Here is a 56,201-nt window from a genome sequence, read left to right as displayed (position 1 = left end):
CGGGCTGCTTTGCCCGAGCCCACGCAGTACCCAGGAGAGTGCGCCGTAGACCGGATCGAAGATGAAGAGCCAGACCAGACCAACCCCGACGCCGGAGAGGACATAGGGGGCGAAGATGGCCGAGCGGGCAAAAGTTCGCCCGGGGAGCTTCTGGTTGAGTGCAAGTGCGATCAGCAGCCCCAACACCATGGCGCCGCCGACCGTTAGCACCGTAAAGATCGCTGTGGTTCCTAGCACCTCCGGGGCGTCGGAGGAGGTGAAGAAGGTGACGTAGTTGTTCAGTCCGACGGCGGTGGCGAAATCTGAGCCAAGGGTCCAGTCCAAAAATGAATACTGGATATTGGCGATGAGCGGCCGGTAGGTGAACATTACGATCAGGGCAATATTGGGCAGTGCAAAGGCCAGAAATATCCAGGCATCGCGTCGGCTGCGCGCGGTCCAGAATCGCTGCTTGATTTTGGTGCCTCCACCCGAGGCGGTAGGTGATGTAGTCATATGGGCAGTCTCGCTTCGCTTTCATTGTCCGCACGACGCCCCAAAGCGGTGCGGAATGATTCCTCGACTACTCCAGCACAGGTGACGACGTTGTCTTGCCAAAATGGTGCTGCCCGCGTCAATGTTCCCGCAGGCTTCACCGAGTGTTTACCCAAATTACGTGCCTTACCTGAAAATTAACCGAGTTGAGGCTCAAAAACCTTTTCCACTTGACGACAGCGAAACGAAAATGGTCAACAATGGAGGGATGATGGACGGCGTAGCGACCTCAAGTGGGCAGTTAACCGACGTTCCGGGCGTGCTGGTGGGCCAGGTGGAACGCAACGGAGCGGGCTGGCTGAGCGGAGTGAGCGTGGTGATTCCTCCGCTCGGAACCGTGGGTGCTGTTGATGTACGAGGTGGTGGTCCCGGCACACATGAGACGGATGCCCTGGACCCAACCACGCTGGTCTCAACCGTTGACGCCGTGGTGCTGACCGGCGGTAGTGCTTACGGCTTGGTAAGCGCGCATGGTGTGATGCGCTGGTGCGAGGAACAGGGCCGCGGTTACGAAGTCGAGGGCGGCAGGGTGCCGATTGTGCCGGCCGCGGCGATTTTCGATCTGGGCCGAGGTGGGGACTTCACGCTGCGGCCGGATCAGGAGATGGGATACCAAGCCGCGCAGGAGGCGCATGCTGGCGAAGTACGCCGCGGCAATGTCGGCGCGGGCGCCGGAGCAGCTCTGGGGCGAGGCTTGTTCAAAGGGGGAGTGGGTACCGCTTCCATCCGATTGCGGGGGTTGAACTCCGAAGTGGTGGTCGGCGCGCTCGTGGTGGTCAACGCCGTCGGACATCCCGTGGGCGCGGACGAGACCCTCCGCCAACTGGAGGGGCAACCGCCCGGACTCAACACCACGCTCGCCGTGGTGGCCACGAACGCGGTACTCAGCCCGGCTCAGGCGAAGCGGACGGCAACGGCTGCCCATGCCGGAATGGCCAGGGCGCTGGCTCCCGTCCATACCCTGCTCGACGGCGACACGATCTTTACACTGGCCACCGGAGAGCTGGAGCTGGTGGGGCAGGGTAAGGCAGATGTGGTGCCGTTGGTCGAGCTGCAGTCGATGGCGGCGGTGGTGGTGCAGGCGGCCATTGAGGACGCCATTCGTTGTGCGAGTTCCGTGACCACCTCGGCAGGAACCTTCAGCCGCTGGCCGGTCTCCGGGGGCACCAAAAGGTAGTTGCGCTACGACTAAACGGCGCTCGGAGGTTCCGGGGTAGAGCGGGCTTGTGCTTAAGCCACGACGGATTTAACATATCCGCCCCGATGGCGTAAAGTTGTTTGTTGGTTGTCTGCGCTTTGGCGCGCCCATTCAAACCTTTTCCTAGTGTTTTGGTGTGGATGATGCGTGGCCGTGGTGCGATGACCGAAATAGTGTCAAAAATTAGCCTTTCGTTTCGGCGAGAGGCGCACAACAGTTAGCGGAGGATATGGCCAAAAAAGACGGGGTCATTGAGATCGAGGGCGTAGTGACTGAGGCGCTGCCCAACGCGATGTTTCGTGTTGAGCTGACCAATAAGCACATCGTACTCGCTCACATTTCTGGAAAGATGCGCCAGCACTACATTCGAATCCTCCCAGAGGACCGGGTTGTGGTGGAGCTGAGTCCTTACGACCTTACTCGCGGCCGCATCGTTTACCGCTACAAATAAGACTCAACTCTCTACTCAACTGCTCACACGCAAAGGAATGCCATGAAGGTCAAGCCGAGCGTCAAGCAGATCTGCGATAAATGCAAGGTGATCCGCCGTAATGGCCGGGTCATGGTGATCTGCGAGAACCCACGCCACAAGCAGCGCCAGGGCTAATTCTCCCCACGGGAGAGCAACCCTGCTCTGTTCACGTAATAAATAGATAAAGGCAGCACAGGCCGAATCGGAAGATTCGGCCCACCCCCGGTCGGAGGCCGGGGCCGCATAGCGGGTGTACTGCCTACGACCTCCGGATAAACCAAGGAGTACCGCCACTATGGCTCGTCTCGCTGGCGTTGATCTTCCCCGCGAAAAGCGGCTGGAAGTTGCGCTTACTTACATCTATGGCGTGGGCAAGACCCGTGCACACCAGACCTTGACCGAAACCGGCATTTCCCCGGATGTTCGAGTCAAGGACCTCTCCGATGCTGAACTCGTTCAACTCCGTGACTTCATTGAAGGCAACTTCAAGGTCGAGGGTGACCTCCGTCGCGAGGTAGCAGCAGATATCCGTCGCAAGGTGGAAATCGGCAGCTACCAGGGTATTCGTCACCGTCGCGGCTTGCCGGTTCACGGCCAGCGCACCAAGACCAATGCGCGCACCCGTAAGGGCCCGAAGCGCACCGTTGCCGGCAAGAAGAAGGCCGGACGTTAATAGCGTCCAGCTGATCAGAATTTAGGAGAAACAATGCCCCCGAAGACTCGTGGCGCGGTTCGCAAGCCGCGTAAGAAGGACAAGAAAAATATCGCGCTTGGCCAGGCGCACATCAAGAGCACCTTTAACAACACCATCGTGACCATCACGGATCCGGCTGGTGCCGTTATCGCTTGGGCTTCCTCAGGTGAGGTTGGCTTCAAGGGTTCGCGGAAGTCCACCCCGTTCGCCGCCCAGCTCGCCGCCGAGCAGGCTGCAAAGCGTGCGCAGGAGCACGGCGTTCGCAAGGTTGACGTTTTCGTCAAGGGCCCGGGATCCGGTCGCGAGACCGCTATCCGTTCGCTGCAGGCCACTGGCCTGGAGGTCGGTTCCATCCAGGACGTGACCCCGAGTGCGCACAACGGCTGCCGTCCGCCGAAGCGTCGCCGCGTCTAACGGCGCCGGTCTGCCTGCACGGTTAGATCACATCGGCAAGCTTGTCGCGGACCTCACGGTTCGCGGCAAGCCCACGCCGGTTAAAGACTTTAGATCCTTCTTTCCACTACCTGTGTTGCGTCATATAGCGGATGCTCGCTGAAAGGAAAACCAAGTGCTCATTGCACAGCGCCCGACCCTCTCCGAAGAAGTTGTCTCCGATAACCGTTCGCGGTTCATCATTGAGCCGCTAGAACCCGGCTTCGGCTACACCCTGGGGAACTCACTCCGCCGCACTCTGCTCTCCTCGATCCCGGGTGCTGCTGTTACCAGCATTCGCGTTGACGGCGTGCTGCACGAGTTCACCACCGTGCCCGGTGTTAAGGAAGATGTCACCGAGATCATCCTGAACATCAAGAACCTCTCGGTCTCCTCCGAGCACGACGAGCCCGTGGTGGCCTACCTGCGCAAGCAGGGCCCCGGCGTCGTTACCGCTGCTGATATCGCCCCGCCGGCCGGTGTGGAATTCCACAACCCGGATCTGCACATCGCGACCCTGAACTCGAAGGGTAAGTTCGAACTCGAACTGACCATCGAGCGTGGCCGTGGCTACGTTTCGGCATCGCAGAACAAGTCCGGTGACGCCGAGATTGGCCGGATTCCGGTTGACTCGATCTACTCACCGGTGCTCAAGGTGACCTTCCGCGTGGAAGCGACCCGTGTTGAGCAGCGCACTGACTTCGATCGCTTGATCGTGGACGTGGAGACCAAGCAGGCCATCGCCCCGCGCGATGCCGTGGCTTCGGCTGGCACCACCTTGGTGGAGCTGTTCGGCCTGGCCCGCGAGCTGAATACCGCTGCCGAAGGCATTGAGATCGGCCCCTCGCCGACCGATGCCGCCTTGGCTGCCGATATGGCGCTGCCGATCGAGGACCTGGACCTTACGGTTCGTTCCTACAACTGCCTCAAGCGCGAGGGCATCCACACCGTGGGTGAACTCGTGGCTCGCTCCGAGGCCGATTTGATGGACATCCGCAACTTCGGTGCGAAGTCCATTGACGAGGTCAAGGCAAAGCTCGTGGAACTGGGGCTGTCCTTGAAGGATTCTCCTCCAGGATTTGATCTCGCCGCCCGCGCTGCCGCTATCGATGAAGACGATACCTTCAGCGACGACGAGCTCTAAAAGTCTGTATTTGAATTAGCTTTCCGGCGGGCTCGGTTGCTTGCAGCTGAGAACCACCGCTATCCAATTGAGGAGAAAACATTATGCCTACCCCCACTAAGGGTCCGCGCCTGGGCGGTGGCCCGGCTCACGAGCGTTTGATGCTCGCGAACCTGGCGGCATCCCTTTTCGAGCACAAGCGCATCACCACCACGGAGACCAAGGCCAAGCGGCTGCGTCCCTATGCTGAGCGTCTGATCACCTTCGCCAAGCGCGGCGACCTGGCTTCCCGCCGTCGGGTGCTCGGTGTGATCAGCAATAAGAGCATTGTGCACGAGTTGTTCACCGACATCGCCGAGGCCGTTGAGAAGCGCGACGGCGGCTACACCCGGATCACCAAGATCGGCAACCGCAAGGGCGATAACGCCCCGATGGCCGTTATTGAACTGGTTCTGGAGCCGGTCAGCCCCAAGCAGGCCGTTGTTGCCGAGGCCCAGAGTGCTGCTGAGCAGTCGGCCAAGCCCGCCAAGGTCGTTGAGACCGAGGAAGCCGCTGTTGAGGCGAGCGAGGACGCGCCGAAGTACGCCGGTTCGCACGCTGTTCTAGAAGATGTCAATGAAGCCCCCGAAGGCTTCGACATCAAGGGCAACGAAGACTCGATGAAGTACCACGTTGCTGGTTCGCGCTGGTATGACCAGACGGTTGCCGAGGTGTGGTTCGCCACCGCCGAGGACGCCAAAGCTGCTGGCTTCGAGCCCGCAGGCGGCGAAGATGCTCAGGCAGAAGGCGAAGAAGAGGAAGCTGCCAAGTAATTCTGGTGGCTAAACTTCAGCTATGTCCATGATGGAACCCACCATCTCCCCTCCCGGAGATGGTGGGTTTCTTCGTGTCCGGCTTGATCTCTCCTATGATGGAGCCCCCTTCAACGGCTGGGCGGTGCAACCTGATCGGGTCACCGTGCAGGGCTCCCTGGAGGATGCTTTGGCAATGTTGCTACGGCGTTCGATCCGGACCACGGTGGCCGGTCGTACCGATGCCGGGGTGCATGCCCGTGGCCAGGTGGTACATATCGATCTGAGCCCTGCGGAGTGGGCAGGATTGGCTCGCCGCAGTAGTCAGAGCCCGGAGGAAGCGTTGCTCCGCAGGCTGCGGGGCACGCTCTCCAGGGTGCTCGGTGAGAACACTGGGGCGATTGTGGTGGCCGCGGCCGCCCTTGCCGCCCCGGGGTTTGACGCTCGATTCTCAGCGTTGTGGCGGCGCTACAGCTATCGGGTGGCCGATCGGCCCGGGGATTGGGACCCGACCCGCCGTCAGTTCACCTGGTGGCATAAGCTGCCGCTCGACGTCGAACGCCTCAATCAGGCGGCAGCGCCATTGCTGGGCCTGCAAGATTTCCGCTCCTTTTGTAAGCCTCGGGCCAATTCTGCTTTGGCCAGCACGGTTCGTGAACTGCAACGTTTTGAATTCGCTCGTGGCTCGGATGGGGTGCTGGTGGTGACGGTGCAGGCCGACGCGTTCTGTCACAATATGGTTCGTGCGCTGATTGGTTCCGCCGTGCAGGTGGGCAGCGGGGAGCAGCCGGTCGGCTGGCTAGCGGAACGGCTGGCCGCCAAGATGCGGGACGCGCGTTCCCTGCTAGCACCGCCCCATCCGCTGGTGTTGGAGCAGGTGGCTTATCCCGACGACGGCGAACTTGGCTTGCGGGCGGAACTCACCCGGGCACGCCGGGAGTGAGCTGGTCCGGGTGAAGATGGTTGCATTTGGACCTAGCCGCCGGGCAAGGTAATATTGATAGTCGTTGTGCGTGTCCTCACTCGGGAATGTGCATCCAGGCGCTGACTCAGTTGCAGAGTCGTCAGGTGCGGGGTGCTCCGGGACGTGGATTACCGGTCAAATAGAGCCCTCACCTCTGACCGGTGGCGCACGAGCTGTAATGCTGTCGGTAGTAAACGCCCGTAGCATTCCCCAAGAACACGAAACGAAGGCAAAAACTGTGCGTACGTACACCCCGAAGCCCGGCGACATCAACCGCCAGTGGCACGTCATTGACGCCACCGACGTTGTCCTGGGTCGTCTTGCCAGCCAGACCGCAACACTGCTGCGCGGAAAGCACAAGCCGACCTTTGCATCCCATATGGATATGGGTGACTTCGTCATTATCATCAACGCTGAGAAGGTTGCCCTGACCGGCGCCAAGCTTGAGCAGAAGCGCGCTTACCGCCACTCCGGTTACCCGGGTGGTCTCTCCAGCGTGAACTACGCCGAGCTCTTGGAGAAGAACCCGGTTCGCGCCGTGGAGAAGGCCATCAAGGGCATGCTGCCCAAGACTTCGCTGGCCGCTCAACAGCTGTCCAAACTCAAGGTCTACCGTGGCGCTGAGCACCCGCATGCCGCTCAGCAGCCCAAGACGTTTGAAATCACCCAGGTCGCTCAGTAGTCCTGCGCTACGTAAAACACACTTAATCAAGGAGAATCGTGGCTCAGAACACTGAAGAGCTGAACACCGAGGTCGCTGAGGCGCCTGAGGAAGAAGTATTGACTAGCTATACCTCGGAGAGCGCTGGCGCTACCGAGTCCGCCCCGAAGAAGGAGCGCCCGGCGCTTACCGTTCCGGGTTCCGCTGTTGGCCGCCGCAAGGAAGCCATCGCTCGGGTTCGGGTTGTTCCCGGTACCGGCAAGTGGGTTGTGAACGGCCGCGAATTGGCCGATTACTTCCCGAACAAGCTGCACCAGCAGGAAGTCAACGAGCCGTTCAAGATCCTCGATCTGGATGGTGCCTATGACGTTATTGCCCGTATTCATGGTGGTGGCCCCTCCGGCCAGGCTGGCGCTTTGCGTCTCGGCGTTGCTCGTTCGCTGAACGAGATCGACGAAGAGAACAACCGCCCGACCTTGAAGAAGGCTGGCTTCTTGACTCGTGACGCTCGCGTCATCGAGCGTAAGAAGGCCGGTTTGAAGAAGGCTCGTAAGGCTCCGCAGTACTCCAAGCGCTAACCCAAACTTTGCCAGCAAAGTTCGGGACCCGGTAGCCCCTGGCTCCACAAGCGCTAAATATTCATACGGAAGGCCCGGTCGCTCTGCGACCGGGCCTTTTCGCGTCCCTGGGGCTTGTGGGGTTTTTCGGGGGTTTGTGTGTGTGCGGGAGCGCCAGCTGGTTCGCGATAGCTCATCGACTTCGCGATAGTCCAATGTCGGGTCAGTAGGCTATCGCGAAGTCAGTGGACTATCGCGAAAACACAGGAACCGGTAAATCGTGGCTGAGACTCTTCTTCCCCTCCACCGATTTCTTCCCAGTTGTCCCATTGAGTGGTGCAGATGTTGCTGATGAGGTTGATTTCCGGTCACATCTGCATCATCCGTCACACCCGATGGGACAGCTGGGTTTGAACCGGGGGTTGAGCTGGGGCAGGGGGTGGGCGGAGTTTGTGGCAGATACTAGTAGAATCAATCCGATGTCTAGATTGTTTGGAACCGATGGGGTTCGTGGCCTGGCCAATGGGTTGCTCACTGCAGAGCTTGCTCTCTCACTCGCGCAGGCGGCCGCTGTCGTCTTGGGCCATGACCAAATGTCGGAGGGGAAGCGTCCGCGCGCGGTCATTGCTCGCGACCCACGAGCCAGTGGTGAGTTTATTGGTGCTGCGGTAGAAGCTGGCCTGGCTAGTGCCGGCGTGGACGTCTACGACGCCGGGGTGCTACCCACTCCAGCCGCGGCGTACCTTATTGCCTCCTTAGAAGCCGACTTTGGCGTGATGATCTCCGCCTCGCACAACCCCGCGGCGGACAACGGCATTAAGTTCTTTGCTCGTGGTGGCCAGAAGCTGCCCGATGAAGTGGAAGACGCCATCGAAACCCAGTTGGAGAAGGAACCACACCGCCCGGTGGGCGTGGGTGTGGGCCGGATCCAGCGCTTCTCAGATGCCGAAGACCGCTATATCCTGCACCTGCTGACCACGTTGCCGCACCGGCTCGATGGGCTGACCGTGGTGCTGGACTGCGCACACGGTGCCGCGAGCGGCTGCTCGCCCCAGGTTTTCAAGGACGCTGGCGCCAAGGTAATCGTGATCGGCGCAGAGCCCGATGGGCTGAACATCAATGACGGAGTGGGCTCAACCCACCTAGAGCCGCTACAACAGGCTGTGTTGGCGCACGGTGCCGATCTGGGCATTGCGCACGACGGCGATGCGGATCGCTGCCTCGCGGTGGACCACGAGGGCAATGTGATCGACGGAGACCAGATTATGGCCATCCTGGCGATCGCGCTGAAGTCCGATGGAAAGCTTAAGGACAATGTCTTGGTTGCTACCGTGATGAGCAATTTGGGCCTCAAGCTCGCCCTGCGTGACGCTGGCATCAGTATCCGGGAGACCGGCGTCGGCGATCGCTATGTGCTGGAAGCCATGCGTGAGGGCGAGTTCAGCTTGGGCGGCGAGCAGTCCGGGCACGTCATCTTCTCCGATTACGCCACCACGGGCGACGGCGTGCTCACCGGATTGCAATTGGCCGCCGAGGTGGCCCGTAGCGGCCGTAGTTTGAAGCAGCTAGCCACCGTGATGACTAAGCTGCCGCAGCTCATGATCAACGTCAAGGGCGTGGATAAATCGCGTGCGCAGAGTGATCAGGGCGTGCGTGAGGCCGTTCGGCTAGCGGAGCAAGAACTGGGCGAAACCGGACGGGTGCTCCTGCGGCCCTCCGGCACCGAGGCACTGGTGCGGGTGATGGTGGAAGCCGCAGACATGGAGACCGCAACCAGGGTCTGCCAAGAACTGGCCTCAATAGTAGAAAAGCGACTGGCGCTCGTCGCCTAGCAACCGCCAGGTTTGAGCACCAGCCGCTTCGGGCAGCTTAGGACCGTTCTAGTTGCGGGCCTTCAGAGCATCCCGGATTTCGGTGAGCAGCACAACCTGCGGATCCGGCGCATCTTCCTCCGGCTTGATGCCGAGCTTCGCGTTACGACGAGCGATCATATGATTCATCGGAACTACCACGATGAAGTAGATGGCCGCGGCAACGATCAGGAAGTTCAGCAGCACCGTAATGAAGGTGCCGAGCATCACCGTGTTCGCCGGATCGGAGCCGATTTGAAACTTCAGCACATCGTTGAAGCTAGGCTTCCCGACGATGCCCGCGATGAGCGGCATGATGATGTTGTTAACGAGTGAAGTCACGACGGTACCGAAGGCACCACCGATAACGACGGCGACCGCAAGGTCGACGACATTGCCTTTCAAAATGAATTCTCTAAATCCCTTGATCATGCCACCCAAGATAGACGCAAAAGTCCTGTGCGTTAGCTAAGACACGCATAGACGTAACTCAGGAGTAATCTGGGGCGGGGTCCAGGCCGAAGTATTGCTCTAGGCTGTGCAGTCCGGATTTTTTGACCGCAGTAGCCAGTTCGACGCCGACATAACGCAGGTGCCAGGGTTCGGCAAAGTAGCCGGTCTGGTCCTGGAAGTTGAGCTGATACCGCACCACGAAGCCAAAAGTATGGCAGTTCTGGGCGACCCAGGCAGCGAGGGGCTGTCCGGCGAAGCACGGTTGCAGATTGCAGCCGCCGCCGTTTCCGATATCCACCGCCAAGCCGGTCTGATGCTCCGAATAGCCCGGACGAGCTGAGGCGTGATCCGCCCCGGAAATCCCGGTGGCTGCGGCGAAGGAACCATAGGTGGAAACCTGGGTCTGATAGGAACGGAAACCGCTCACTAAAGTCAGCGGAGTGCCGTGAACCTGGGCTGCTTTAGCCATTTTTTCCAGGGCAGCCGCGGCAGGTGCACGCAGCATGGCGGTTTCCCCGCCGACATTGCTACTCACCGCTGGACGGACCAGGTCGCTGGGATGGTAGTTCGCGGGCTTGAGTGGCCGACGCTTGTTCACGATCACCCAAATCGATCTCGGGTCATCGAGCGAATTAGCCGGGGCGGTCGGGGCTTTTTGGCCCGGGGCTGGCACAGTGTTGACCACGCCCGCCTGCTGACCAGCCGCCGTCGAACCTGAATCGTTTGAGGAGTCCGGGCCTTCACAGGCAGCCAGGCCGAGCACTCCCATTCCGTAGAGTCCGAGCCGTAGAGCGGCGCGTCGGTCGAGGGGAGCAGACGCAGCGCTCACCTCAGGTCTTCCTCAGCAACATTCGGCGGATCGAATGGTCCGAATCCTTGGTCAACACTAAACGAGCCCGGCCCCGGGTAGGGAGCACATTCTCCATCAAGTTCGGTTCGTTGATCCGCTTCCAGATGCCGGTTGCGGTTTCCACGGCTTCCGCATCGGAGAGCGAGGCATAACGGTGAAAATAGGACTCTGGTTGGGCGAAGGCCGATTTACGCAGTGAAAGGAAGCGGTCGATGTACCACTGCTCGATATAAGGGGTCTTGGCATCGACGAAGACCGAAAAATCGAAGAAGTCGCTCACCGCCAATCCGGAACGCCCGTCCTGACGGGGCCTGGCTGCAGCGAGCACGTTCAGTCCCTCGACAATCAACACATCGGGGCGGTGCACCACCACTTCTTTGCCCGGAACGATGTCATAGGTCAGATGTGAGTACCAGGGAGCCCGGACCTCCTCCGCGCCGCCCTTTACCTCGCTGACGAAACGCAGCAGCGCGCGCCGGTCATAGGACTCCGGGAAGCCCTTGCGCTGCATTAGCCCACGTCGCTCAAGCTCGGCGTTCGGGTACAGAAAACCATCGGTGGTGACTAGCTCGACATTGGGGGTACCCGGCCAGCGGCGCAACATCTCACGCAGGATGCGGGCCGTGGTGGACTTCCCGACCGCCACCGAACCGGCTACGCCGATCACGAAGGGAGTGCGCTGGGTGCGCTCGCCGAGGAACGTCGTGGTGGCCGCATGCAATTGGCCCGCGGCGGCGACATAGAGGTTGAGCAGCCGGGACAGTGGCAGGTAGACCTCGCGCACTTCATCCATATTGAGCGGATCTTCAAGGCCGCGAAGCCGGAGTATGTCCTCCTGATTGAGCGGCTGTTCGATCTCAGCCGATAAACGGGACCAGTGCTGCCGGTCCAATTCCACAAAGGGGGAGGCTCCGTCGCCAGATTCTGTGCGTTGCAAACTCACCCTAGCGATTCTGCCCTCTCCCCGGGGCAATCGCGAATTCCTTGGCTTGGCGAGCAATACGTGTCGGCTCAGGCTAGGGCCGGAGCCAGGTAAGATTGAAGCCATGTGTGGAATTGTTGGCTACGTTAGCCGTGGGGACCAAGAGCGCGATCATGGAGCTCTTGATGTGGTGTTAGAAGGCCTGAGAAGGCTTGAATATCGTGGTTACGACTCCGCAGGTGTTGCGGTGTTGACCGGTGCGGATGGCGGCGGCATTGCCTCTGCCAAGAAGGCTGGCAAACTCAGTAACCTACTCGGTGAGTTGGAGCAGCACCCGCTGCCCAACTCACGCACCGGTATTGGGCACACCCGCTGGGCAACCCATGGCGGGCCGACCGATGTCAACGCGCATCCGCACCTGGCAGATGATGACCGGCTGGCTCTGATCCACAACGGCATTATCGAGAACTTCTCCGAGCTCAAGTCCGTTTTGTTGGAAAAGGGAGTCACCTTCCGTTCCGCAACCGATACCGAGGTGGCCGCAGCGCTGCTGGGCGACGAGTACCAGGCCGCCGTTGATGTCCCCGCCGCGCAGCGGCTGACCGTGGCCATGCAACGCGCCTGCCAGAAGCTCGAAGGTGCTTTCACCCTGTTAGCAATACATGCAGACCTGCCCGATGTAGTGGTTGCCGCTCGGCGTAACTCGCCACTCGTCGTCGGACTGGGGGAAGGCGAGAACTTCCTCGGCTCCGATGTCTCCGGTTTCATTGACTACACCCGTCGTGCCGTTGAACTCGGCCAAGACCAGATCGTCACCATCACTCCGGACGCCGTGGAAATCACCGACTTCTTCGGAGCACCCGCCGAAGGCAAGGAATACCAGGTTGACTGGGACGCCGCCGCAGCGGAGAAGGACGGCTTCCCCTCCTTTATGGAGAAGGAAATCCACGAGCAGCCCCGCGCCGTGGCGGAAACCTTGCTGGGTCGCACCGATGCAGAGGGCCGGCTGGTGCTGGACGAATTGCGCATCGACCCGGAGCAGCTGAAGCAGGTCAATAAGATCATCGTGCTGGCTTGTGGTACGAGTGCTTACGCCGGGCAGGTTGCCAAGTACGCCATCGAGCACTGGTGCCGAATCCCCACCGAGGTGGAACTCTCCCACGAATTCCGTTACCGGGACCCGATTGTCGATTCCAATACCCTGGTGATCTCCATCTCCCAGTCCGGCGAGACAATGGATACCCTGATGGCCGTCCGTTACGCGCGGGAGCAGGGCGCCAAGACGCTGGCGATCTGCAATACCAATGGCTCGACAATTCCGCGTGAATCCGATGCCGTGCTCTACACCCACGCCGGGCCGGAAATCGCGGTGGCCTCCACTAAGGCCTTCCTGGCGCAAATCACCGCGGCTTATTTGCTGGGGCTTTACTTGGCTCAGCTGCGTGGCAATAAGTTCCAGGGCGAGATCAAGGATCTACTGGCAGACCTGCACAAGACCCCGGACAAGATCCAGTCTGTGCTAGACAACGAGCAGCAGATTCGCGATCTCGCGGTGGCCATGAAGGACACCAAGTCGGTGCTCTTCCTGGGTCGTCATGTCGGCTTCCCGGTGGCCATGGAGGGTGCGCTCAAGCTCAAGGAGCTGGCCTACATTCACGCGGAAGGCTTTGCCGCCGGAGAGCTCAAGCACGGACCGATCGCGCTGATCGAAGAGGGCCAGCCGGTCTTCGTCGTGGTGCCCTCGCCCAATGGCCGCGATTCGCTGCACGCCAAGGTGGTCTCCAACATCCAGGAGATCCGCGCTCGCGGCGCGAAGACCATCGTGATTGCCGAAGAGGGCGATGAAGCGGTGCGCGAGTTTGCCGAGCAGGTCTTCTACATTCCGGCCACCCCGACCCTGTTGGCACCGCTGCTCACCACCGTGCCGCTGCAGATCTTTGCCTGTGCGCTGGCCAGCGCGAAGGGCTACGACGTCGATCAGCCGCGTAACCTGGCGAAGTCTGTGACGGTTGAGTGATGACGCAGGCGCTTATAGTCATTGATGTCCAGCAGGACATGGTGAACGGCAGCTATGCGGGAGAACTGGCTAATAAGGACGCGGTGATCGGCAATATTAAGCTGGCCATCGAGAAAGCGTCCGACGCCGGAGCCCAGGTGATCTTCATCCGAGACAAGGATGTGGCCGGTGGAAGCGGTCCCGGCTTCGAGGTCTTCGATGAATTGCCTCAGCCCGCCGGTTCGGTGACCATCGATAAGGCGAATAACAACCTCTTCACCCGTACCTTGCTCGCCCCATTCCTGAAAGAGCGAAGGATTGAGCACCTGGTGATTTGTGGCATGCAGAGCGAGTATTGCATAGATACCGCGGTGCGGGCCGCCGTCGGACGTGATTTCCAGGTCACCCTGCTTGAGGACGCCCACAGCACGGTGGATTCACCCGTGCTCAGTGCCGAGCAGATCATCGCGCATGAGAATGAGACTCTCTACGCGCATGGTGATTTGGAGTTCTTCTGCGTGACTCGTTCGGTCAGCGAAGATATCTTCACCCCGAATCATGCTGAGACCTTGGCAAGCTGGGAAGCTGAAGAGCAGACTCCCGCCTCGTAGCGAGGCAGGATCGTTAGACTGAAACCATGATTATCGGCATTGGCATCGATGTGGTGGACGTGGAGCGGTTCGGACGTCAACTGGCGCGGACCCCGGGGCTGCGGGATCGGCTTTTCGTGCCGGCCGAACGTGGCCTGCACACCCGCTCCTTGGCGGCCAGATTTGCCGCCAAGGAGGCGGTGGCCAAGGTTCTGGGTGCCCCGGCCGGAATGAACTGGCAGGATTGCTGGATTGGCTTGGACGAGAATGGCCCCACCGTACAGGTCAAGGGAACCGTCGCCGCTGTCGCCGAATCCCGTGGAGTGAAGCGCTGGCACCTTTCGATGAGCCATGATGGCGGCATTTCAACAGCCTTTGTGATCGGCGAGAGCTAAACATGATCTCCGCCTACACCGGGACTGCGGTCCAGGCTGCGGAGAAACCTCTCTTGGAGGCGGGCGTCGATCTGATGGCTCGTGCCGCCTATGGCCTGGCAAATGCGGTTCTATGGCGGCTGAGGACTTCCGGCCGAGTGTATGGAAGCTCCGTAGCCTTGCTGATCGGCCCCGGCAATAACGGGGCGGATGCGCTGTACGCCGGGGAGTTACTGAGCCGCAGGGGAGTGCGGACGACGGCGGTGCTCGGCTCGGAGCGAGTGCACGGCCCAGCTTTCGCTGCCTTTCAAGCGGCTGGCGGGACCGTGGTGCGGCTGGCTGAACGTGGTGTCCGGGACAGCGCCTCCTTGGTAGCTCAGGCTGATTTGGTGGTCGATGGATTGCTGGGCACCGGAGCCCGTGGTGGCTTGCGGGATGCGGTAGCCGATTTGGTGGCCGCACTCTGCGAGATAGGCGGGCTCCAGGTGATCGCCTGCGATCTACCTAGCGGGGTTAACGCCGATACCGGAGAGGTCTCCGGAGTGGTGCTGAGCGCTATCGAAACAGTAACCTTCGGCGGTATCAAGGCTGGGCTGTTGTTGCCTCCCGGCGAGGGATTTGCCGGAGACATTAGCTACGTGGACTTGGACCTGAGTTTGCCAGCCGCCGCATTGGAACGCCTGGATCAGGACGATCTACTCAGGCATTGGCCGCGCCCCGGCAGGAGCGACCATAAGTATTCCCGGGGAGTGCTCGGCGTGGTCGCAGGATCCACGGCGTATCCAGGCGCGGCGCAGTTGGCTCTTCACGGTGCGCTCGCGGCCGGAACGGCGATGATCAGGTATCTAGGACCGGCTACCCTGAGGGCCGGAGGCTTGCCTCCCGAGGTGGTGCCCGGTGCCTCCACGGTAGCTGCGAACCGGGTGCAGGCCTGGCTGGTTGGCCCCGGAGTCTCCGACGATGCTGAGCAGGAACGCCGTTGCCTGGATGCGATCAATTCCGGGCTTCCTGTGCTTGCCGACGCCGGTGCGCTTCCGCTGCTGCCGGAGCGGGTTGGCCCGCAGGTGGTGATCACACCCCACGCTGGCGAACTGGCCGCGCTGCTAAGCCGCCGAGGGCACCCAACCGTACGCGCCGACGTCGAACGCTCCGCCCTAGAACATGCCCGACTGGCCGCCCAGCTAACCGGGGCAACCGTGCTGCTCAAGGGCGCAACCATCGTGGTGGTGAGTCCGCAGGGCGAGGTGCACAGCCAGTCCGAGGGTACGCCTTGGTTGGCGACGGCGGGCAGCGGGGATGTCTTGGCGGGCATTCTGGGTGCGCTGCTCGCGGCCGGGGTTGCACCGCCGCTTGCGGCTGCGATGGCTGCCAGCGTGCACGGCCGGGCCGGGGTACTGGCCTCAGGAGGTGGGCCGATGACGGCGAGCGGCATTGCCGAGGCGGTGCCACAGGTGCTGCGGGAGCTTTTCGAGGGCATTGATTGATGGGGCTCGAATTGGTCTTGGTCTTTGACCTGGATGGAGTGATCCGGCATTTCGATTCCCTGGAGCTAGATGCCCAGATCGAAGCGGAGCTAGGCTTGCCAGCCGGGACCCTTTGGGAGCTGGTGATGGAGTCGGGCGACCTTGATCGCGCCGTGGTCGGTGGCTTCAATCGGCGCCAGTGGGAGGACCGGATCGAAGCGGAGCTTCGCGCAGGTACCCGCAACGGGGCCGATGTTGCGGCGAGTTTCCAGCGCTGGCGGGATAACGTGGGTAAAGCCGATCCTGAGATGACTCAGTTGATCGAGGAGTTGCCGGAAGTGCCGGTTTTCCTCTTCACCAATGGCACCGATCGGGTGCCCGAGGAACTGGTGCGGCTCGGTATCGACGGACTTTTCGCCGGGGTGCTCAATAGTTATAACTACGGGCTGCGCAAACCAGATCCGGCGGCCTACCTGGCGGCGCATCGGGAAATCCAGGCTGTTCTAGGGTTGCGGGTGCCGCGTGAGCAGGTCTTTTTCACCGATGACAAGGTTAAGAATGTGCAAGCGGCGCTGGACTTTGGCTGGAGGGCCGAGGTGTTCCAAGACGCCGCTCGCTACCGGCAGCAGCTCGACGCCGTCACGGCTGACTCAGCCCGAAATTAGCACTCCACCACGTTGACGGCCAGGCCGCCCATCGCGGTTTCCTTGTACTTATTGCTCATATCCTTACCGGTTTCCCGCATAGTCACGATCACTTCATCCAGTGAGACGCGGTGTTCGCCGTCGCCCCAGAGGGCCATCTTGGTGGCGTTGATCGCCTTCGCCGCGGCAATCGCGTTGCGCTCGATGCAGGGCACCTGAACCAAGCCACCGATTGGATCGCAGGTCAGCCCAAGATTGTGTTCCATCGCGATCTCGGCGGCGTTCTCCACCTGAGCCGGAGAGCCACCCATCACCTCGGCCAGCCCGGCAGCAGCCATTGACGACGCCGAACCCACCTCGCCCTGACAGCCAACCTCGGCACCGGAAATGGAGGCCTGCTCCTTGTACAGCACCCCGACGGCGCCGGCCGCCAAGAGGAAACGCACCACCACGTCGTCCTTATCCTCCTGGCTGGCATTCTCCATCCCCGGAGCGTAGTTGAGCGCGTAGTAGAGCACCGCGGGAATGATCCCCGCCGCACCGTTGGTGGGCGCGGTCACCACTCGGCCACCGGAGGCGTTCTCCTCGTTGACCGCCAAGGCGATCAGGTTGACCCACTCCTGCCAGTACTTGGGGTCCCGGTCCTTGTCCTCCTTGAGTAGCCGGTCATGCCAATCGGGGGCACGACGGCGTACCTTGAGTCCGCCGGGCAGCAAGCCTTCGCGATGCAGGCTGGATTCGACGCAGCCCTCCATCACCGACCAGATGTGCTTGAGGCCCGCCCGGACCTCTTCTTCGGAACGCTGGACGCCGTCTGCCTTAAGGGTATCGAGTTCGTTGATCAGCATCACCTCGGAGAATCGCAGGCCGCGATCGGAGCAATGCTTCAGCAGTTCTGCAGCGGTGCGGAAGGGCAAGGGCAGCCCTCGATGCGTTTCATCGAGCTCTTGCAGCGCCGCATCTTCCTCCCCCTCGCGGACGATAAAGCCGCCGCCTACCGAGTAGAAGGTAGCCTCGTGGAGCAGTTCACCGGCTTCGTCCGAGACCGCGAATTTCATCCCATTGGTGTGCCGGTCGAGCACGGTGAGCGGGTGCAGGATCATATCGTCCACGGCGTAGCTCAGCGGCTTCGTCCCCGCGAGCTGAATGCTGCCGCTTTCCGCCATTACGGCTAGCCTGCTCTCTACTTCCTCGGGCAGGATCAGATCGGGGTAGTAGCCCTCCAGGCCGAGCAGCACGGCGGTCATGGTGCCGTGCCCCCGCCCGGTGGCCGCGAGTGAACCGTAGAGATCAACTTTGATCGAAGCGACCCGATCGAGGCAGCCTTCGGTACGCAATTCTTCGACGAAAACCGCTGCGGCGCGCATCGGTCCGACCGTATGAGAGCTCGACGGTCCGATGCCGACCTTAAAAAGGTCGAAAACCCCTATAGCCACAGTTTGATCCTAGTCCTGTCTGGTGTTAATGCCTCGCGATAGCCCAACGACTTCGCGATAGCCCACTGGCGATGCAGTGGGCTATCGCCAGGTCAAAGGACTATCGCGAAGTCGTTCGAGGTTTGAGGTCGGTGGAACTTTGGTGGAACCTAGCTGAGCGGAGCAACGTCCGGGTAGAGCGGATGTGCCTCGGCCAGTGCCTGCACGCGCTGTGCCAGGGAACTCAGATCGGCGTCCGCCTCCGCGATCAACGCCTCGGCGATGATGTCCGCGATTTCGGTGAAGGCCGCGGTCTCAAAGCCCCGGCTCGCTAAAGCAGGAGTGCCGATCCGCAGCCCGGAGGTGACCATCGGCGGACGCGGATCGAAGGGCACCGCATTCCGGTTCACCGTGACATCGATCTGCGCCAGTCGATCCTCGGCCTGCTGGCCGTCCAGCTCGGAATCACGAAGATCAACCAGCACCAGGTGCACATCGGTGCCACCGGTCACCACGGAGATGCCCTTGGCCTTGACGTCGTCCTGAACCAGTCGCTCAGCCAGAATGCGCGCGCCTTCAAGCACCCGCTGTTGCCGCTCCTTGAATTCCTCGGAGGCGGCGATCTTGAAGGCAACAGCCTTGCCCGCAATGACGTGCTCCAGCGGGCCGCCCTGCTGGCCGGGGAAGACCGCCGAGTTGAGCTTCTTGGCAATATCGGCATCGTTGCTCAGAATAATGCCGCCGCGCGGACCGGCCAGGGTCTTGTGCGTGGTGGAAGTGGTGACGTGTGCGTGCGGCACCGGGGAAGGATGCAGCCCGGCGGCCACAAGCCCGGCGAAGTGCGCCATATCCACCATCAGGTACGCGCCCACCAGATCGGCGATCCGGCGGAACTCGGCGAAGTCCAACTGCCGGGCATAAGCCGACCAGCCTGCCACGATCAGTGCCGGCTTGTGCTCGAGTGCCAGGCGCTCGACCTCGGCCATATCGATCCGGTGATCGTCCTCGCGGACCTGGTAGGGGATGACGTTGTAGAGCTTGCCGGAGAAATTGATCCGCATGCCGTGGGTCAGGTGACCGCCATGCGCCAGGTTCAGGCCCATAATGGTGTCGCCCGGCTTGATCAGCGCGTGCATCGCCGAGGCATTGGCCTGCGCGCCGGAATGCGGCTGCACGTTCGCGTAAGCGGCACCGAACAGTGCCTTGACCCGGTCGATGGCCAGCTGCTCCACCACGTCAACATGCTCGCAGCCGCCATAGTAGCGGCGGCCCGGGTAACCCTCGGCGTACTTATTAGTCAGCACCGAACCCTGCGCCTGCATCACGGCAACCGAGGTGTGATTCTCGGAAGCGATCATCTCCAGGCCGTGCCGCTGCCGGGACAGCTCATCGTCGAGCTTGGCAGCGATCTCCGGATCGAGCTGAGCCAGCGTGCCGTTCAGGTGTTCAATAGTTTGGCTCACAGCTCTGCCCCGTTCTTTTCGGCGTACTCGGCGGCGCTCAGCAGCGGGCCCTCTTCGCTCACGCTCACCTTGAAGAGCCAGCCAGCGCCGTAAGGATCCTGGTTCACCACGGCGGGATTGCCGACGGCGTCGGTGTTCACCTCGGTGATCTCACCACTGACCGGGGCGTAGAGATCGGAAACCGATTTGGTGGACTCGATCTCGCCACAGCTCTGACCGGAGGTGATGCTGCTGCCCACCTCGGGCAGATCGAGGTAAACAATATCGCCCAGGGCTTCGGCGGCTACCGCGCTCACCCCGACGATAACCGGGCCGGAGCCATCGGCGGCCACCCACTCGTGCTCGGCGGAATAGCGCAGTTCAGGAACAACTTTGGTCATTTTTCAGCCTTAATAGTGCGTTTGTAAAAGGGGAGGGCGACGACGGTAAACGGCTCAGCCTTGCCGCGTAGGTCCACCTGGACTTCGGTTCCGGGCTCGGAGTGCTCCGCGCTGAGATAGGCGAGCGCCACCGGGTAACCGAGCGTCGGGCTGGGCAGCCCGGAGGTCACCTCGCCAATCTGCTCGCCGTTTGCCAGCACCGGGTAATGGCTGCGAGCGGCACGGCGACCCTGGCCCTTGAGGCCGACCAGTACGCGCTTGCCGGTCAGACTTTCGGCCCGTTCGGCCTTGATCTTGGCGAGTGCTTCCTTGCCGACGAAGTCGCCTTCTTTGGCGGTTTTAGCCGGGGGGAGCGAGACGACCGGGCCCAGACCGGCTTCGAAGGGGTTCCCCTCTAAGCCCAGCTCGTTACCGTAGAGCGGCATTGCGGCCTCAAGCCGAAGCGAATCCCGGCTGGCCAAACCACAGGGGGTGACGACGTCGTCCGCGTTAAGCAGGGCATTCCACAGCTGGGCAGCCTCAGAATTGTCGATGTAGAGCTCAAAACCATCTTCGCCGGTGTAACCGGTGCGGGCTAAGAGGATTGGTAGGCCCGCGGCGGTGACCTCGGTGGCCGCGTAATACTTGAGCTCACGGACCGCCTCAGCCTGCTCCGCGGGGACCTGGCCGAGCAGAATGCGCTCCGCCTCGGGACCCTGCAGGGCGATCAGCGAGGTCTGCAGCGAGACATTGTCCAGTTCGACGTCGAAGCCCCCCTCGATGCCTGTCGCAGCCCGCCGAACGAACTCGGCGTACACAGCGTCGGCATTGCCAGCATTGGGTACCACCAGGTAGACGTCCTCCGCCCGCCGGTAGCTGATCAGATCATCGATAATGCCGCCGTCGGGATTGCAGATCAGCGAATACTTGGCCTTGCCGACCGCAATGGCCGAGAGGTTTCCGACCAGGGCGTAGTCCAGGAAGGCTGCCGCCTGTGGGCCGCGAACCCAAATCTCGCCCATATGGGACAGATCGAAGAGACCGGCTCCCTGGCGGACCGCGTGGTGTTCGGCCAGCTCGCTCTGGTACTTCAAGGGCATATCCCAGCCGCCGAAGTCGGTGAAGCTGGCGCCGAGCTTGGCGTGCTCGGCGTGTAGGGCTGTTTCTTTGAGAGTCATGGGTGGCTCCTAGTTTTCAAAGGCTTCGGGCGGCGGGCAGGAGCAGATCAGATTGCGGTCGCCATTGGCGCCGTCGATCCGACCCACCGGCGGGAAATACTTGTCCACCCGCAAGCCTGCGGCACTATTCCGTAGGGGGAAGGCGGCTTGCTCGCGGCTGTACTTGCGATCCCAGGAGTCGTTCACCACGGCATTGGCGGTGTGCGGGGAAAGCCGCAGCGGGGATTCCTCCACGGCCAGTTTGCCCTCGGCGATCTCATCGATTTCGCCCTTGATCGAGATCATCGCGGCGATGAAGCGGTCGATTTCGCCCAGATCTTCCGACTCGGTAGGCTCCACCATCAAGGTGCCCGCCACCGGGAAGGCCAGGGTGGGTGCGTGGAAGCCGTAATCGATCAGCCGCTTAGCCACATCCTCGGCGGTAACGCCGGTTTTTGCAGTCAGCTCGCGCAGATCCAGGATGCACTCGTGTGCCACCAGGCCGCCATTTCCGGTGTAGAGCACCGGGAAGTAGTCATTCAGGCTGGCCGCCACATAGTTCGCGGCGAGCAGGGCGCTGCCGGTGGCTTCGGTGAGACCGTCGCCGCCCATCAGCTTGATGTAAGCCCAGGAGATTGGCAGCACACCGGCGGAACCGTACTTGGAAGCGGAGATGGCCACGCCGTGACCGGCTTCGTGTGCCGACTTATTCGCATCCGAGGGCATGAAAGGAGCCAAGTGCGCCTTGGCTGCGACCGGGCCGACGCCGGGGCCGCCACCGCCGTGCGGGATGCAGAAGGTCTTGTGCAGGTTCAGGTGCGAAACGTCGCCACCGAACTGTCCCGGCTGAGCCAGCCCGACCAGGGCGTTCAGGTTAGCGCCGTCGATGTACACCTGGCCGCCCGCGGCGTGAACGGCGTCGCAGACCTGGCGGACATCGGCGTCGAAGACCCCGTGCGTGGAGGGGTAGGTGATCATAATCGCGGCCAGTTGCTCCGCATTGCTATCGATCTTGGCTTGCAGATCTTCGTGATCGATGGTGCCGTCCGCGGCGGTGGCTACCACCACAACCTTCATGCCCGCGAGTACCGCGGAGGCGGCGTTGGTGCCGTGGGCGGAGGCCGGGATGAGGCAGATATTGCGCTGCTCATCGCCGCGGGATAGGTGGTATCCGCGGATCGCCAGCAGACCAGCCAGCTCACCCTGGGAACCGGCATTGGGCTGGATGGAAACCTGGTCGTAACCGGTGATGGTGGCCAGCTCGGCTTCCAAGTCCTCGATCAGTTCACGCCAGCCCGCGGTCTGCGATTCCGGGGCGAAGGGGTGAATGCCAGCGAACTCGGGCCAGGAGATGGATTCCATTTCCACCGTGGCGTTGAGCTTCATGGTGCAGGAGCCCAGTGGAATCATGGTGCGGTCCAGAGCCAGGTCTCGGTCCGAGAGGCGGCGCAGGTAACGCAGCATCTGAGTCTCGGAGCGGTGTGCGTGGAACACCGGGTGGGTTAGGTACTCGGAGCTACGCAGCAGATGTTCGGCGATTTCGTTGTCGCCGCTGACCACCTCGGCACCGAAGATCCCCGCCACCAGAGCAACCGTCTCGGTGGTGGTGGTTTCGTCGAAGGAGATGCCCAGGGTATCGGCATCGACCGGACGGAAGTTCACGCCCTTGGCCTCGGCCGCGGCGAGCAATTCGGCGGCCCGGCCGGGAACCTGCACGGTGATTGTGTCGAAGAAGTTCTGCTGGGGAACGTCGATGCCCGCGGCCCGGAGCGAGGCCGCGAGAGTTGCGGCGTGCCGGTGAGTGCGCTGAGCGATCCACTTAAGACCCTCGGGGCCGTGGTAAACGGCGTACATGCTGGCCACGATGGCGAGCAGCGCCTGGGCGGTGCAGATATTGGAGGTGGCCTTCTCGCGGCGGATGTGCTGCTCACGAGTCTGCAGTGCCAAGCGGTAGGCGGGGGTGCCGGCGTCGTCCTTGGAAACTCCGACCAAGCGGCCGGGCAGCGAGCGCTCCAGGCCGTTGCGGACCGCCATATAGGCAGCATGCGGGCCACCGAAGAAGAGCGGGACGCCGAAGCGCTGGGCGGAGCCGACGGCGATATCCGCGCCCTGCTCACCCGGCGGGACGATCAGGGTCAGCGCGAGCAGATCGGCCGCGACGGTGACCATTGCGCCGCGTTCCTTGGCCTCGGTGATCAGCGCGGCCTGGTCGTGTACGGTGCCCGAGACGCCGGGTTGCTGCAGCACCACACCGCAAATTTCGCCGTGTTCTGATTCAACCGACGGCAGGCCGTCTTTGGCTAGGTCGATCACCACGACCGCAAAACCAAGCGCTTCGGCGCGGCCCTTCACTACGGCGATGGTCTGCGGCAGTACATCGGCGTCCAGCACGATCACGCCGGCGTTCTTGGCCTTATTGGAGCGGCGCATCAGCAGCACAGCCTCGGCGACGGCAGTTGCTTCATCGAGCAGCGAGGCGTTGGCGATGGGTAGCGCGGTGAGGTCCTCGACCATGGTCTGGAAGTTCAGCAGTGCCTCCAGGCGGCCCTGCGAGATCTCCGGCTGATACGGGGTGTAGGCGGTGTACCAGGCGGGGTCTTCAAGAATGTTGCGGCGGATCACCGGGGGAGTCACGGTGTCGTAGTAGCCCTGGCCGATTAGTTGGACCGCGGTCTTGTTCTTGGCTGCGAGTTCGCGGAGCTGGCGGAGCACCTCCACCTCACTAAGTGCGGGTTGCAAGGTCAGCGCGTTCTGCTGGCGAATGCTCTCTGGCACGGCGGTATCGACCAAGCCGTCCACGGAGTCGTAGCCGATGATTTTGAGCATATGGGCCACATCGGCGTTGCGACGGGCACCGATATGACGGTCTGCGAAAGCCGGTTCGCTGGTAAGTTCGGTCACGGAACTCCAATCTTTGGGCACAGCAGTGCCGGGTTTGGGTTCCTCCCCGCTCTGTATTGGACCTGAGAGATTCCGCGAAGATTTCCTCGCTTGCACCGTCGGTGAGCACCGTCCTGGTTTGGGCGGAACTACTTTCCAGAGTTGCCTTGCCGCGGCGGTGCGGGTGCCTGAGAGATTCCCGGGGAGGGTTTGCTCCTACGGCGCCTGCTGCCTTACGTAGTGGCAGGAGGACTCTCCCGCCGCGGATCGCTGGCGTTTCAATTGTTCGTGACCATTCTCACACGGGGTCGGGAGGGTGGACAAATTGGAGTGCTGTGCCGCCCAGTAGGAACTTAGAGCGGTTTACGGCGTCTAGCACTCGAATCCTTCGAAAATTCCTACTGGGCGGCACGCTCCTCTGCGGGATACGCACTACCAACGGAGAGCACTTGCCCGGGGAAGCCGCTCTGCTGGGGCCGGTACCCTAGGAAGACCGTACCTTCGCGGACAGGAGCGCAGCATGGAAGTTTGGCCCGGATCGGCTTACCCACTGGGAGCCAGCTTCGATGGCAACGGCACTAATTTCGCGATCTTCAGCGAAGCCGCCGAGGCCATTCAGCTCTGCTTGATCGAGGACAGCGCGGAAGGACCCATCGAGACCCGGATTCCACTCACCGAGGTGGATGGCTACGTTTGGCACTGCTATCTGCCCCAGGTTCAACCAGGACAGAAGTACGGCTACCGGGTTGAAGGCGCCTACGATCCGGCAAAGGGCCAGCGCAGTAACCCGAATAAGTTGCTGCTGGATCCCTATGCCAAGGCGGTTGCCGGACAGATTGACTGGGACAACGCCCTGTTCTCCTACGATCATGCCGATCCCACGAAACAAAACAACGAGGATTCGCTGCCGCATATGATGCTCGGCGTGGTGGTCAATCCCTTCTTTGACTGGGATGGTGACCGCTCGCCCCGCACCCCCTACCACCGATCATTTATCTACGAGGCACACGTCAAGGGCCTCACCCGGCTGCATCCAGAGGTTCCGGAAGAGCAGCGAGGTACCTTTGCCGGCGTCGCCCATCCCGCCGTGATCGCGCACCTGAAGAAGCTCGGGGTGACCGCCATCGAGCTCATGCCGGTGCACCAGTTTGTTCAGGACAATGTGTTGCTGGAGAAGGGGTTGAGCAACTACTGGGGCTACAACACGATTGGCTTCTTCGCCCCACAGAACACCTACAGCTCCACCGGTGACCAGGGTCAGCAGGTGCAGGACTTCAAGGCCATGGTGCGGGCGCTGCACCGGGCGGGCATCGAGGTGATTCTCGACGTGGTCTATAACCACACGGCCGAGGGGAACCAGATGGGCCCCACCCTGAGCTTCCGTGGCATTGATAATGCGGCTTATTACCGGCTGGTGGATAACGATCAGCAGTACTACATGGACTACACCGGTACCGGAAATTCGCTCAATGTCCGCAATCCGCACTCCCTGCAACTGCTAATGGACTCGCTGCGCTATTGGGTGACCGAAATGCACGTGGACGGTTTCCGCTTCGACCTGGCATCCACTCTGGCCCGTGAGTTCTACGACGTGGACAAGCTCTCCACCTTCTTCGAGCTCATTCAGCAGGATCCGGTGGTCTCCCAGGTCAAGCTCATTGCCGAGCCCTGGGATGTGGGCCCCGGCGGCTATCAGGTTGGCAATTTCCCGCCGCAGTGGACCGAATGGAACGGTAAGTACCGGGACACGGTGCGAGACTTCTGGCGAGGAGAACCCTCAACTCTAGGGGAGTTCGCGTCTCGACTTACCGGTTCCTCCGATCTCTATGAGCACTCTGGACGGCGGCCGGTTGCCTCAATCAACTTTGTCACCGCCCATGACGGCTTCACCTTGGCTGATTTGGTCGCCTATAACGACAAGCACAATGAAGCCAACGGCGAGGACAGCAAGGATGGGGAATCGCACAACCGCTCCTGGAATTGTGGGGTGGAAGGGCCAACGCAAGACGGCGGCGTGCTGTCCTTACGCGCTCGGCAGCAGCGCAACTTCATTGCCACCATGCTGCTCTCCCAAGGGGTGCCGATGCTGGTGCACGGCGATGAGCTGGGACGCACACAGAACGGCAATAACAACGCCTACTGCCAGGATTCCGAGCTGACCTGGATTCACTGGGATACCGCCGATCAGCCGCTAATCGAATTCACCGCAGCGCTCAGCCGCCTGCGGCATGAGCATCCCACCTTTCGGCGTTCCCGATTCTTCGATGGCCGGCCTGCCAAACGAGGAGAAGGGGAGCGGCTGCCGGACCTGGTCTGGTTAGACACCGACGGCAGCACCATGACCGAGGCGGATTGGGACAACGGTTTTGGCCGCACCGTAGGGGTCTTCCTCAACGGTGACGCGATCTCCGGGGTTGATGAGCGGGGCCGACGGATCTCCGATGCCAACTTCCTGCTGTACTTCAATGCGCACGACGACGAGGTGCAGTTCACGCTGCCCGTCGCCGAATACGCGGAGCACTGGGATCTATTGATCGATACCGCCGGCTCCCAGCCGGTGACCGATGCGGTCGCCGCCGGAGCCGCTTTGACCGTGCAATCCCGATCGCTCGTAGTGTTGCGTGCCCACGATGAGAGCGCGAGCAGCCCCGATCACTCGGTAGCAGCCTCCCTGGGCAATATCTCCGCCCAACTACCTCGCTAAATCTCCTCCCACTTACCCACTTTTCCTCCCAACTCTCCCGTCTCTCTTCCCAGCTGTCCCACTGGGTGTTACGGGAGTTGCCAGTGTGACGATTTTGAGTGAACAACTGCCTCAACTGCACCACAGAGTGGGATAGCTGGTCACGGGGTTGGCCATGGTGGCTTGGGGTGGAGGGCTCTTTGGAGGTGGGGTGATCGTGGCATGATGGAGCCATGACCTACCTTGCTGCCGAATCCCGTTATGCCGAACTGCCATACCGCCGATTGGGCCGTAGCGGCCTGAAACTTCCTGCGGTCTCCTTAGGCCTCTGGCACAACTTTGGCGATGACAAGCCCTTCGAGAACCAACGCGCAGTTTTGCGCCGGGCCTTCGATCTGGGCGTCACCCACTTTGACCTGGCGAACAACTACGGCCCGCCCGCAGGCAGTGCGGAGAGCAACTTCGGCCGTCATCTGCGCGAGGACTTCCGCCCCTACCGGGATGAGATCGTGATCTCCTCCAAAGCCGGGCACCTGATGTGGGATGGCCCCTACGGCGAATGGGGCTCCCGCAAGTACGTTTTGGCCAGCCTGGACCAGTCCTTGCAGCGGATGGGATTGGACTACGTCGATATCTTCTACAGCCACCGTCCGGACCCGGAAACCCCGCTGGAAGAAACCATGTCCGCCCTGGATTACGCGGTGCGCTCCGGCAAGGCGCTCTACGTTGGTGTCTCCAACTACTCGGCTTCCCAGACACTCGAAGCCGCCAAAATCTTGCGTGAATTGGGCACTCCGATGGTGATCAACCAGCCCAATTACAATATTTTCGACCGCTGGATCGAACGCCCGGACGAGAGCGGTTCCTCGCTGCTCGAGGTGCTCGGGGAGCAAGGAATCGGCTCCATCGCCTACTCGCCACTGGCGCAGGGCGTGCTGACCGACCGCTATCTGAAGGGTATTCCGGCCGACTCACGGGCCGCCGTCGGGCACTTCCTCAAGGAGAGCTCGCTGACCGAGCAGAAGATGACGGCGGTGCGCGCGCTCAATGAGATCGCCGCCGCGCGTGGCCAGTCGCTGGCCGAGATGTCGGTGGCTTGGGTGCTGCGCGAGCAGGCCTCCGGCGCGGTGACCTCCGCCCTAGTGGGAGCCTCCAGCGTGGCGCAATTGGAAGCTAATCTGGCAGGCGTTGCGAAGCTGGACTTCGACGACACCGAGATCGCCGCCATCGACGCTGCCAGCGCCGGTATCTAAGCTTCCACTACCCAAGTTCTTAGGAGAACCATGCCCGCCAACCCTATCCGCGTCGCCATTGTCGGCGTCGGAAACTGCGCTTCGTCCCTCGTCCAGGGAGTGCATTATTACCGTGATGCCGATCCCGAGGTCACCGTGCCCGGACTGATGCACGTGCGCTTCGGTGACTACCACGTGAGTGATGTGCAGTTTGTGGCAGCCTTCGACGTCGATGCCAAGAAGGTGGGCACCGATCTGGCCGAGGCGATTACGGCGAGCGAAAACAATACGCTCAAGCTCACCGAGGTACCGGCCTCGGGGGTGCTGGTGCAGCGCGGTCCAACCCTGGACGGGCTGGGCAAGTACTACCGGGAAACCATCGAGGAATCCTTGGAGCCCCCCGTGGATGTTGCCGCGGCGCTGCGCGAAGCCCAGGTGGACGTGCTGGTCTGCTACCTGCCGGTCGGCTCCGAGGCGGCGGCTAAGCACTACGCCCAAGCAGCGCTCGACGCCGGTTGCGCCTTCGTCAATGCGCTTCCGGTTTTCATTGCGGGAACCAAGGAATGGGCGGATAAGTTCACCGCTGCCGGCCTACCGATTGTTGGCGACGATATTAAGAGCCAGCTCGGTGCGACCATCACCCACCGGGTAATGGCCAAGCTCTTTGAGGACCGCGGCGTGATCCTGGACCGGACCTACCAGCTCAATGTGGGCGGCAATATGGACTTCAAGAACATGCTGGAGCGGGACCGGCTGGAATCGAAGAAGATCTCCAAGACTCAGGCTGTCACCTCCAATACCTCCGCTGAGCTGAGCGAGCGGAACGTGCATATTGGGCCTTCGGACTATGTGGCTTGGCTCGATGACCGCAAATGGGCTTTCGTTCGGCTAGAGGGCCGAAACTTCGGGGATGCTCCGGTCTCGCTGGAATACAAGCTGGAGGTCTGGGACTCACCGAATTCGGCTGGTGTGATCATCGATGCCATTCGGGCCGCGAAGATCGGCTTGGACCGAGGCATCGGCGGACCGCTACTGGCGCCGAGTGCCTACTTCATGAAGTCACCGCCGGAGCAGATGGCCGATGATCTGGCTCGTGAAGCAGTGGAGGGTTTCATCCAGGGCTAACGCCCGCGGCAGGGTGAGGACCTAGTCCAGGACTAGGCTCTGGCGGCGTCGGCAAGCGCGCGCTGATAGGTTTCTAAGGTGAGCTGAACGGTGTGCTGCCAGGAATAACCTGCGGCGTGTGATGCCGCGGAGCGACCCATGCTGGCGCGCAAGGTCGGGTTATCGGCCAATCGAACTAGAGCCTCCGCCCAGGCTTCGATGCTCAACCCGTCAACTAGTATCCCGGTTTCGCCGTCCCGGACCGCCTCCGGCAATCCGCCCACCCGGGTGGCAACGACTGGCGTGCCAGAGGCCTCGGCCTCCAGGGCGACCAGTCCGAAGGACTCCGAGGAAGATGGCATCGCCACGATGTCCGCGGAGCGGAACCACAGCGCCAACTCCGTCGGCGGTACCGGAGGTAGCAACTGCACCAGGTCTTGCACCCCGCGCCGATGCACCAACTCCACCAGATCATAGTCTTCGGCACCGCTCCGCGAGCCGATAATGCTCACCCTCAACCTCAGCTCGGGGCGCTCTCGGCGCAGCAACGCGACCGCCTCGATCAGCAGGTGTGGACCCTTGAGCCTTTGAAGTCGCCCAGCGAAGACCAAATGGACTTCCGAATCGATGCCCAGTTCGGCCCGAGCTGCGGGGCGGGACGCCGGATGAAAGACCTCGAGATCAACCCCCGGCGGGATTACATCGATCCGCTCGGGCCTCGCCCCGTATAGGCCTTCCAACTCCTTGGCTTCGGCTCCGGTATTGGCGGTCAGCCGGTGCGCGGCCTGGACAATCCGTTCTTCGCCCTGAGCCCGTTCGGAAGGTTCCCGGAGCTGCCCGCCGCGCCGGTGACGATCCTTCACCTTGGCCATGGTGTGCATCGAATGCACGAGCGGCAGGCTCCAGGCATCCGAGAGTTCAAGGGCAGCGAGTCCGGAAATCCAGTAATGCGAGTGCAACAAATCGGTACCGCCCGAGCCACGACTGAGTATCGAGTCGAGCAGGGCAGGCAATAACCGCGGAAGCCGTTCCTTGGTGATTCGGCCACCGGGAAGACCCAGTTCAGCCAGGTCGAGGTGCCGGACCAGCACTCCGGGTGCCATCTCGACCTCACCGGAGGTGCCCGCCGTCATAATTTCCACCTCGACGCCCGCGGTGGCCAGTCCCGTGGCGAGTTGCCGAATGTAGACGTTCATCCCGCCCGCATCACCGGAGCCGGGTTGTTCGAGGGGAGAAGTGTGCAAGGAGAGCATCGTTACATGACGCGGTACTTGCACGCGGACGCTCCTCAGGCAAGAATCAGGCAATAGCCGGAATATCACTGGTGTACTTCTCAGGATATTCTCGCATTGCGGGTAGCGCGGGGAAGAATGCGCCCGGTAGAACACAGTACGAAGGGGAATCCGATGGCACGTCGCGAGTCCGGCATCGGTTATGCCTTGCTCGCTCCCAGTCTCTTCGGGATCGCTGCTTTTCTGCTTTTACCCATCCTGGTGGTCATCTGGCTCTCCATGCAGCATTGGGATCTTTTGAACCCCGCGGTTTTCGTCGGCTGGGATAATTTCCGTGACGTTTTCAGCGATCCGAGTTTTGGGCGCTCACTGCTGGTGACCGTTCTCTTTGTGCTGTTGGTGATCCCGCTGCAAACCGTGCTGGGACTTTTCGCAGCCACCTTGCTCAGTCGTGGGCTACCCGGCTCGGCGTTCTTCCGGGTTATCTACGTGATCCCCTGGATCTGTGCGCCGCTGGCCCTTGGCGTGGTCTGGAAGTGGATTTTCGCACCCACCGGCGGTGCGCTGAACGCGGTGCTGGGCAATGACATTCCGTGGCTGAGCGATCCGGCGCTCGCGCTGCCCGCCGTGGCGGCGGTGAGTATCTGGTCCCAGGTGGGCTATGTGACCCTGTTCTTCATGGCCGGTCTGGCCGCCATCCCGCAGGAGATGGTGGACGCCGCCAAAGTGGATGGCGCAAACGCGCTGCAGATCTTTTGGCAGGTCAAGTTGCCGCTGCTGCGTCCCACCATGTTTTTCGTGCTGGTCACCGGCGTGATTTCCAGCTTCCAAGCCTTCGACAGCATCTATGCACTCACCCCCAACGGCGGGCCGCAGGGCAGCACGGATGTTATCGCCACCCGGATCTACGCCAAGGCTTTTCAGGACTTCGACCTCGGCCAGGCCTCCGTGATGGCTCTGGTGCTATTTGCGATCTTGGTCGTGATTACGCTGGCTCAGCAGCTCTATTTTCGCAGGAGGATCACCTATGACCTTTCCTAAGCTGCTGAAGAACGCCGGGATCTACCTCTTGCTGGCGCTCGGGCTGCTGATCACCGTGGCACCCTTCCTGCTCTCCTTGATGACGGCGTTCAAAACGCCCAGCCAATTCGCTAATCAGCCCGCGCTCAGCGTGCCCAACCCCTTCACCGGGGAAAATTTCTCGGCGCTGTTCAGCGGCGACCGGAACTTCATCGCCCCCGTGGTGGTCACTGCCCAAGTGGTGGTCGCCGTCGTCATTGGCCAATTGGTTTTCTCGGTACTGGCCGCCTACGCCTTTGCCCGGGTGGAATTCCGCTTCCGGGACGGCCTGTTCTGGATCTATCTGGGCACGCTGATGGTGCCGCAGGTGGTGACCATCATCCCGCTCTACACGATGTTCTCCCAGTTGGGCTTGCGGAACACCTTCTGGGGCTTGGTGCTGCCCTTCCTGTTCGGTTCGCCCTATGCGATCTTCCTGCTGCGCGAGTATTTCCGCTCCATTCCGGAGGACTTGATCAGCGCGGCCCGGCTGGACGGTGCTGGCACCATGCGGATCCTGTGGTCGGTGGTCATCCCGCTCAGCAAACCGATTCTTTCCACGCTGACCATCATCACCGTGGTGAGCCATTGGAACAATTTCCTCTGGCCTTTGATTATTACCAGTGGCAAGACTTGGCAGACGGTCACGGTGGCCACCGCAGGGTTGCAAACCCAGTACAACGGCAACTGGACCCTGGTGATGGCGGCGACCACGGTGGCGATGGCGCCGCTGTTGATCTTGTTCGCGATTTTCCAGAAGAACATCATTTCCTCAATAGCAATCACCGGATTCAAATAGGGAGCTCCTTGTGAAGAAAACGAAAATACTGCGCGGCTTGACCCTCGGTGCGGTTGGCGTGCTGGCGCTGGCGACGGCGGCCTGCTCACCCGCCGCGGATAGCGGCAGCGGCTCCTCGGGAGACAAGGTGACGGTCACCGTGCGGCTCTGGGACGATCAGGTCCAAAAGGCTTACGACGCTTCCTTCAAGGAGTTCGAATCCCAGAATCCGAACATCACGGTGAAGACCGTGCTGGAGCCCTACGCCACCTACTTCAATAAGCTGCGTACCGATGTCTCGGCCGGGAATGCCGACGATATCTTCTGGGTTTCCTCCTCTTACTTCCAGCCCTATGCGGATAACGGTTCCTTGCTGCCGATCGGCTCCGACTTCGATTCGGAGAAGTCCGGCTGGGTCAAGGCCGCGGTGGATCAGTACACTCGCAAGGATCAGCTCTGGGGCGTTCCGCAGCTCACCGACGGTGGCTTGGCGGTCTATTACAACCAGGACATGGTGACTAAGGCCGGGGTCTCGCTGGATAATCTTCAGTGGAACCCCACTGATCCTTCGAAGGACACTTTCCTCAAAGCGGTGCAGAAGCTGACCTTGGATTCTTCGGGCCGCACGGCGGATAACCCGGCCTTCGATCCCAAGCACATCGTGCAGTACGGCTACAACGCGAGCCAAGACCTGCAAGCCATCTACTACAACTTCATTGGTCAGAACGGCGGAGCTTTCCAGGACGGCGAGAACTTCGTTTTCGATTCCCCGCAGAGCGTGCAGGCTTTCCAGTACATCGTGGATCTGATCAATAAATACCACGTCTCTCCGGGCGCGGAGAACAGCAATGACAATGGCGATTTCATGCGGGACCAGTTCATTCAGGGCAAGATCGCCCTGTTCCAGTCCGGTACCTACAACCTGAAGAACGTCTCCGATGGAGCGAAGTTCAAGTGGGCCGTTGCGCCGATGCCCAGTGGCCCGGCCGGAGCCGTCTCGGTGGTTAACAACATCATCGCGGCTGGCAATGCCAAGACCACGCATAAGGACGCCACCACTAAGGTTTTGCAGTGGTTGGGCTCCACCGAAGGCGCGAAGTTCATCGGTGCCGAGGGTGCAGCGGTACCGGCCGTGACCGGAGCGCAGGATTCCTACGCGAGCTTCTGGAAGGCGAAGAACGTCGATGTTAGCCAGTTCGCCAAGGCTGCTCAGGGCAAGACCATTAGCGCCCCGATTGGTACCAATTATGGGGCTGCCGCGAACGCTTGGAAGCCGATCTTCAACGAAATCTTCCTGGGCCGCACCCCGGTGGAGGCCGGGTTGAAACAAGCTCAGGACGCAGCGAACAAGGCGATGAAGGGCTAGCTGGTCTCAGTCTTTTTTGGCGGCTAGCGCCAGAGCGTGCTGAGCGCCGGGAAGGCGGCTTCGTAGCCTTTGAGTAGCTGGCGAGCGAGTTGTTCGTCGGCCACCAGGGGATGCAGGGCGAAGGCCAGAAGTGCCTGGTCCCGGTCGCCTTCCAAAACGGCGCGGACGACGGCGGTTTCCACGGCTTTGAGCTGAGCCATCAGCCCCAGCTGGTGCAGGGTGGGCGGGCTCTGCACCGGCAGCGGTTGCGCTCCGGAAGCATCGACGCTGCTGGGTACCTCGATTACCGCATCGTGGGGAAGGGCCGCAATGCTGCCGCCATTGGGCACATTGAGGATCAACTCGGTGCGCTCGCCGGTGAGCAGTGCGGTCATAGCAGCGAGGGCCACCTCCTCGTAGCCACCACCGGCCAGATCGGCTTCATCGCGGTCTTCCTGGTTTCCATCCGGAGCGGAACGAGCCTCAGCCAGGTAGCCTTCCTCGCGTTCCAGGCGGGCAGCTTCCCAGCGTTGGAACGCCTCCGGGCCTTGTAGCTCCGGATAGCTGCGCCCCTGGGCTTCCGCGATTGACTCTCCTCGGGTTTGTTCGGCCGCCCGAATCGAGTCAATCGCCTCTGCTCGGCGGTAATAGTAGAAAAGATACTCATTGGGTACGGCGCCGAGGGTACGCAGGAAATCCGGACCAAAGAGCCTGCCTTCCTCGAAGCCAGCCAACCGTTCCGGGGAGGCGAGTAGCCCGGGTAGCCGGTCAACGCCGTCGTACTCCAAGCCGCGCAGCCAGCCCAAGTGGTTCAGCCCCAGATAGTCAACCCCGCGCAAGGAACCCGAGGAAAGGGGAGCACCAGCAGCCTGCGCAGCCCGTCGGACCAAGCCAATAGGAGAGTCGCAGATGCCGATCACCTTCCGGCCCAGCACGGACTGCAAGGCTTGGGTCACCATTCCGGCTGGGTTGGTGAAGTTGATCAGCCAGGCGTCTGGGCAGTGCTTTTGCATCATCGCGGCAAGTTCGAGCATGTAGGGAATGGAGCGCAGGGCGTAGCTGAGGCCGCCCGCACCGGTGGTCTCTTGGCCCAGTAGGCCCAGGTCCAGGGCGATCCTTTCGTCAATCACCCGGCCCGCAGTACCGCCCACCCGAGTAGCAGCAAAGACCACGTCCGCTCCGGGGAGGGCGTCCTTCAGCTCGGTGCTGAGGGTCAGCGGTGGTCCTTCGAGGGGCATCGCAGCCAGCACGGCTTCGATGGCTCTGAGCCTTGGCAGGTCAATATCGTGCAGCACCACCGAGTCGATCAGACCCGCATAGCGGCCGGTACTCAACGCCCGGTACACCAGCGGGACCCGGAAGCCGCCGCCACCCACAATTACCAATCGCATAGGCCCATTCTTGCCCATCCCGTTCCCGACAACCCGCCGAGTGTGGAGATCTGCATCTCAAAACCGGGTCATAACGTGCAGATCTCCACACTCGACGGCTGAGGAGGGGCGGGTAAACTCCGTATATGGCTGGGGAAAACGCGGAGCACCACGGATTCGATCCGCTCAAAGACAAAAGAGGCGAGGACTCGCCGCCTTTCGACCTGATCCTGACCGGCTCGGTCTTCTTCGACATCATTTTCACCGGCCTGGCTGATTTACCGCAAAAGGGCACCGAGGTCTTTAGCGAGGGCATGGGGTCCTGCCCCGGCGGGGTAGCGAATCAGGCCATTGCGGCCAGCCGATTGGGGTTGAAAACCACACTGGCCGCGGCCTTCGGCGATGATGGCTACGGGGACGCTAACTGGGCCATCCTGAGCGATCAGGAACACGTTGATCTAAGTTATTCCAAGCGCTTCGACGGCTGGCATTCTCCCGTCACTGTTTCGCTGTCGGTGCACAAGGACCGTTCCATGGTGAGCCATTGTCACCCCTCTCCGCTCAGTGCCACCGAGCTCTTCGGTGCCAAGCCGCCCCAGGCTTTGGCCGCCGTCGTGCCGCTGGAGCCGGAACTTGAGCCGTGGGCGCTCGCCGCTCGCCAACAGGGCACCAAGCTCTTTGGCGACGTCGGCTGGGACCCGAGTGGCGAATGGCCTACCGAAACCCTGAAGAACCTGGAGCAGTTCTACGCCTTCATGCCCAATGCTGGTGAGGCGATGGCTTTCACCCGCACGGACGATCCCTGGACTGCGCTTTATGCGCTCGCGGATAAGGTCCCGGTCGCCGTGGTCACCGTGGGGGAGCAGGGCGCGATGGCGGTCGATTCCGAGACCGGCGAAGAAGAGTGGGTTCCCGCCTTGCCCGTGCGGGCCTGGGATCCCACCGGGGCCGGTGACTGTTTCGGCGCCGCCTTCGTGATGGGCACGGTGGCGGGCTGGCGGTTGGCCGATCGGCTTAGTTTTGCCAATCTCTGTGCCTCACTGTCGGTGCAGCAGGTCGGTGGCTCGCTGGCGGCACCGGGCTGGGGGGATATCGCTGACTGGTGGCATCGGATGAGCACCACCCGAGAGGGTGTGCACAAGCAATGGCTACGCCGATACGCCTACCTGGAAGAGCTGGTGCGCGATGTGCCGGTGGAAGGCGTTCGGCGCGCTACGGCGACGATTGCGCACCACTCGGACGCCTGACTCGGCCTCAACTCTAGGGAACAGGGCTCCGTTTAGACTGGAGGTATGACACCCGAACGGCAAGTCCAGGTCGATCTTGAGGCGATTCGGCACAATGTGCGCAGGATCGCCCAGATTGTTTCACCCGCTCAGGTGATGGCCGTGGTCAAGGCCGACGGCTATGGGCACGGGATGATTCCGGTGGCCCAAGCTGCTCTGCAAGCCGGGGCCAACTGGCTCGGGGTGGCTCGGGTTTCGCAGGCACTGACTCTGCGCGAGGCCGGGATCGAAGCACCGTTGCTGGCCTGGCTACACACCCCCGCCACCGATTTCGCCGCCGCCGTGGAGCAGGATGTTGACCTGGGTGTCTCCGGCTGGGAACTGGACCATATAGTCGCTGCCGCCCGGGAGCAGCAACGCCCGGCGCGGGTGCATTTGAAGATCGATACCGGGTTGGGCCGCAATGGCAGCCCCGCGGCGCGCTGGGATTCCCTGGTGGGTGAGGCGCTGGAATATCAGGACGAAGGTTTGCTGCGGGTGGTGGGCTTGTTCTCGCATCTCGCGGTGGCCGACGAGCCGCAGCGCGAGGAGACCGACGCTCAACTGCAACGCTTCAGGGAAGCCGTTGCGCTTGCCGAGGATGCAGGGGTGGATGTTGAAGTCCGGCACCTGGCCAATACCCCGGCGATTTTCTCCCGACCGGACACGCATTTTGATCTGGTCCGCGCCGGAGTTGGAATCTACGGGCTTTCCCCTTTCGCCGGGCAGACCTCGGAGGAACTGGGGCTGCGCCCGGCGATGACCTTGAAGGCTCTGGTGGCGCACTGCAAAGAGGTACCGGCCGGGCAAGGCGTTTCTTATGGTTTGAAGTACTACACCAAGGAACCCAGCACCCTGGCACTGGTCCCGCTCGGCTACGGCGACGGGGTGCCTCGCTCCGGCACCGGTGCTCCGGTACGGATTGCCGGTGGCGTCTACCCCGTGGTGGGCACCATTGCGATGGATCAACTCGTGGTGGACCTCGGCGGCAGGCTGCCCGAAGGCGAGTCGGTGCTGGGTGCGGAAGCGGTGCTCTTTGGCGCAGCGGACGACGGCGACCCCTCGGTTGATCTGTGGGCTGCGGCTGCCGGAACCATTAACTACGAAATTGTGACCAGGGTTGCTTCCAGCGTGGAGCGGGTTTACCTGAACGAACAGCCCACCGAGGATGTGCAGTGAAGTTCGAGGTTGCCGATGCGGCTGGTACCGAGCGTTTTGCTCGTCAACTAGCAGGTCTGCTTCGAGCCGGAGACCTGGTGATCCTCTCGGGCGAGCTAGGTGCCGGGAAGACCACCTTCACCCAGAGCCTCGGTGCCGCGCTTGGCGTCCGCCCCGGGATCATCTCACCCACCTTCGTGCTGGTCAGAATCCACCCCTCCCTAGTGGAAGGACCTGATCTGGTGCACGTTGATGCTTACCGGCTGGCCTCGGCGGGGGAGATCGACGATATTGATCTGGAGAACACCATGGACACCGCGGTTACCGTGGTCGAATGGGGCGAGGATCGGGTGGAGCACCTGAGCGATTCCTATCTGCTGATCAGGCTGGAGCGCCCTGCGCTGGCCCCTGGGTCCGATTCGAATCTAGGCCCGGACTCCGAGGAGGACTCCGAGCCGCGGACGATCGAGTTGACCGCGGTGGGGCCGCGGTGGGCCGGGCTGGATCTTGAGGCGATCCGGCTTCGAAACGAAAATCCACTAGGCTAATACGGTGCTTCTGCTTGCTATCGATACCTCGGCGATCGCCAGCGCCGCGCTGATCCGAGACGGTGTGCTGCTGGAAAGCTTCGCCACCGAGGACACCCGCAGCCATGCCGAGGTGCTGGCTCTCGGCATCGAGACATTGCTTGCCGGCGGCGACCGGCCCGAGGCGGTTGCGGTTGGGGTGGGCCCCGGCCCCTTCACCGGACTGCGTTCCGGCATCGCCACCGCCCGCACCCTGTCTTATGTCTGGGACGTGCCGCTGCACGGGGTGATGAGCCTGGATGCCTTGGCCTGGGAGGTGTTGGCGAGTTTTGAGCGTGCGGAGGCTCCGCCGTCGCCCTTTATTGTGGCCACCGACGCTCGGCGTAAGGAGGTCTACTGGGCCAGCTACGCGGCCGACGGTGAATTGCTGGCGGGGCCGAAGGTGAGCGCCGCCGCTGAAATGCCACCGGGACCGGTTTACGGATTCGGGGCAGGTCTCTACGCGGATCTGCTCGGTGACCGCGTTGCTCAGGACTTCGCAAGCGCCCAACCCAGGGCTGCCTCGCTGGGACTATTCGCCGCGAGCACGCTAGCCCAGGGGCAGAGCCTGCTGGATAGCACCCCGCTCTATCTGCGGGAATCCGATGCGCAGGTGCCCGGGCCGCGGAAGCGAGCACTATGAGTTCCGCAACACTGCGCGCCATGACCAGCGCCGATATTGACCTGATCAGTGAGCTGGAGAACCGGCTTTTCCCGGAGGACGCCTGGCCTAGGCAAGCCTTTGTCGAGGAATTGGCGCAGCCTAGCAGGCATTATCTGGTAGCCGAAAAGGACGGTCAAGCAGTGGGTTATGCCGGGCTGATGTGCCTGCCGCCCACGGCAGACGTACAGACCATCGGCGTGCTGCCGGAGTTCGAAGGTCAGGGGATCGGCAGCTCCCTGCTGACCGCATTGATCGACGAAGCTCGGCGTCAGGGTGCCTCGGACGTGCTGCTGGAAGTCCGGGCGGACAACCCCCGCGCCCAGCAGCTCTACCAACGCTTCGGTTTCCTGCACGTACACACCAGGCCCCGCTATTACCGGGGCGGAATCGACGCCCTGATTATGCAACTTTCACTGCTCACTGAGGAAGAAGTCCGATGAGCGAAGCACTGGTCCTGGGCATCGAATCCTCCTGCGATGAAACAGGCATTGGCATTGTCCGGGGCAGCACCCTGCTTTCCAATACGGTGTCCTCTTCAATGTACGAGCATGTCCGCTTCGGCGGGGTGATCCCGGAAATCGCCTCCCGAGCCCATCTGGACGCCCTGGTGCCCACCCTGAGGGAATCGCTGGAGACCGCTGGGGTTGCGCTGGCCGATATCGATGCGATTGCGGTGACCGCAGGGCCAGGCTTAGCCGGGGCGCTGATGGTTGGGGTGTGTGCCGCGAAGGCACTGGCACTGGCCACCGGCAAACCGCTCTACGCGATCAACCATCTGGTGGCACACGTCGGGGTGGCGCTGCTCGATACCAAACTTGGCCCGCTGCCCGAGAAGTTGGCGGCATTGCTGGTTTCCGGGGGGCATACCGAAATCCTGCGGGTGCGTAGCCTTACCGATGATGTTCAGCTACTTGGAGCCACCATTGACGATGCTGCGGGGGAAGCTTTCGATAAGATCGCCCGGATTCTTGGCCTGAATTATCCGGGTGGGCCAGCCATTGATGCGCTGGCCAAACAGGGTGATCCGAAGGCTTTTGCCTTCCCGCGCGGGCTCACCGCCCCGAAATATATGGGCAGCGCGGAAGCGCCCGGTCCGCATCGCTATGATTTCTCCTTCTCCGGACTGAAGACCGCGGTGGCTCGCCGGGTGGAGCAGTTTGAGGCTGCAGGCGAGGAATTGCCGACGGCGGACCTGGCCGCTTCCTTCCAGGAGGCAGTTCTCGATGTGGTCACCGCCAAAGCCGTGCTGGCCTGCCGGGAACAGGGATTGGATACGCTTTTGCTCGGCGGCGGAGTGGCCGCGAATTCACGCTTACGCGCCTTGTTGGCCGAGCGAACCAAGGCCGCCGGAATTGATCTCCTGGTACCAGCCACCTCGCTGTGCACAGACAACGGGGCGATGGTGGCGGCGCTGGGAGCCCAATTGGTCATGGGCGGGGCAGCGCCAAGCGGGATCGGATTCGCTCCGGATTCATCGTTGCCGGTGACGAGCATTCTGCTCTAGGCGCCGCTGCCTTGGCCGCGGTTCCACATCATCGGTTCCACGACATCGGCTCATACCGATGCCTTGGCCGCCGAGTGTGGAGATCTGCACCCTAAACCGGGCTCATAACGTGCAGATGTCCACACTCGATGATGATTATTGTGGCGATGAAGGTCGCGCAGAGGCTTAGCGGTGACCCTGATCCATTAGCTGCACCAGATCCCGCACCACGGCGCGCAGGTCGCCGTCGTTGGCTTCTGCAATGGCGCGCTGTCGCTGATAGCCGGCGCCGCGCTGGATGATTTTCTCCACATCCGCCAGCTCATCGGGGCAACCTAGTTTGGCGGCCACCGGTTCCAAACGATTCAACAATTCCAGTAGATCGTCGGTGACCAAGCGTTCGTTCGACTCGGCGTCGAGGATGATGATGGCGTCCATACCGTAACGGGCGGCGCGCCACTTATTCTCCTGGACATGCCAGGGCGGCATGGTTGGAATGCTGCCGCCGTCATCCAAGGTATCGGAGAAGGACTGCACCAAGCACTGAGTGAGCGCCGCGATGGCCCCTACTTCCTCAAGCGTGGAGAGGCCATCACAGATCCGCATCTCGATGGTGCCCAGCGCGGGAACCGGGCGAATGTCCCAGCGAATCTCGCTGATCTGATCGATCACCCCGGTGGTCATCATGTCCTGAACGTAGCCCTCGTAGCCGGACCAGTCCGGGAACTGGAAGGGCAGCCCCGCCGTCGGAAGTTGCTGGAAGAGCAGGGCGCGCTGGGAGGCATAGCCAGTGTCCTCTCCGTTCCAGAACGGCGAAGAAGCGGAAAGAGCCTGGAAGTGCGGGAAATAATTCACCAGTCCATCCAGCACGGGCAGCGCCTTGTGCACGGAATCCAGTCCAACGTGGACGTGCACCCCGTAAATTACCATCTGCGAACCCCACCACTGGGTGCGGTCGATCAGCTTGGCGTAGCGGTCCTTATCTGTCACCGGCTGGGAGCGGGACTGGCTGAACGGATGGGTTCCGGAGCACATTAGGTCAACGTCGTGCCGGGCACCTGCCTCCCGCACGGTGGCCAGTGAGCGGCTCAAATCGGCTTTGGCCTCGGCCACGGTATGGCAGACGCCGGTGACCAGTTCCAAGGTGTTGAGCAGCAGCTCGCGCTTAATATGCGGATGCTCGTCGTCCGCCTGTAGCTCGGGATGCTCCTGGTTGATCACGCTGAGCAGAGCGTCTGCCTTAGGGGTGAGCTCACCGGTCTGGGAATCTACCAGGGCTAATTCCCATTCAACCCCCAACGTCGACTGAGCAGATTCACCGAATTGGATCTCCATGGTTCGCCCCCTTCGGATCTGCGCAGCCTTCAAGTTTTCTGGAGGTCTCAGTCTAAAACAGTAAAGGGTATGTGACGTTCACCAGGGTCTGGATGAAGTTGAAAGAAGGACCGGGCGTCCCCGAACGGAGCGGTGCGCGCCTCAGTACTGACCCCGGCCGAAGGCTAAAGTTTTAGTGCAGGTGACATCGGTCGGATAATGGCAAGATGCCCATCCTGAATAAAGACATGACACTGTGCATCTCCTTGGCGGCCCGGCCGAGCAATATTGGCACCCGGTTCCACAATTACCTCTATGAGCAGCTTGGCCTGAACTTCGTCTACAAGGCTTTTGCGCCGGTGGATCTGGCCGATGCGGTACGCGGCATCAGGGGATTGGGCATCCGTGGCACCGCGGTGTCGATGCCCTATAAAGAGGACGTCATTGCCCTGGTGGATAAGCTCGATGCTTCCGCCGCAGCGATCGATTCGGTCAACACCATCGTCAACGATGACGGAGTGCTCACCGCTTACAACACCGATTACTTGGCGATCGAGCGCTTGCTGCGCGAGCATCAAGTCCCGGCTTCCAGCACGGTGTTGCTACAAGGTTCCGGCGGGATGGCTAAAGCCGTCGCCGCCGCGCTGCGGGATGCCGGGTTCAGCGCGGTCACCGTGATCGCCCGCAATGAGCGCACCGGACGGGCGCTCGCGGAGCTCTACGGCTTCGAGTGGCTTCCCTCGACGCAGGGCGCTAGCGCCGAACTGCTGATCAATGTCACTCCCTTGGGGATGCAAGGTGCCGATGCGGAAGTGCTGGCCTTCCCGCAACAGGCCATTGACGCCGCGAAAATCGTTTTCGATGTGGTGGCGTTGCCCGCTGAAACTCCGCTTATCAAGGCTGCAAGGGACGCTGGAAAACAGGTGATCTCCGGTGCTGAGGTGATTGCCATTCAGGCGGAGGAACAGTTCGTGCTGTACACCGGGGTGCGACCCAGCGCTGAACTAGTCCGGGAAGCCTCGGAGTTCTCCCGGGCTTAGTCGAGCCACTCGCTTATTAGAGCGGGGTGACGACGGCGGCGACCCGCTCCTGGCCGATCCGGGTCAGAACCAGCGTGGCCGCCGTCGTCCCCTTCTTCTTGCTCCCCGAGCCGAGAAGTTGTTTGCGCAGTTCCTCCGGGGTGACCGCGGTGCCGCGTTTTTTAATCTCCAGGCTGCCGATATTCTGCTCACGCACCCACTGCCGCAGGCCCTTGACGTTGTAGGGGAGAACTTGCTCCACCCGGTAAACCCGGGCGAAGGGCGTGCTTTGAAGCTCGGCCGAGCAGAGGTAGGCGATCTGCGGGTCGATCAAATGCGCTCCGAGGTGTTTGGCTAAATCCACCACCAAACCGGCTCGGATCACGGCGCTATCCGGCTCGTAGAGATAACCCTCCAGCGGGCCGAGCGGAGGGTGCTGATCGCCCGGCAGGTAGTCCTGTGCGCTGCTGAGTTCGGCGGCGCCTTGTGCACCCAGCAGCAGGGCGGCCCTGCGGATGCCGGGCCGGGCCAGGTTATTGAACCAGAGCGTCGCCTCGACCAGATCACCATCCACCGAAACCCATTGCACTTCACAACCGGCCGGAATTGACTCGTGTGGGATGCCTGGACCCAGTTTGACTCCCACCGGCAGCCCCTTAGCGGCAAGCCCTTCCACGAAGGATAGCGGCGGAGAGAAAGCCTCGGGATCGAAGATGCGGGTGGTACCCGAGCTGGAAGTGGAACGCCGGGCCGGATCCAGCCAAACGCCGTCGGCCTCACCCAATTCAACCTCGGTGGCGTCCGCCTGAATTACCCGGACCTCGGGGAAGGGCATCAGATTGAGGGTGGCGCAGGCCGCGGTGATCTCGTCCTGTTCCACCGCGGTCACCTTGAGGTCGAGCGTTGCGAAGGCCAGGGAATCTGCGCCGATGCCGCAGCCCAGATCGGTAATTTTAGTCACTCCTGCTTGGGCAAAGCGTTGCGCGTGCAGCACTGCGACGGGCAATCGAGTGGCTTGCTCCAAGCCCGCCTGGGTGAAGATCATCTGCTGAGCGAACTCGCCGAACTTTGCCTCGGCTTTGGCTCGTAGGCGGGCTTGGGTGAGGACGGCGGAGACTAATTCCGCGGAATGTCCCGCTTTGCGTAGCCGCTCCGAAAGTGCCAGCGAATCCCGCTCCGAATATGAGCCGATAGTGGAGAGCAACTCCCAGCCCTCGGAGGTGAGCAGCGGGGCAATGGAGTCGGTAGGCATGGAATCCAGCCTACCGGCGTCCTACATCTCGACCGTCCGCCCGTCGCATCTCGCCCCGTCTGTCCCAGTGGGTGTTGCGGATGAGGCACAAGTCAACTCAAACAATCCTCATCCTGCACATTGTTAACATTCAGTGGGATAGCTGGGAGAGTCCGTGCTGGGTGCTGGGTGCTGGGTGATTGGTGCTGGGTGCTGCCGTCGTTCACTCTTAGCCCAAAAAGTCGAAAAGTTAGCACTCGCCTTGACCGAGTGCTAATCGGATCATAGAGTCGGTGTTAGCACTCTCCCTAGTAGGGTGCTAAGCCATCACGGCATTCATCGCTGTATTTACCGGCACCGCGACGACGGTAGACGCAGCACCAGATGGAGTTGCCGTGGCACAAACCGCAGAGTTTATTCGTAAAGGAGAGGTCCGAGTGTCGGTCTCTATTAAGCCTCTTGAGGATCGTATTGTCGTCCGCCAGCTAGAAGCGGAGCAGACCACTGCTTCGGGTCTGGTTATCCCGGACTCCGCCAAAGAAAAGCCGCAGGAAGGCGAAGTTGTCGCCGTAGGCCCAGGTCGGGTCGATGACAACGGTAACCGCGTTCCCGTCGATGTCGCCGTGGGCGATGTTGTGCTCTACTCCAAGTACGGCGGCACCGAGGTCAAGACCGGCGGCGAAGAGCTGCTGGTGCTCTCGGCCCGTGACGTCCTGGCCATCGTCGTCAAATAGCTCTCCCTCAGGCGCCCCGGTCCACTTGGTCCGGGGCCTCTGTTCTGACAAGGATTGAAGACTTATGGCTAAGAAGATTGAATTCAATGATGCGGCCCGCCGCTCGCTGGAAGCCGGCGTTGACCGCTTGGCCAACGCGGTCAAAGTAACCCTCGGTCCGCGTGGCCGGAACGTGGTGCTGGCCAAGCAGTGGGGTGCCCCTACCATCACCAACGACGGCGTGACCATCGCCCGCGAGGTGGAGCTGGACGATCCCTACGAGAACCTAGGCGCGCAGTTGGCCAAGGAAGTGGCCACCAAGACCAACGACGTGGCCGGCGACGGAACCACGACGGCGACCGTGCTCGCTCAGGCGCTGGTCAAGGAAGGCCTACGCAATGTCGCCGCGGGTGCTGCTCCTGGTGAACTTAAGCGTGGCATCGAGGTTTCTGTGGAAGCCATTGCCCAGCGTTTGCTGGACAATGCCCGGGATGTGGCCGGTGGCCAGGTGGCCAGCGTTGCCGCGATTTCGGCGCAGAGCACCGAGATCGGCGAGCTGCTCGCCGAGGCCTTCGACAAGGTGGGCAAGGACGGTGTGATCACCATTGAGGAATCTTCCTCGATGCAGACCGAGCTGGTCCTTACCGAGGGTATGCAGTTCGACAAGGGCTACCTCTCACCGCATTTCGTGACCGATCACGAGCGCCAGGAAGCCGTACTTGAGGATGCTTTGATCCTGATCAACCAGGGCAAAATTTCCTCGATCCAGGAATTCCTGCCGTTGCTGGAGAAGGTGTTGAAGGCTTCCAAGCCGCTCTTCATCATCGCCGAGGATGTGGACGGCGAAGCGTTGTCCACCCTAATCGTGAACAAGCTGCGCGGCACCGTGAACGTGGTTGCCGTCAAGGCTCCCGGCTTCGGCGACCGCCGCAAGGCCATGTTGCAGGACATCGCGATCCTGACCGGCGCGCAGCTGGTTTCCCCGGAAATCGGCCTCTCGCTGGACCAGGTTGGCCTGGAGGTGCTCGGTACCGCTCGTCGGATCACCGTCACCAAGGACAACACCACGATTGTGGACGGTGCTGGCACCGATCAGGATGTGGCCGATCGGATCGCGCAGCTGCGCGCCGAACTGGATCGCACCGATTCGGATTGGGACAAAGAAAAGCTCCAGGAGCGCTTGGCCAAGCTGGCCGGTGGCATCGGCGTGATCAAGGTTGGCGCAGCCACCGAGGTTGAGCTGAAAGAGAAGAAGCACCGGATCGAAGATGCGGTCTCTTCAACTCGTGCTGCCCTTGAAGAGGGCATTGTGGCCGGTGGCGGTTCCGCCCTGGTGCAGGCAGCTAAGGCGCTCGATGAGAGCCCCGAGGTGCAGGCACTGGAAGGCGACGCTGCAACTTCGGTAGCGTTGGTCCGCCGTGCCGTGGCTCAGCCGCTGCGCTGGATTGCGGAGAACGCCGGTCACGACGGCTACGTAGTGATCGACAAGGTCGGACAGCTGCCCGACGGACACGGCTTCAATGCCGCGACCGGCGAGTACGGCGATCTGATCGCTCAGGGTGTTATTGACCCGGTCAAGGTGACCCGTTCGGCGCTCCGCAATGCAGCCTCGATCGCCGCCTTGGTGCTGACCACCGAGGTGCTGGTTGTCGAGAAGCCGGAAGATGACGAGGATGATGCCCACGCCGGGCACAACCACTAATCGCTGAGCCCCACCTGCTAAGCAACATCGCTTAGGCAGTATCGAGTGTGGAGATCTGCACGTTTTACCCCAGGGTTAGCGTGCAGATCTCCACACTCGCTGCGTTTAAGGCGGAGATAAATCCCTAAACCACGCCCGTGGTGCCCAGCAGCCAGCCGATGCCGAAGGTCGCCATTAGCGCCAGCGCACCGCCGATCACCACTCGGACCGCGGCGCGGAGCTTAGAACTGCCGCCAATATGGGCGGCCAGGGCACCGGTCAGGGCCAGAGCAATGAGTACGACGGCGAAGGTCACCGGGATTCGCCAGCTTTCCGGTGGTAGCAGGATGGCTAACATCGGCAGGATTGCCCCTAAAGTGAAAGCCACTGCCGAGGCGAGAGCGGCATGCCAGGGACTCACCACATCATCCGCATCAATGTTCAGCTCGGCTGCCAAGTGCGCACCCAGAGCATCGTGTTCGGTCAGTTCCCGAGCCACTAGCTGGGCGGTTTCCGGGCTGAGCCCCTTGGCTTGGTAAAGCCCCGCCAGCTCGGCGAGCTCCTGCTCCGGCATTTCGGCCAGTTCGATGCGTTCCTTTTCGATCAGGGCGCGCTGCGAATCGCTCTGGCTGGACACCGAAACGTATTCACCCACCGCCATCGAAATAGCACCTCCGACCAAGCCGGCCATGCCCGCGGTGAGGATGGGCGCCGTCGTCGTGCTTGCTCCGGCCACGCCGACCACGATGGCCGCCACCGAGATAATGCCATCATTGGCGCCCAGAACGCCCGCTCGCAGCCAGTTGAGTCGCTGCGCTAAACCCTCTCTGTGTGGTTCACTCAGATGCTGATCGGGAATCGAGGCTTCACTCTTTTCGATCGTCATAGCTCTATCTCAGCACTGAACGCCCACCTTCGCTACGCAGAGAAGCCTAGCCTCAGCACGCCACAAGGACTTCGCTCAGCTTAAGGTTCCACTCAGATTCGCGAAAGAAAGCTGGTTGACCATTGAATTCAGGACGCAGAATCTAAGCCAAGGAGACGGACATGAGCATCCAGCGAAAAGGACGGAAGGCAGCCATTGTTGCCACCTCGGCGTTGGGCATCGGTGCGGCTACCACCGCTGTGGTACTCGGTGCCGGCCTATACACCGGTGGCCTGCAAACCGCGAGCGAGGTATCCACAAGCCAGAGTTCGTCCAGCCAGAGCAGTAGTACTAGTACCGGTAGCAGCGGAACCAGTACACAGAGCAGCGGAACCTCTACCGCAAGCACAGGGACTTCCACGGAGAGCAGCGGGACTAGCACGACCGAGACGCAGCAGCTCTCGCAGGGGCAGACCAGCACGACGCACGGAAGCTCTTCGGGGTCCTGAGATGAGCGAGCAAAGTTTTTCCCGAGAACTTCACCAGGACGGCTCCGCCTCCGCACAGTGGCAGGACTGGAGTACTAACTGCCAGCTGACAGTTACCGATTCGGAGGCATTGGAAGAAGCCATACTGCACACCAAGATCCGGATGACCGAGATTGAATTGGCTTGCAGCCGCTTCCGTTCGGACTCAGAACTAATGCTGATCCAGGGACGTCAGGCGGAGGGAGTGCAGATCAGCGCCCTGCTGGCCGAATTGGTCTCTGCCGCCCTGCTGGTAGCGCGCTGGACCGAGGGAGCGGTTGATCCCACCATGGGCAAGGAGCTTCGTGTGCTGGGCTATGACCGTGATTTTACCGAAGTGAAAGCGCCGAGTTCCGCACAGCCGATCTTCTCCACCCGGGTGTTGCGCGAGCGAGAACCGCGTTGGGAGGAGATTGTTTTGCACGGCACCGAGCTTCAGGTTCCGTCAGGGATCGAACTGGATCTGGGTGCTAGCGCCAAAGCCTTCGCCGCCGATCTGATCGCCGCTGAACTGCACGATCAACTCGGTTGTGGGGTGTTGGTGAGTTTGGGCGGAGACCTGCGAGTGATGGGGGCTGCCCCGGAGCTGGGCTGGCAGATTGCGGTGCAAGATTTGCCCGGCGACCCCTCGCAACAGGTGAGCCTGAACTCCGGAGCTGTAGCCACCTCAAGTACGCAGAAGCGGCGCTGGGCGCATCAAGGACAGCAAGTGCATCACATCCTCGATCCACGCTGGGGCCTGCCTGCTAAGACGCCCTGGCGCAGTGCGAGCGTGGCAGCCAACTCCTGCCTACGGGCAAACGCCTTCAGCACGGCCGCTCTGGTCAAGGGCGAAGCCGCGTTGACCTGGTTGGCTCAAAAATCGATCTCCGCCCGTTTGGTTGACGAATCGTACCGAGTGCATCTGGTAACGGCTTGGCCCGAGCGTTCTGCGGAAACCGCTACGGAGGTGGCTGCTCGTGGATGAGGTGCTGTGGGCCACGGGCAGAGTAAGCGGCATCGTAGGGCTGGCTCTGCTGACCATCTCGGTGCTGCTCGGATTAGTGACTCGATCCGGCCGTCCATTACCGGGGCTTCCCCGGTTTTCGGTCTCCCTGGTACATCGAAATGTGGCTGTGCTTTCGACGGCTTTTATCGTCCTGCACGTGGTGACACTACTCTTCGATTCCTACGCCAAACTCAATCTGATCAATGTTTTCTTACCCTTCTTCGGCTCCTTCAAACCGTTCTGGCAGGGCCTCGGCACGGTTGCCTTTGACTTTTTGATCGCCATTCTCATCACCGGGCTACTCCGGCAGCGGATCGGCGCCAAGGCCTTCCGCCTGGTGCACTGGTTGGTCTACGCGATGTGGCCCCTCGGATTGGCGCACTCGATCGGTAACGGCACCGACGGCACCGACCTCTGGTTCTTAGGCTTCGGCTTGGTCTCTGTGCTGGCCGTACTGGCCGCGCTCGGCTGGCGCCTTTCCACTGGTTTCGGTGAATCCGGAGCGGCAAGGAAACGAGCCGAATCAAGCATTCTCAGTGCCACAGAACTCAATGTCACTGAACTCACTACTCGAAAGACGGAGGTCGCCTGATGTCCAGCTCACCCGCCACCCTGCCGCTCAGGCCCACTACGCTGCGAGCACCCGAGGGAATCAACCGTTTGTTCTCCGCCGGTTGGGACGCCGACTGGCAGCGGCATCAACACCGTTTCGGTCCCTTGCCGGAGCTTGTCAACCAGCAAGCCCTGCTGGCTGAACTGACAGAGAGCGGCCTCACCGGGCGGGGCGGAGCCGCTTTCGCCAGCTGGAAGAAATTCTCCGCAGTGCTGACCGCCACCGAACGCGGCGGTCCAACCGTCTCGCCGGTGGTGGTGGGAAACGCCGCCGAGGGCGAGCCGTTGAGCGTCAAGGACCGGGCGCTGCTGCGGCATGCTCCGCATCTGGTGATCGATGGCCTATTGCTGGCCGCCCGGATGCTCGGCACCAGCACGGTGTATTTAGCACTCGGCTTCGAAGAGCCCGCGGTCATGGAGGCCTTGGCCTCTCGGCCGGATGGTCGGTCCATTGAGGTAGTTCGGATTCCGGAGCAGTTCATTTCCGGGGAGGCGAGCGCGCTGCTGAACTTCATCCAGACCGGTCGCGCGCTGCCTCGCACACAGTCCGAAAGGTTGAGCAGTTCTGGGCTACGCCGTCGTCCAACTCTGGTGCACAATATCGAGTCGTTGGCTCAGTTTGCGTTGATTGCGCGCTACGGGGGCGCCTGGTTCCGCGCCGTGGGGGCGCCGGATGATCCGGGGACCCGGTTGGTTTCGATTTCCGACGGCGTACGCCCGGCTTTTGCGGTTGAGGTCCCCGGAGGTGCCCCGTTGGCCGAGTTGCTGGTCGGTCAGGGCGTTGAGCTGGACTCGATCGGAGCGGTGCTGCTTGGCGGGTATCACGGGAGTTGGGTTTCGGCGGAGTCGCTTCGAGAGACTTCCTTGGGCGGCCAATCGGCTGGAGCTTATCCGGCCGGGGCAGGAGTGCTCTGGGTGCTGCGGCGCGGGCAGTGCGGGCTGGATGCCAGTGCACAGATCATGGATTATTTGGCCGGGCAATCGGCTAAGCAATGCGGTCCCTGTCGCTTTGGTTTGCCGAGCGCGGCGGAAGCTTTTCATCATGTTGTGGTGGGGGATAGGGCGGCACTGACGGAGCTGCAAGGCTTACTCGACCTGTTGCCCGGACGCGGGGCGTGCCATCATCCGGACGGTAGTGCCGCATTTCTGGCCAGCTCGCTGAACGCTTTCTCCGAAGATTTAGACGCTCACCTCGCTGGGCGTTGCTTGGCGGATGCACGATGAGCGGCCGTAATGCTACTGGCGATCCCGTTGAAGCACAGGGAAAAACGATGCGCATTGACTGGACTCGTTGCGAGGGGCGCGGTCTGTGCATCGAGTTGCTGGCGGCCCGCTTGGATCAGGATCCCTGGGGTTACCCGCTGGCTCGGGGTGCTAACCGAACGCTAATCCCGATCAGCCCGGCAGAACTCCCGGACGCCGTCGAAGCCGTGAAGCTCTGCCCCAGAGCCGCCCTAACCCTAGAATAACCACCTAGTTCCCTCAGTTCTTTACCCTGTTGTCCCACTCAGTGGTGCAGATGTGGCCCATGTGATCGATTTCGCGCAACATCCTTAACTCCTGTAACAGCCAGTGGGACAGGTGGGTAAGGCGGTGGGTCGGGAACGGGGTAGGTGGGGGTGCGGGGTGGAATAGGAGGGGCTTGGCTTTCGTTTAGAATGGAATCAAGCACAGGCCAGGCCCGTAATCACGCGCCGGTCATCGGTTGCAGGCAGACATCCCATACCCGTATTTGACCGATACCAGCATTAGGTGATCATGACTCACGACGAAATCCCCAATAACCCCTTTTCCCTGATCGGCTTGACCTACGACGACGTGCTGCTGCTCCCCGGGCACACCGACGTCATCCCCTCGGAAGCGGACACCTCTTCCCGTCTCTCCAAGCGCATCACCGTGCAGACCCCGTTGCTCTCCGCCGCGATGGACACCGTGACCGAATCCCGGATGGCTATCGCGATGGCCCGCCAAGGCGGCTTGGGCGTGGTGCACCGCAATCTCTCCATCGATGATCAGGCCGAGCAAGTGGACCGGGTGAAGCGTAGTGAATCCGGGATGATCACCAACCCGGTCACCATCGGCCCCGAAGCCACTCTGAAAGAGCTGGACGATATCTGCGGCCACTACCGGGTTTCCGGCCTGCCTGTGGTCGATGAAACCGGTCGCCTGCTGGGCATCGTGACTAATCGGGATACCCGCTTCGTGCTGGAATCCGACTTTCCGAAGCGCCGGGTCCATGAAGTGATGACCAAAATGCCCCTGATCACCGGCACGGTAGGAATCAGCCGTGAGGATGCTTCCGAGCTGCTGGCCAAGAACAAAATCGAAAAGCTTCCGCTGGTCGACGACGAGGGCCGCTTGCGTGGGCTGATCACCGTCAAGGACTTCACCAAGGCCGAGCAGTACCCGCTGGCCACCAAGGACGATGAGGGCAGGCTCCGCGTCGGTGCGGCTATTGGCTTCTTCGGCGACGGCTGGGAGCGGGCCATGCGCTTGGTGGATGCGGGCGTGGATGCGCTTTTCGTAGACACCGCCAACGGCCACTCGCAGGGCGTACTGGACATGATCGCCAGGCTCAAGGCGGAGCCAGCCGCCGCACATGTGGATGTGATCGGAGGTCAGGCGGCCACCCGCGAGGGCGCCCAGGCGCTTATTGACGCGGGCGCGGACGGCATCAAAGTCGGCGTTGGGCCGGGCTCTATCTGCACCACCCGCGTGGTTGCCGGCGTCGGCGTTCCGCAGGTCACCGCGATCTACGAATCGGCAAAGGCGGCCGGCCCCGCCGGTGTTCCGCTGATTGCCGACGGCGGTCTGCAGTACTCGGGCGACATCGGCAAGGCGCTGGTTGCCGGAGCCGACACCGTGATGCTTGGCTCGCTGCTGGCGGGCACCGAAGAGGCTCCCGGAGAGCTGATTTTTGTCAACGGCAAGCAGTTCAAGTCCTACCGTGGCATGGGTTCGCTCGGGGCTATGCAAACCCGAGGTAATAACACCTCCTACTCCAAGGACCGCTACTTCCAGGCCGATGTCTCGGGCGACGATAAGTTGATCCCGGAGGGTATCGAGGGCCGGGTGGCCTACCGCGGACCGCTTTCCTCGGTGGCTTACCAGCTCTCCGGTGGCCTGCGGCAGACCATGTTCTACACCGGCGCGCGGACCATCCCCGAACTGAAAGCCAAGGGCAAGTTCGTCCGGATCACCGCCGCAGGGTTGAAGGAATCGCACCCGCACGATATCCAGATGACGGTCGAAGCACCCAACTACGGCACCCGGTAACAGGCCTTAGCGCGGTAGTTGAAAGCCGCCGATGTGCTGTTCGAGCAGTTCGGCCAGCCGCAAGGTGGTGCGATCTTCGAACAGCGGACCGATGATCTGCACCCCCACCGGCAAGCCCTCGGGTGAGAGCCCGGTAGGGATCACGGTGGCGGGTAGCCCAGGCATAGTGGCTAGACCGGCCCCAAAAGCTGGCCGAGATGCGGCTTAGCCAAAGCAAAGGCTTTGGGCGGAGCCTGCCCTGACAAGCTAGGCTGTTGTGGTGACTTACGAGATTGAAATAGGCCGCGGTAAGCGCGGGCGCAGAGCGTACTCCCTGGACGAGATCGCTATTGTCCCCTCCCGGCGTACCCGCGACCCCGAAGCCGTTTCGCTGTCCTGGCAGATCGACGCCTATCAGTTCGAGACCCCGGTGATCGGCGCCCCGATGGACTCGGTGATGTCCCCGGCTACCGCGATTGCACTCGGCCAGCTTGGCGGCCTGGGTGTGCTCGATCTGGAGGGCCTGTGGACTCGCTACGAGGATCCGCAAGCGGTTCTCGACGAAATCGCCGAACTCGAAACCACCGCGGATAGCCCGGCGGCCACTCGGCGACTGCAAGAGCTCTATCAGGCTCCGGTCCAGGCTGAATTGATTACCTCTCGGCTCGCCGAGATTCGCGCGGCCGGGGTAACCGTTGCCGGAGCCCTGACCCCGCAGCGCACCCAGGAGTTCTACAAGACCGTGCTGGCAGCCGGAGTGGATATCTTCGTGATCCGCGGCACCACGGTCTCCGCCGAGCACGTCTCCAAGGATCGAGAACCGCTCAACTTGAAGCAGTTCATCTACGAACTCGATGTTCCGGTGATCGTTGGCGGTGCGGCCGGATACACCCCGGCGCTGCACCTAATGCGTACCGGTGCGGCCGGCGTGCTGGTCGGTTTCGGCGGCGGGGCGAGCTCCACCACCCGGCGTGCCCTGGGCATTCATTCGCCACTGGCCAGCGCCATCTCCGATATTGCCACCGCTCGGCGGGACTACATGGACGAATCCGGCGGGCGCTATGTGCACGTGATTGCCGATGGCGGAATGGGAACCAGCGGCGATATCGTCAAGGCCATTGCGATGGGTGCGGATGCGGTAATGCTCGGCTCCGCCCTTGCCCGCGCCGAAGAAGCACCCGGTAAGGGTTGGCACTGGGGTTCCGAGGCACACCATTCGCAGTTGCCACGCGGCGACCGGGTGAAACTTGAAACCGTGGGGCCCTTGCAGGAAGTTCTCTTTGGCCCGGCGCATCACACCAACGGAAGTTCCAACCTGATGGGCGCGCTGCGCCGGTCGATGGCAACTACTGGGTATTCGGACTTGAAGGAATTTCAGCGGGTGGAAGTTGTGATTTCACCTTACTGAGTGAATACCTGAGGATTCCCCGCTAGCTGACGATGCTGCAAAAGAACTATTCTGGAGGTATCGCCAATGAAGATGAATCCATCAGGAGGCCACCGTGCCAGCATCACGTAACCGGACCACAGCCAGCAGCGCCGCAGGAACGTCCTCGGTGAAACCTGAGCGGAATGCGGGTGGTGCGCTCAGCCCGGAATTCCGGGAGGCCTCACTGGCTGCTTTGGCCGGAACCATGGAACCCGGACAAGAACTGGATGTGCTCATTGTCGGCGGCGGTGTAGTGGGCGCTGGCTCCGCTCTTGACGCGGTCACCCGAGGCCTCAAAGTTGGCATCGTCGAGATGAACGACTGGGCCTCCGGTACCTCCAGCCGCTCCTCCAAGCTGATCCACGGCGGTCTACGCTACTTGGAGATGCTGGATTTCGCCCTGGTTCAGGAAGCCTTGCAGGAGCGTGGTTTGCTGATCCAGCGGATCGCCCCGCACCTGGTTCGCCCGGTGCCCTTCCTCTACCCACTGACCAAACGATTCGTCGAGCGCCCCTATGTTGGCGCGGGCATCATGCTCTATGACACCTTGGGCCTGACCAGCGGCAACTCTCGAGGTGTCCCCTTCCATAAGCATCTGAGTAAGCGCGGCACCTTGAGGGCTGCACCGAGTCTCAAAGATGACGCGATGATCGGCTCGATTCGCTATTACGACGCGCAAGTTGACGACGCTAGGTTGGTGACCGACGTCGTCCGAACCGCTGTTTCTTACGGTGCCTATGCCGCCAATGGAGTGAAGGTGGTCAACTTCTTGCGCGAGGGCGAACGGGTAGTGGGTGCCCGGGTCCGCAATCAGCTGGACGGCACCGAGTTTGATATCCGGGCCAAGCAGGTGGTCAATGCGACCGGTGTTTGGACCGATGAAACCCAGGCCATGGTGACCGATCGCGGTCAGCTGAAGGTGCGCGCTTCCAAGGGAATCCACCTAGTGGTGCCGCGTGACCGCTTCCAATCCACGGTCGGACTGATTCTGCGCACCGAAAAATCCGTGCTCTTCGTGATTCCTTGGGGCAGGCACTGGATCATTGGCACCACGGATACCGATTGGAAGCTGGACAAGGCGCATCCGGCAGCTTCCTCGGCGGATATTGACTATGTGCTGGAGCACGTCAATAAGGTGCTCAAGCGGCCCCTCACCAGGGAAGACGTGGAAGGTGTCTATGCCGGGCTGCGGCCCTTGCTGGCGGGGGAAAACGACTCAACGGCCAAGCTCTCTCGGGAGCATGTGGTGGCACACCCGGTACCTGGTCTGGTGGTGGTGGCCGGCGGCAAGTACACCACTTATCGGGTGATGGCCAAGGATGCCGTGGACGAGGCCACCCGGACCCTGGACGAGAAGGTACCGGAAAGCTGCACCGAAACCATCCCGCTGCTCGGCGCGGTCGGCTACAAAGCGGCTTGGAACCGGAGGAATCGGACCGCTGAGGAGTCCGGAGTTCATGTGGCCCGGCTGGAGCATTTGCTGGGCCGCTACGGTTCGATGACCTCCGAAGTGCTGGAACTGATTGCGGCCGACCCCACACTGGCCGAGCCGCTTCCCGGGGCGGACGATTATCTTCGCGCCGAGGTGGTCTACGCGGCCACTCAGGAGGGTGCCTTGCATGTCAACGATGTGCTGACCCGGCGGACCAGGATCTCGATTGAGTCCTGGGACCGAGGCGTGGCGGCAGCCCCCGTTGTGGGCGAATTAATGGCTCCCATCCTTGGTTGGAGCCAAGCCAAGCAGGAGAGTGAAGTCAAGCACTATCTGGCTCGGGTGGAAGCGGAGCGCCTCAGTCAAGAGCAGCCCGACGATGCCTCCGCCGATGCGGTTCGGCTGGGCGTGGAGGATATCTCAGAGAGTTCCACGGCTCAGTGATGGTTCAGTTTGAAGACGAATGGCACCGCTACGATCCGCAGTTGACCAGCCCGGAGTTGGTCATCCTGGAGATGGTGGCAGCCACCCGGGAGGAGGCCTCCGCCCAGCTTGCCGAGCGGATGTTTCGGGCCGGGCGAGTGACTAACCTGGAAGGCTTTCTGGAGCAGGTCTATTCACGCGAACACCAGTTGGCTACCGGGCTACCCGGCGGCATCGGCCTGCCACATGCACGGAGCGAATTCGTGCAGCAGACCACGGTGGCGGTGGGGGTGACCAAATTTGGGCATGCCCTGGACTTTGGCGCTGCCGACGGACCGGCGAACGTCATTTTGCTGATCGGTACGCCGGCCGCCTCCTTTTCCCAGCACCTCTCGGTACTGGCCGTGCTGGCTCGCGCTCTCTCCAAGGAGAACTTCCGTGAGTCACTGCGCCGGGCACACGATGCCGAGGTGATCTCCGAGCTGATCAACTCGACGCCGATTTTCAGCGACTAGGTACCCCAGGGCTGCTCTGGCACTGGGCTGTCCTTGCTTAGGGCTGTTCCGAGATCAGCACTGCCCGGGTATTGGCTTCCAGGGCGCTGAAGAGGTGCGGCACATCGCCGGGATAGCAGAGGTAGTCTCCTGGCAGAAGCTCCACGGGGTCCTCGGCCAAACCCACCAGCGCACGGCCGGTGCCCAGGATGACGTGTTCCACGACGCCGGTTGAGTGCGGTTCCGAGCGACGGTCCTTACCGGGCTGGGCAAGTAGTTGATAGATATCGCGGCGAGTGTTGGGCGGGCTGGAGGACAGCACAGTAGCTAGGTAATTAGCCTTCTCCGAGGCGACTACCGCTCCTTCATCCGCTCTGATCAGCCGCACTTGCGGTCTGGGCGTATCGACCAGATCGGCAAAGGTGATGCCAAGCGCC

56 protein-coding genes and 2 riboswitches (2 of these 58 only partly in view) are annotated in these 56,201 nt (G+C 61.9%); of the genes, 40 read left to right on the top strand and 16 right to left on the bottom strand.

Annotated features, from left to right (window positions below; genetic code table 11):
* A protein-coding gene (locus FHU41_RS07310; RefSeq protein ID WP_179388907.1) for a carbohydrate ABC transporter permease crosses the window boundary here: on the bottom strand, window positions 1–495 show its 5' portion. The gene continues 438 nt to the left of window position 1, outside the view; 495 of the gene's 933 nt are visible here — the first part of the coding sequence; its start codon is at window positions 493–495; its stop codon lies beyond the left edge, outside the window.
* A gap of 229 nt (window positions 496–724) precedes the next feature.
* Between FHU41_RS07310 and FHU41_RS07305 the strand changes: the two genes are divergently transcribed.
* From FHU41_RS07305 to glmM, 11 genes are all read left to right on the top strand, one after another.
* On the top strand, window positions 725–1,711 hold the full coding sequence (locus FHU41_RS07305) for a P1 family peptidase (protein WP_246279447.1): 987 nt from the start codon (window positions 725–727) through the stop codon (window positions 1,709–1,711).
* Between the two features lie 250 nt (window positions 1,712–1,961).
* Complete coding sequence (infA, locus tag FHU41_RS07300) at window positions 1,962–2,183, top strand: translation initiation factor IF-1 (RefSeq protein WP_009358723.1); 222 nt, start codon at window positions 1,962–1,964, stop codon at window positions 2,181–2,183.
* Between the two features lie 42 nt (window positions 2,184–2,225).
* Complete coding sequence (gene rpmJ, locus FHU41_RS07295; RefSeq protein ID WP_011775570.1) at window positions 2,226–2,339, top strand: 50S ribosomal protein L36; 114 nt, start codon at window positions 2,226–2,228, stop codon at window positions 2,337–2,339.
* Between the two features lie 160 nt (window positions 2,340–2,499).
* Window positions 2,500–2,877, top strand: a complete 378-nt coding sequence (gene rpsM, locus FHU41_RS07290) for a 30S ribosomal protein S13 (RefSeq protein WP_045075214.1) — start codon at window positions 2,500–2,502, stop codon at window positions 2,875–2,877.
* 33 nt (window positions 2,878–2,910) lie between these two features.
* Window positions 2,911–3,312: a 30S ribosomal protein S11 gene (rpsK, locus tag FHU41_RS07285; protein WP_179388906.1), complete on the top strand. Its 402-nt coding sequence runs from the start codon at window positions 2,911–2,913 to the stop codon at window positions 3,310–3,312.
* Window positions 3,313–3,466: 154 nt separating this feature from the next.
* Window positions 3,467–4,474 carry a DNA-directed RNA polymerase subunit alpha gene (locus FHU41_RS07280; protein ID WP_179388905.1) on the top strand — a complete coding sequence of 336 codons (1,008 nt, stop codon included), beginning with the start codon at window positions 3,467–3,469 and terminating at the stop codon, window positions 4,472–4,474.
* An 83-nt stretch (window positions 4,475–4,557) separates the two neighbouring features.
* Window positions 4,558–5,265, top strand: coding sequence for a 50S ribosomal protein L17, sunset domain variant (gene rplQ / locus FHU41_RS07275; protein ID WP_179388904.1), 708 nt, complete (start codon window positions 4,558–4,560; stop codon window positions 5,263–5,265).
* Between the two features lie 22 nt (window positions 5,266–5,287).
* Window positions 5,288–6,187 (top strand): tRNA pseudouridine(38-40) synthase TruA, encoded by a 900-nt coding sequence (gene truA, locus FHU41_RS07270; RefSeq protein WP_179388903.1) that lies wholly within the window; start codon window positions 5,288–5,290, stop codon window positions 6,185–6,187.
* A 259-nt stretch (window positions 6,188–6,446) separates the two neighbouring features.
* On the top strand, window positions 6,447–6,890 hold the full coding sequence (gene rplM / locus FHU41_RS07265; RefSeq protein WP_179388902.1) for a 50S ribosomal protein L13: 444 nt from the start codon (window positions 6,447–6,449) through the stop codon (window positions 6,888–6,890).
* A gap of 38 nt (window positions 6,891–6,928) precedes the next feature.
* On the top strand, window positions 6,929–7,447 hold the full coding sequence (gene rpsI, locus FHU41_RS07260; RefSeq protein ID WP_179388901.1) for a 30S ribosomal protein S9: 519 nt from the start codon (window positions 6,929–6,931) through the stop codon (window positions 7,445–7,447).
* Between the two features lie 458 nt (window positions 7,448–7,905).
* Window positions 7,906–9,258: a phosphoglucosamine mutase gene (gene glmM / locus FHU41_RS07255; RefSeq protein WP_179388900.1), complete on the top strand. Its 1,353-nt coding sequence runs from the start codon at window positions 7,906–7,908 to the stop codon at window positions 9,256–9,258.
* Window positions 9,259–9,306: 48 nt separating this feature from the next.
* Here glmM and mscL read toward each other — a convergent pair whose 3' ends face one another.
* From mscL to coaA, 3 genes are read right to left on the bottom strand one after another with little or no spacing between them, the layout of a single operon-like run.
* On the bottom strand, window positions 9,307–9,708 hold the full coding sequence (mscL, locus tag FHU41_RS07250; protein WP_179388899.1) for a large conductance mechanosensitive channel protein MscL: 402 nt from the start codon (window positions 9,706–9,708) through the stop codon (window positions 9,307–9,309).
* A gap of 58 nt (window positions 9,709–9,766) precedes the next feature.
* Complete coding sequence (locus tag FHU41_RS07245) at window positions 9,767–10,558, bottom strand: M15 family metallopeptidase (RefSeq protein ID WP_343046270.1); 792 nt, start codon at window positions 10,556–10,558, stop codon at window positions 9,767–9,769.
* 1 nt (window position 10,559) lies between these two features.
* Entirely contained in the window at window positions 10,560–11,522 is a 963-nt protein-coding gene (gene coaA, locus FHU41_RS07240) for a type I pantothenate kinase (protein ID WP_179388898.1), read from the bottom strand.
* Between the two features lie 103 nt (window positions 11,523–11,625).
* On the opposite strand from coaA, the gene glmS reads away from it, so the two are divergent.
* From glmS to FHU41_RS07215, 5 genes are read left to right on the top strand one after another with little or no spacing between them, the layout of a single operon-like run.
* Window positions 11,626–13,518 (top strand): glutamine--fructose-6-phosphate transaminase (isomerizing), encoded by a 1,893-nt coding sequence (gene glmS / locus FHU41_RS07235; protein ID WP_179388897.1) that lies wholly within the window; start codon window positions 11,626–11,628, stop codon window positions 13,516–13,518.
* A complete protein-coding gene (locus FHU41_RS07230; RefSeq protein ID WP_179388896.1) occupies window positions 13,518–14,108 on the top strand; it encodes an isochorismatase family protein in 591 nt (196 codons plus the stop codon). The genes glmS and FHU41_RS07230 overlap by 1 nt, the downstream gene beginning before the upstream one ends.
* 26 nt (window positions 14,109–14,134) lie before the next feature.
* Window positions 14,135–14,482 (top strand): holo-ACP synthase, encoded by a 348-nt coding sequence (locus FHU41_RS07225; protein WP_179388895.1) that lies wholly within the window; start codon window positions 14,135–14,137, stop codon window positions 14,480–14,482.
* A 2-nt stretch (window positions 14,483–14,484) separates the two neighbouring features.
* Window positions 14,485–15,945, top strand: coding sequence for a bifunctional ADP-dependent NAD(P)H-hydrate dehydratase/NAD(P)H-hydrate epimerase (locus FHU41_RS07220; RefSeq protein WP_179388894.1), 1,461 nt, complete (start codon window positions 14,485–14,487; stop codon window positions 15,943–15,945).
* Entirely contained in the window at window positions 15,945–16,589 is a 645-nt protein-coding gene (locus FHU41_RS07215) for an HAD-IA family hydrolase (RefSeq protein ID WP_179388893.1), read from the top strand. The genes FHU41_RS07220 and FHU41_RS07215 overlap by 1 nt, the downstream gene beginning before the upstream one ends.
* Here the strand turns inward: FHU41_RS07215 and FHU41_RS07210 are convergent.
* The 5 genes from FHU41_RS07210 to gcvP all read right to left on the bottom strand — a co-directional run bounded on the left by FHU41_RS07210 (window position 16,586) and on the right by gcvP (window position 23,863).
* On the bottom strand, window positions 16,586–18,004 hold the full coding sequence (locus FHU41_RS07210) for an L-serine ammonia-lyase (protein ID WP_179388892.1): 1,419 nt from the start codon (window positions 18,002–18,004) through the stop codon (window positions 16,586–16,588). The genes FHU41_RS07215 and FHU41_RS07210 overlap by 4 nt on opposite strands.
* 149 nt (window positions 18,005–18,153) lie before the next feature.
* Window positions 18,154–19,446 carry a serine hydroxymethyltransferase gene (gene glyA, locus FHU41_RS07205; protein ID WP_343046269.1) on the bottom strand — a complete coding sequence of 431 codons (1,293 nt, stop codon included), beginning with the start codon at window positions 19,444–19,446 and terminating at the stop codon, window positions 18,154–18,156.
* Window positions 19,443–19,826 (bottom strand): glycine cleavage system protein GcvH, encoded by a 384-nt coding sequence (gene gcvH / locus FHU41_RS07200; protein WP_179388891.1) that lies wholly within the window; start codon window positions 19,824–19,826, stop codon window positions 19,443–19,445. Before gcvH ends, glyA begins: the two co-directional genes overlap by 4 nt.
* The gene (gene gcvT / locus FHU41_RS07195) at window positions 19,823–20,983 is read right to left on the bottom strand and encodes a glycine cleavage system aminomethyltransferase GcvT (protein WP_179388890.1); all 1,161 of its coding nucleotides are present in this window, start codon (window positions 20,981–20,983) and stop codon (window positions 19,823–19,825) included. The genes gcvH and gcvT overlap by 4 nt, the downstream gene beginning before the upstream one ends.
* 9 nt (window positions 20,984–20,992) lie before the next feature.
* Window positions 20,993–23,863 carry an aminomethyl-transferring glycine dehydrogenase gene (gene gcvP / locus FHU41_RS07190; RefSeq protein ID WP_179388889.1) on the bottom strand — a complete coding sequence of 957 codons (2,871 nt, stop codon included), beginning with the start codon at window positions 23,861–23,863 and terminating at the stop codon, window positions 20,993–20,995.
* A gap of 41 nt (window positions 23,864–23,904) precedes the next feature.
* Window positions 23,905–24,007, bottom strand: a riboswitch (glycine riboswitch).
* 1 nt (window position 24,008) lies between these two features.
* Window positions 24,009–24,112, bottom strand: a riboswitch (glycine riboswitch).
* 250 nt (window positions 24,113–24,362) lie between these two features.
* Here gcvP and glgX point away from each other — a divergent pair.
* From glgX to FHU41_RS07175, 3 genes are all read left to right on the top strand, one after another.
* Window positions 24,363–26,546 (top strand): glycogen debranching protein GlgX, encoded by a 2,184-nt coding sequence (glgX, locus tag FHU41_RS07185; RefSeq protein ID WP_179388888.1) that lies wholly within the window; start codon window positions 24,363–24,365, stop codon window positions 26,544–26,546.
* Window positions 26,547–26,758: 212 nt separating this feature from the next.
* Entirely contained in the window at window positions 26,759–27,778 is a 1,020-nt protein-coding gene (locus FHU41_RS07180) for an aldo/keto reductase (protein WP_179388887.1), read from the top strand.
* 30 nt (window positions 27,779–27,808) lie between these two features.
* A complete protein-coding gene (locus FHU41_RS07175; RefSeq protein ID WP_179388886.1) occupies window positions 27,809–28,882 on the top strand; it encodes an inositol-3-phosphate synthase in 1,074 nt (357 codons plus the stop codon).
* 32 nt (window positions 28,883–28,914) lie between these two features.
* On the opposite strand, the gene FHU41_RS07170 is transcribed toward FHU41_RS07175, so the two are convergent.
* Complete coding sequence (locus FHU41_RS07170) at window positions 28,915–30,138, bottom strand: glycosyltransferase (protein ID WP_343046268.1); 1,224 nt, start codon at window positions 30,136–30,138, stop codon at window positions 28,915–28,917.
* Between the two features lie 129 nt (window positions 30,139–30,267).
* Here FHU41_RS07170 and FHU41_RS07165 point away from each other — a divergent pair, with 129 nt between their 5' ends.
* Genes FHU41_RS07165 through FHU41_RS07155 form a run of 3 tightly spaced genes read left to right on the top strand, consistent with a single transcriptional unit; the run spans window position 30,268 to window position 33,296 of the window.
* A complete protein-coding gene (locus tag FHU41_RS07165; RefSeq protein WP_179388885.1) occupies window positions 30,268–31,134 on the top strand; it encodes a carbohydrate ABC transporter permease in 867 nt (288 codons plus the stop codon).
* The gene (locus FHU41_RS07160; RefSeq protein ID WP_179388884.1) at window positions 31,121–31,951 is read left to right on the top strand and encodes a carbohydrate ABC transporter permease; all 831 of its coding nucleotides are present in this window, start codon (window positions 31,121–31,123) and stop codon (window positions 31,949–31,951) included. The genes FHU41_RS07165 and FHU41_RS07160 overlap by 14 nt, the downstream gene beginning before the upstream one ends.
* 10 nt (window positions 31,952–31,961) lie before the next feature.
* Entirely contained in the window at window positions 31,962–33,296 is a 1,335-nt protein-coding gene (locus tag FHU41_RS07155; RefSeq protein WP_343046267.1) for an ABC transporter substrate-binding protein, read from the top strand.
* A gap of 23 nt (window positions 33,297–33,319) precedes the next feature.
* Here the strand turns inward: FHU41_RS07155 and FHU41_RS07150 are convergent, their stop codons facing one another.
* Complete coding sequence (locus tag FHU41_RS07150; RefSeq protein WP_179388883.1) at window positions 33,320–34,666, bottom strand: 6-phospho-beta-glucosidase; 1,347 nt, start codon at window positions 34,664–34,666, stop codon at window positions 33,320–33,322.
* A gap of 125 nt (window positions 34,667–34,791) precedes the next feature.
* Between FHU41_RS07150 and FHU41_RS07145 the strand changes: the two genes are divergently transcribed.
* The 6 genes from FHU41_RS07145 to tsaD are packed head-to-tail and all read left to right on the top strand — an operon-like array spanning window position 34,792 to window position 39,802.
* The gene (locus FHU41_RS07145; protein ID WP_179388882.1) at window positions 34,792–35,892 is read left to right on the top strand and encodes a carbohydrate kinase family protein; all 1,101 of its coding nucleotides are present in this window, start codon (window positions 34,792–34,794) and stop codon (window positions 35,890–35,892) included.
* 45 nt (window positions 35,893–35,937) lie between these two features.
* Complete coding sequence (gene alr / locus FHU41_RS07140) at window positions 35,938–37,089, top strand: alanine racemase (protein ID WP_179388881.1); 1,152 nt, start codon at window positions 35,938–35,940, stop codon at window positions 37,087–37,089.
* Complete coding sequence (gene tsaE, locus FHU41_RS07135; RefSeq protein WP_179388880.1) at window positions 37,086–37,616, top strand: tRNA (adenosine(37)-N6)-threonylcarbamoyltransferase complex ATPase subunit type 1 TsaE; 531 nt, start codon at window positions 37,086–37,088, stop codon at window positions 37,614–37,616. Before alr ends, tsaE begins: the two co-directional genes overlap by 4 nt.
* A gap of 4 nt (window positions 37,617–37,620) precedes the next feature.
* Window positions 37,621–38,277, top strand: coding sequence for a tRNA (adenosine(37)-N6)-threonylcarbamoyltransferase complex dimerization subunit type 1 TsaB (gene tsaB, locus FHU41_RS07130; RefSeq protein WP_179388879.1), 657 nt, complete (start codon window positions 37,621–37,623; stop codon window positions 38,275–38,277).
* Window positions 38,274–38,738, top strand: a complete 465-nt coding sequence (gene rimI / locus FHU41_RS07125; protein ID WP_179388878.1) for a ribosomal protein S18-alanine N-acetyltransferase — start codon at window positions 38,274–38,276, stop codon at window positions 38,736–38,738. Before tsaB ends, rimI begins: the two co-directional genes overlap by 4 nt.
* A complete protein-coding gene (gene tsaD / locus FHU41_RS07120; RefSeq protein ID WP_179388877.1) occupies window positions 38,735–39,802 on the top strand; it encodes a tRNA (adenosine(37)-N6)-threonylcarbamoyltransferase complex transferase subunit TsaD in 1,068 nt (355 codons plus the stop codon). The genes rimI and tsaD overlap by 4 nt, the downstream gene beginning before the upstream one ends.
* Window positions 39,803–39,967: 165 nt before the next feature.
* Here the strand turns inward: tsaD and FHU41_RS07115 are convergent, their stop codons facing one another.
* Complete coding sequence (locus FHU41_RS07115; RefSeq protein ID WP_179388876.1) at window positions 39,968–41,116, bottom strand: glutamate--cysteine ligase; 1,149 nt, start codon at window positions 41,114–41,116, stop codon at window positions 39,968–39,970.
* A 206-nt stretch (window positions 41,117–41,322) separates the two neighbouring features.
* Here FHU41_RS07115 and FHU41_RS07110 point away from each other — a divergent pair, with 206 nt between their 5' ends.
* A complete protein-coding gene (locus FHU41_RS07110; RefSeq protein WP_179388875.1) occupies window positions 41,323–42,135 on the top strand; it encodes a shikimate 5-dehydrogenase in 813 nt (270 codons plus the stop codon).
* 16 nt (window positions 42,136–42,151) lie between these two features.
* On the opposite strand, the gene FHU41_RS07105 is transcribed toward FHU41_RS07110, so the two are convergent.
* Window positions 42,152–43,366: a THUMP-like domain-containing protein gene (locus tag FHU41_RS07105; RefSeq protein ID WP_425503266.1), complete on the bottom strand. Its 1,215-nt coding sequence runs from the start codon at window positions 43,364–43,366 to the stop codon at window positions 42,152–42,154.
* 416 nt (window positions 43,367–43,782) lie between these two features.
* On the opposite strand from FHU41_RS07105, the gene groES reads away from it, so the two are divergent.
* Window positions 43,783–44,079, top strand: a complete 297-nt coding sequence (gene groES, locus FHU41_RS07100; protein ID WP_179388874.1) for a co-chaperone GroES — start codon at window positions 43,783–43,785, stop codon at window positions 44,077–44,079.
* 64 nt (window positions 44,080–44,143) lie between these two features.
* The gene (gene groL, locus FHU41_RS07095; RefSeq protein WP_179388873.1) at window positions 44,144–45,760 is read left to right on the top strand and encodes a chaperonin GroEL; all 1,617 of its coding nucleotides are present in this window, start codon (window positions 44,144–44,146) and stop codon (window positions 45,758–45,760) included.
* Window positions 45,761–45,884: 124 nt separating this feature from the next.
* On the opposite strand, the gene FHU41_RS07090 is transcribed toward groL, so the two are convergent.
* Window positions 45,885–46,625, bottom strand: a complete 741-nt coding sequence (locus FHU41_RS07090) for a VIT1/CCC1 transporter family protein (protein ID WP_179388872.1) — start codon at window positions 46,623–46,625, stop codon at window positions 45,885–45,887.
* Window positions 46,626–46,786: 161 nt separating this feature from the next.
* Between FHU41_RS07090 and FHU41_RS07085 the strand changes: the two genes are divergently transcribed.
* The 6 genes from FHU41_RS07085 to guaB all read left to right on the top strand — a co-directional run bounded on the left by FHU41_RS07085 (window position 46,787) and on the right by guaB (window position 52,007).
* On the top strand, window positions 46,787–47,113 hold the full coding sequence (locus tag FHU41_RS07085; RefSeq protein WP_179388871.1) for a hypothetical protein: 327 nt from the start codon (window positions 46,787–46,789) through the stop codon (window positions 47,111–47,113).
* 1 nt (window position 47,114) lies between these two features.
* Entirely contained in the window at window positions 47,115–48,098 is a 984-nt protein-coding gene (locus tag FHU41_RS07080; RefSeq protein ID WP_179388870.1) for an FAD:protein FMN transferase, read from the top strand.
* On the top strand, window positions 48,091–48,711 hold the full coding sequence (locus FHU41_RS07075; RefSeq protein WP_343046266.1) for a ferric reductase-like transmembrane domain-containing protein: 621 nt from the start codon (window positions 48,091–48,093) through the stop codon (window positions 48,709–48,711). The genes FHU41_RS07080 and FHU41_RS07075 overlap by 8 nt, the downstream gene beginning before the upstream one ends.
* Window positions 48,711–49,955, top strand: coding sequence for an NADH-ubiquinone oxidoreductase-F iron-sulfur binding region domain-containing protein (locus tag FHU41_RS07070; protein WP_179388869.1), 1,245 nt, complete (start codon window positions 48,711–48,713; stop codon window positions 49,953–49,955). Before FHU41_RS07075 ends, FHU41_RS07070 begins: the two co-directional genes overlap by 1 nt.
* Window positions 49,952–50,200: a ferredoxin gene (locus FHU41_RS07065; protein WP_246279446.1), complete on the top strand. Its 249-nt coding sequence runs from the start codon at window positions 49,952–49,954 to the stop codon at window positions 50,198–50,200. Before FHU41_RS07070 ends, FHU41_RS07065 begins: the two co-directional genes overlap by 4 nt.
* A gap of 289 nt (window positions 50,201–50,489) precedes the next feature.
* Window positions 50,490–52,007, top strand: coding sequence for an IMP dehydrogenase (gene guaB / locus FHU41_RS07060; RefSeq protein WP_179388868.1), 1,518 nt, complete (start codon window positions 50,490–50,492; stop codon window positions 52,005–52,007).
* A gap of 6 nt (window positions 52,008–52,013) precedes the next feature.
* Here guaB and FHU41_RS07055 read toward each other — a convergent pair whose 3' ends face one another.
* A complete protein-coding gene (locus tag FHU41_RS07055) occupies window positions 52,014–52,172 on the bottom strand; it encodes an amidase family protein (RefSeq protein ID WP_218846968.1) in 159 nt (52 codons plus the stop codon).
* Window positions 52,173–52,266: 94 nt separating this feature from the next.
* On the opposite strand from FHU41_RS07055, the gene FHU41_RS07050 reads away from it, so the two are divergent.
* The 3 genes from FHU41_RS07050 to FHU41_RS07040 all read left to right on the top strand — a co-directional run bounded on the left by FHU41_RS07050 (window position 52,267) and on the right by FHU41_RS07040 (window position 55,785).
* Window positions 52,267–53,394 (top strand): GuaB3 family IMP dehydrogenase-related protein, encoded by a 1,128-nt coding sequence (locus tag FHU41_RS07050; protein ID WP_179388867.1) that lies wholly within the window; start codon window positions 52,267–52,269, stop codon window positions 53,392–53,394.
* A 148-nt stretch (window positions 53,395–53,542) separates the two neighbouring features.
* Window positions 53,543–55,291 carry a glycerol-3-phosphate dehydrogenase/oxidase gene (locus FHU41_RS07045; protein ID WP_343046287.1) on the top strand — a complete coding sequence of 583 codons (1,749 nt, stop codon included), beginning with the start codon at window positions 53,543–53,545 and terminating at the stop codon, window positions 55,289–55,291.
* The gene (locus FHU41_RS07040) at window positions 55,291–55,785 is read left to right on the top strand and encodes a PTS sugar transporter subunit IIA (RefSeq protein WP_179388866.1); all 495 of its coding nucleotides are present in this window, start codon (window positions 55,291–55,293) and stop codon (window positions 55,783–55,785) included. Before FHU41_RS07045 ends, FHU41_RS07040 begins: the two co-directional genes overlap by 1 nt.
* A gap of 37 nt (window positions 55,786–55,822) precedes the next feature.
* Here FHU41_RS07040 and FHU41_RS07035 read toward each other — a convergent pair whose 3' ends face one another.
* On the bottom strand, window positions 55,823–56,201 hold the 3' portion of the coding sequence (locus FHU41_RS07035; protein WP_343046265.1) for a helix-turn-helix domain-containing protein. Its footprint extends 182 nt past the window's final position; only the last 379 of its 561 coding nucleotides appear in the window; the start codon falls outside the window, past its right edge — the gene reads right to left on this strand; its stop codon occupies window positions 55,823–55,825.

This window comes from Psychromicrobium silvestre, assembly GCF_013408295.1.
Taxonomy (GTDB): domain Bacteria; phylum Actinomycetota; class Actinomycetes; order Actinomycetales; family Micrococcaceae; genus Renibacterium; species Renibacterium silvestre.
Note: the sequence above shows the minus strand (reverse complement) of the source record. Positions and strands in the feature narration are given on the sequence as shown.

What these genes read in the sequence shown, in the direction of transcription:
- FHU41_RS07305 (WP_246279447.1), top strand. Translation starts at nt 725, where the DNA reads ATGGTCAACAATGGAGGGATGATGGACGGCGTAGCGACCTCAAGTGGG.
- infA (WP_009358723.1), top strand. Translation starts at nt 1,962, where the DNA reads ATGGCCAAAAAAGACGGGGTCATTGAGATCGAGGGCGTAGTGACTGAG.
- rpmJ (WP_011775570.1), top strand. Translation starts at nt 2,226, where the DNA reads ATGAAGGTCAAGCCGAGCGTCAAGCAGATCTGCGATAAATGCAAGGTG.
- rpsM (WP_045075214.1), top strand. Translation starts at nt 2,500, where the DNA reads ATGGCTCGTCTCGCTGGCGTTGATCTTCCCCGCGAAAAGCGGCTGGAA.
- rpsK (WP_179388906.1), top strand. Translation starts at nt 2,911, where the DNA reads ATGCCCCCGAAGACTCGTGGCGCGGTTCGCAAGCCGCGTAAGAAGGAC.
- rplQ (WP_179388904.1), top strand. Translation starts at nt 4,558, where the DNA reads ATGCCTACCCCCACTAAGGGTCCGCGCCTGGGCGGTGGCCCGGCTCAC.
- truA (WP_179388903.1), top strand. Translation starts at nt 5,288, where the DNA reads ATGTCCATGATGGAACCCACCATCTCCCCTCCCGGAGATGGTGGGTTT.
- glmM (WP_179388900.1), top strand. Translation starts at nt 7,906, where the DNA reads ATGTCTAGATTGTTTGGAACCGATGGGGTTCGTGGCCTGGCCAATGGG.
- mscL (WP_179388899.1), bottom strand. Translation starts at nt 9,708, where the DNA reads ATGATCAAGGGATTTAGAGAATTCATTTTGAAAGGCAATGTCGTCGAC.
- glmS (WP_179388897.1), top strand. Translation starts at nt 11,626, where the DNA reads ATGTGTGGAATTGTTGGCTACGTTAGCCGTGGGGACCAAGAGCGCGAT.
- FHU41_RS07230 (WP_179388896.1), top strand. Translation starts at nt 13,518, where the DNA reads ATGACGCAGGCGCTTATAGTCATTGATGTCCAGCAGGACATGGTGAAC.
- FHU41_RS07225 (WP_179388895.1), top strand. Translation starts at nt 14,135, where the DNA reads ATGATTATCGGCATTGGCATCGATGTGGTGGACGTGGAGCGGTTCGGA.
- FHU41_RS07220 (WP_179388894.1), top strand. Translation starts at nt 14,485, where the DNA reads ATGATCTCCGCCTACACCGGGACTGCGGTCCAGGCTGCGGAGAAACCT.
- FHU41_RS07215 (WP_179388893.1), top strand. Translation starts at nt 15,945, where the DNA reads ATGGGGCTCGAATTGGTCTTGGTCTTTGACCTGGATGGAGTGATCCGG.
- gcvH (WP_179388891.1), bottom strand. Translation starts at nt 19,826, where the DNA reads ATGACCAAAGTTGTTCCTGAACTGCGCTATTCCGCCGAGCACGAGTGG.
- gcvT (WP_179388890.1), bottom strand. Translation starts at nt 20,983, where the DNA reads ATGACTCTCAAAGAAACAGCCCTACACGCCGAGCACGCCAAGCTCGGC.
- glgX (WP_179388888.1), top strand. Translation starts at nt 24,363, where the DNA reads ATGGAAGTTTGGCCCGGATCGGCTTACCCACTGGGAGCCAGCTTCGAT.
- FHU41_RS07180 (WP_179388887.1), top strand. Translation starts at nt 26,759, where the DNA reads ATGACCTACCTTGCTGCCGAATCCCGTTATGCCGAACTGCCATACCGC.
- FHU41_RS07175 (WP_179388886.1), top strand. Translation starts at nt 27,809, where the DNA reads ATGCCCGCCAACCCTATCCGCGTCGCCATTGTCGGCGTCGGAAACTGC.
- FHU41_RS07165 (WP_179388885.1), top strand. Translation starts at nt 30,268, where the DNA reads ATGGCACGTCGCGAGTCCGGCATCGGTTATGCCTTGCTCGCTCCCAGT.
- FHU41_RS07160 (WP_179388884.1), top strand. Translation starts at nt 31,121, where the DNA reads ATGACCTTTCCTAAGCTGCTGAAGAACGCCGGGATCTACCTCTTGCTG.
- FHU41_RS07150 (WP_179388883.1), bottom strand. Translation starts at nt 34,666, where the DNA reads ATGCGATTGGTAATTGTGGGTGGCGGCGGCTTCCGGGTCCCGCTGGTG.
- FHU41_RS07145 (WP_179388882.1), top strand. Translation starts at nt 34,792, where the DNA reads ATGGCTGGGGAAAACGCGGAGCACCACGGATTCGATCCGCTCAAAGAC.
- alr (WP_179388881.1), top strand. Translation starts at nt 35,938, where the DNA reads ATGACACCCGAACGGCAAGTCCAGGTCGATCTTGAGGCGATTCGGCAC.
- rimI (WP_179388878.1), top strand. Translation starts at nt 38,274, where the DNA reads ATGAGTTCCGCAACACTGCGCGCCATGACCAGCGCCGATATTGACCTG.
- tsaD (WP_179388877.1), top strand. Translation starts at nt 38,735, where the DNA reads ATGAGCGAAGCACTGGTCCTGGGCATCGAATCCTCCTGCGATGAAACA.
- FHU41_RS07115 (WP_179388876.1), bottom strand. Translation starts at nt 41,116, where the DNA reads ATGGAGATCCAATTCGGTGAATCTGCTCAGTCGACGTTGGGGGTTGAA.
- FHU41_RS07110 (WP_179388875.1), top strand. Translation starts at nt 41,323, where the DNA reads ATGCCCATCCTGAATAAAGACATGACACTGTGCATCTCCTTGGCGGCC.
- FHU41_RS07105 (WP_425503266.1), bottom strand. Translation starts at nt 43,366, where the DNA reads ATGCCTACCGACTCCATTGCCCCGCTGCTCACCTCCGAGGGCTGGGAG.
- groL (WP_179388873.1), top strand. Translation starts at nt 44,144, where the DNA reads ATGGCTAAGAAGATTGAATTCAATGATGCGGCCCGCCGCTCGCTGGAA.
- FHU41_RS07090 (WP_179388872.1), bottom strand. Translation starts at nt 46,625, where the DNA reads ATGACGATCGAAAAGAGTGAAGCCTCGATTCCCGATCAGCATCTGAGT.
- FHU41_RS07085 (WP_179388871.1), top strand. Translation starts at nt 46,787, where the DNA reads ATGAGCATCCAGCGAAAAGGACGGAAGGCAGCCATTGTTGCCACCTCG.
- FHU41_RS07080 (WP_179388870.1), top strand. Translation starts at nt 47,115, where the DNA reads ATGAGCGAGCAAAGTTTTTCCCGAGAACTTCACCAGGACGGCTCCGCC.
- FHU41_RS07070 (WP_179388869.1), top strand. Translation starts at nt 48,711, where the DNA reads ATGTCCAGCTCACCCGCCACCCTGCCGCTCAGGCCCACTACGCTGCGA.
- FHU41_RS07065 (WP_246279446.1), top strand. Translation starts at nt 49,952, where the DNA reads ATGAGCGGCCGTAATGCTACTGGCGATCCCGTTGAAGCACAGGGAAAA.
- guaB (WP_179388868.1), top strand. Translation starts at nt 50,490, where the DNA reads ATGACTCACGACGAAATCCCCAATAACCCCTTTTCCCTGATCGGCTTG.
- FHU41_RS07055 (WP_218846968.1), bottom strand. Translation starts at nt 52,172, where the DNA reads ATGCCTGGGCTACCCGCCACCGTGATCCCTACCGGGCTCTCACCCGAG.
- FHU41_RS07040 (WP_179388866.1), top strand. Translation starts at nt 55,291, where the DNA reads ATGGTTCAGTTTGAAGACGAATGGCACCGCTACGATCCGCAGTTGACC.